The organism is Polaribacter sp. PL03, from assembly GCF_033875165.1.
Classification (GTDB): domain Bacteria; phylum Bacteroidota; class Bacteroidia; order Flavobacteriales; family Flavobacteriaceae; genus Polaribacter.
This window is the reverse complement of the sequence record NZ_JAWZSV010000005.1, coordinates 57672-115342: the sequence shown is the minus strand read 5'-3', so window position 1 is coordinate 115342 and position 57671 is coordinate 57672. Positions and strand designations below refer to the sequence as shown.

The 57671-nt window shown below is 29.6% G+C and carries 48 protein-coding genes and 1 pseudogene (1 of these 49 only partly in view); 17 read left to right on the top strand and 32 right to left on the bottom strand.

Annotation, left to right across the window (positions count from 1 at the left end; genetic code table 11):
- The 4 genes from SHK09_RS11750 to SHK09_RS11735 form a co-directional block, all read left to right on the top strand.
- Positions 1–2302, top strand: partial view of a PAS domain S-box protein gene (locus SHK09_RS11750; protein WP_319810978.1) — the 3' portion only. 2 nt of this gene lie to the left of the window's left edge; the window shows 2302 of its 2304 coding nt (coding positions 3–2304); its start codon straddles the left edge of the window (only 1 of its three bases is visible, at position 1); it ends in the stop codon at positions 2300–2302.
- 56 nt (positions 2303–2358) lie between these two features.
- Positions 2359–3336: a response regulator gene (locus SHK09_RS11745; RefSeq protein WP_319810977.1), complete on the top strand. Its 978-nt coding sequence runs from the start codon at positions 2359–2361 to the stop codon at positions 3334–3336.
- Positions 3337–3619: 283 nt separating this feature from the next.
- A complete protein-coding gene (locus SHK09_RS11740; protein ID WP_319810976.1) occupies positions 3620–4597 on the top strand; it encodes a response regulator in 978 nt (325 codons plus the stop codon).
- A 325-nt stretch (positions 4598–4922) separates the two neighbouring features.
- Positions 4923–10250: an ice-binding family protein gene (locus tag SHK09_RS11735; protein ID WP_319810975.1), complete on the top strand. Its 5328-nt coding sequence runs from the start codon at positions 4923–4925 to the stop codon at positions 10248–10250.
- 564 nt (positions 10251–10814) lie between these two features.
- Here SHK09_RS11735 and SHK09_RS11730 read toward each other — a convergent pair.
- The 9 genes from SHK09_RS11730 to SHK09_RS11690 form a co-directional block, all read right to left on the bottom strand.
- Complete coding sequence (locus SHK09_RS11730) at positions 10815–11267, bottom strand: GatB/YqeY domain-containing protein (RefSeq protein ID WP_319810974.1); 453 nt, start codon at positions 11265–11267, stop codon at positions 10815–10817.
- A 19-nt stretch (positions 11268–11286) separates the two neighbouring features.
- Positions 11287–11736, bottom strand: a complete 450-nt coding sequence (locus tag SHK09_RS11725) for a retropepsin-like aspartic protease (RefSeq protein WP_319810973.1) — start codon at positions 11734–11736, stop codon at positions 11287–11289.
- A 48-nt stretch (positions 11737–11784) separates the two neighbouring features.
- Positions 11785–12582: an alpha/beta hydrolase gene (locus tag SHK09_RS11720; RefSeq protein ID WP_319810972.1), complete on the bottom strand. Its 798-nt coding sequence runs from the start codon at positions 12580–12582 to the stop codon at positions 11785–11787.
- A gap of 94 nt (positions 12583–12676) precedes the next feature.
- The gene (gene nqrF, locus SHK09_RS11715; protein WP_319810971.1) at positions 12677–13987 is read right to left on the bottom strand and encodes an NADH:ubiquinone reductase (Na(+)-transporting) subunit F; all 1311 of its coding nucleotides are present in this window, start codon (positions 13985–13987) and stop codon (positions 12677–12679) included.
- Between the two features lie 4 nt (positions 13988–13991).
- Entirely contained in the window at positions 13992–14717 is a 726-nt protein-coding gene (nqrE, locus tag SHK09_RS11710) for an NADH:ubiquinone reductase (Na(+)-transporting) subunit E (RefSeq protein ID WP_319810970.1), read from the bottom strand.
- A 27-nt stretch (positions 14718–14744) separates the two neighbouring features.
- Positions 14745–15392 carry an NADH:ubiquinone reductase (Na(+)-transporting) subunit D gene (locus SHK09_RS11705; protein ID WP_319810969.1) on the bottom strand — a complete coding sequence of 216 codons (648 nt, stop codon included), beginning with the start codon at positions 15390–15392 and terminating at the stop codon, positions 14745–14747.
- Positions 15393–15395: 3 nt separating this feature from the next.
- The gene (locus tag SHK09_RS11700; protein WP_319810968.1) at positions 15396–16142 is read right to left on the bottom strand and encodes a Na(+)-translocating NADH-quinone reductase subunit C; all 747 of its coding nucleotides are present in this window, start codon (positions 16140–16142) and stop codon (positions 15396–15398) included.
- A gap of 2 nt (positions 16143–16144) precedes the next feature.
- On the bottom strand, positions 16145–17344 hold the full coding sequence (locus SHK09_RS11695; RefSeq protein WP_319810967.1) for an NADH:ubiquinone reductase (Na(+)-transporting) subunit B: 1200 nt from the start codon (positions 17342–17344) through the stop codon (positions 16145–16147).
- Between the two features lie 4 nt (positions 17345–17348).
- A complete protein-coding gene (locus tag SHK09_RS11690) occupies positions 17349–18698 on the bottom strand; it encodes a Na(+)-translocating NADH-quinone reductase subunit A (protein ID WP_319810966.1) in 1350 nt (449 codons plus the stop codon).
- 302 nt (positions 18699–19000) lie between these two features.
- Between SHK09_RS11690 and SHK09_RS11685 the strand changes: the two genes are divergently transcribed.
- Positions 19001–20215: a DUF5103 domain-containing protein gene (locus SHK09_RS11685; protein WP_319810965.1), complete on the top strand. Its 1215-nt coding sequence runs from the start codon at positions 19001–19003 to the stop codon at positions 20213–20215.
- Between the two features lie 15 nt (positions 20216–20230).
- Entirely contained in the window at positions 20231–22657 is a 2427-nt protein-coding gene (locus SHK09_RS11680; RefSeq protein WP_319810964.1) for an ATP-binding protein, read from the top strand.
- On the opposite strand, the gene SHK09_RS11675 is transcribed toward SHK09_RS11680, so the two are convergent.
- Together SHK09_RS11675 and SHK09_RS11670 are read right to left on the bottom strand one after the other, a co-directional pair.
- Positions 22650–23993 carry a sigma-54 dependent transcriptional regulator gene (locus SHK09_RS11675; protein WP_319810963.1) on the bottom strand — a complete coding sequence of 448 codons (1344 nt, stop codon included), beginning with the start codon at positions 23991–23993 and terminating at the stop codon, positions 22650–22652. The two genes, SHK09_RS11680 and SHK09_RS11675, sit on opposite strands and share 8 nt — an antisense overlap.
- A gap of 122 nt (positions 23994–24115) precedes the next feature.
- A complete protein-coding gene (locus SHK09_RS11670) occupies positions 24116–24445 on the bottom strand; it encodes a hypothetical protein (RefSeq protein ID WP_319810962.1) in 330 nt (109 codons plus the stop codon).
- Between the two features lie 335 nt (positions 24446–24780).
- Here SHK09_RS11670 and apaG point away from each other — a divergent pair, with 335 nt between their 5' ends.
- The 3 genes and pseudogenes from apaG (at position 24781) to SHK09_RS11660 (ending at position 26282) form a co-directional block, all read left to right on the top strand.
- Positions 24781–25167, top strand: coding sequence for a Co2+/Mg2+ efflux protein ApaG (gene apaG, locus SHK09_RS11665; protein ID WP_319810961.1), 387 nt, complete (start codon positions 24781–24783; stop codon positions 25165–25167).
- Positions 25122–25460, top strand: a pseudogene (locus SHK09_RS15435) (DUF3667 domain-containing protein); the annotation flags it as partial. The gene apaG and the pseudogene SHK09_RS15435, both read left to right, overlap by 46 nt.
- A 12-nt stretch (positions 25461–25472) precedes the next feature.
- Positions 25473–26282 (top strand): hypothetical protein, encoded by an 810-nt coding sequence (locus tag SHK09_RS11660; RefSeq protein WP_319810960.1) that lies wholly within the window; start codon positions 25473–25475, stop codon positions 26280–26282.
- On the opposite strand, the gene SHK09_RS11655 is transcribed toward SHK09_RS11660, so the two are convergent.
- Positions 26279–26959 (bottom strand): NRDE family protein, encoded by a 681-nt coding sequence (locus SHK09_RS11655; RefSeq protein ID WP_319810959.1) that lies wholly within the window; start codon positions 26957–26959, stop codon positions 26279–26281. The two genes, SHK09_RS11660 and SHK09_RS11655, sit on opposite strands and share 4 nt — an antisense overlap.
- 156 nt (positions 26960–27115) lie before the next feature.
- On the opposite strand from SHK09_RS11655, the gene pruA reads away from it, so the two are divergent.
- On the top strand, positions 27116–28741 hold the full coding sequence (gene pruA, locus SHK09_RS11650) for an L-glutamate gamma-semialdehyde dehydrogenase (RefSeq protein ID WP_319810958.1): 1626 nt from the start codon (positions 27116–27118) through the stop codon (positions 28739–28741).
- Between the two features lie 78 nt (positions 28742–28819).
- Positions 28820–29206 carry a DUF2306 domain-containing protein gene (locus SHK09_RS11645; RefSeq protein WP_319810957.1) on the top strand — a complete coding sequence of 129 codons (387 nt, stop codon included), beginning with the start codon at positions 28820–28822 and terminating at the stop codon, positions 29204–29206.
- Positions 29207–29269: 63 nt separating this feature from the next.
- Here the strand turns inward: SHK09_RS11645 and SHK09_RS11640 are convergent, their stop codons facing one another.
- On the bottom strand, positions 29270–29950 hold the full coding sequence (locus tag SHK09_RS11640) for a hypothetical protein (protein WP_319810956.1): 681 nt from the start codon (positions 29948–29950) through the stop codon (positions 29270–29272).
- On the bottom strand, positions 29947–33672 hold the full coding sequence (locus SHK09_RS11635; protein ID WP_319810955.1) for a reprolysin-like metallopeptidase: 3726 nt from the start codon (positions 33670–33672) through the stop codon (positions 29947–29949). The genes SHK09_RS11640 and SHK09_RS11635 overlap by 4 nt, the downstream gene beginning before the upstream one ends.
- Before the next feature lie 65 nt (positions 33673–33737).
- Here SHK09_RS11635 and lipB point away from each other — a divergent pair, with 65 nt between their 5' ends.
- Positions 33738–34442: a lipoyl(octanoyl) transferase LipB gene (lipB, locus tag SHK09_RS11630; RefSeq protein ID WP_319810954.1), complete on the top strand. Its 705-nt coding sequence runs from the start codon at positions 33738–33740 to the stop codon at positions 34440–34442.
- Between the two features lie 86 nt (positions 34443–34528).
- On the opposite strand, the gene SHK09_RS11625 is transcribed toward lipB, so the two are convergent.
- Positions 34529–35581, bottom strand: a complete 1053-nt coding sequence (locus tag SHK09_RS11625; protein ID WP_319810953.1) for a nucleoid-associated protein — start codon at positions 35579–35581, stop codon at positions 34529–34531.
- A gap of 197 nt (positions 35582–35778) precedes the next feature.
- Complete coding sequence (locus SHK09_RS11620) at positions 35779–36378, bottom strand: ribonuclease HII (protein ID WP_319810952.1); 600 nt, start codon at positions 36376–36378, stop codon at positions 35779–35781.
- A 144-nt stretch (positions 36379–36522) separates the two neighbouring features.
- Between SHK09_RS11620 and SHK09_RS11615 the strand changes: the two genes are divergently transcribed.
- Positions 36523–38481 (top strand): putative porin, encoded by a 1959-nt coding sequence (locus SHK09_RS11615; RefSeq protein ID WP_319810951.1) that lies wholly within the window; start codon positions 36523–36525, stop codon positions 38479–38481.
- 293 nt (positions 38482–38774) lie between these two features.
- Entirely contained in the window at positions 38775–39011 is a 237-nt protein-coding gene (locus SHK09_RS11610) for a hypothetical protein (RefSeq protein WP_319810950.1), read from the top strand.
- 22 nt (positions 39012–39033) lie between these two features.
- Here SHK09_RS11610 and SHK09_RS11605 read toward each other — a convergent pair whose 3' ends face one another.
- On the bottom strand, positions 39034–39426 hold the full coding sequence (locus tag SHK09_RS11605) for a GNAT family N-acetyltransferase (protein WP_319811141.1): 393 nt from the start codon (positions 39424–39426) through the stop codon (positions 39034–39036).
- Between the two features lie 46 nt (positions 39427–39472).
- On the bottom strand, positions 39473–40942 hold the full coding sequence (gene nhaC, locus SHK09_RS11600; RefSeq protein ID WP_319810949.1) for a Na+/H+ antiporter NhaC: 1470 nt from the start codon (positions 40940–40942) through the stop codon (positions 39473–39475).
- 82 nt (positions 40943–41024) lie between these two features.
- Between nhaC and SHK09_RS11595 the strand changes: the two genes are divergently transcribed.
- Positions 41025–42047: a metal-dependent hydrolase gene (locus SHK09_RS11595; RefSeq protein ID WP_319810948.1), complete on the top strand. Its 1023-nt coding sequence runs from the start codon at positions 41025–41027 to the stop codon at positions 42045–42047.
- 142 nt (positions 42048–42189) lie between these two features.
- Here the strand turns inward: SHK09_RS11595 and SHK09_RS11590 are convergent, their stop codons facing one another.
- Both SHK09_RS11590 and SHK09_RS11585 read right to left on the bottom strand, forming a co-directional pair.
- On the bottom strand, positions 42190–42822 hold the full coding sequence (locus SHK09_RS11590; RefSeq protein ID WP_319810947.1) for a MarC family protein: 633 nt from the start codon (positions 42820–42822) through the stop codon (positions 42190–42192).
- Between the two features lie 11 nt (positions 42823–42833).
- Positions 42834–44033: an aminotransferase class V-fold PLP-dependent enzyme gene (locus SHK09_RS11585; protein WP_319810946.1), complete on the bottom strand. Its 1200-nt coding sequence runs from the start codon at positions 44031–44033 to the stop codon at positions 42834–42836.
- A 153-nt stretch (positions 44034–44186) separates the two neighbouring features.
- Between SHK09_RS11585 and SHK09_RS11580 the strand changes: the two genes are divergently transcribed.
- Together SHK09_RS11580 and SHK09_RS11575 are read left to right on the top strand one after the other, a co-directional pair.
- Positions 44187–44642 carry an Lrp/AsnC family transcriptional regulator gene (locus tag SHK09_RS11580; protein ID WP_319810945.1) on the top strand — a complete coding sequence of 152 codons (456 nt, stop codon included), beginning with the start codon at positions 44187–44189 and terminating at the stop codon, positions 44640–44642.
- A 96-nt stretch (positions 44643–44738) separates the two neighbouring features.
- A complete protein-coding gene (locus SHK09_RS11575; RefSeq protein ID WP_319810944.1) occupies positions 44739–45272 on the top strand; it encodes a CPBP family intramembrane glutamic endopeptidase in 534 nt (177 codons plus the stop codon).
- 47 nt (positions 45273–45319) lie between these two features.
- Here the strand turns inward: SHK09_RS11575 and SHK09_RS11570 are convergent, their stop codons facing one another.
- The 12 genes from SHK09_RS11570 to SHK09_RS11515 form a co-directional block, all read right to left on the bottom strand.
- Entirely contained in the window at positions 45320–47284 is a 1965-nt protein-coding gene (locus SHK09_RS11570) for a transglutaminase domain-containing protein (protein ID WP_319810943.1), read from the bottom strand.
- The gene (locus SHK09_RS11565) at positions 47284–49206 is read right to left on the bottom strand and encodes a DUF3857 domain-containing protein (protein WP_319810942.1); all 1923 of its coding nucleotides are present in this window, start codon (positions 49204–49206) and stop codon (positions 47284–47286) included. The genes SHK09_RS11570 and SHK09_RS11565 overlap by 1 nt, the downstream gene beginning before the upstream one ends.
- A gap of 217 nt (positions 49207–49423) precedes the next feature.
- Entirely contained in the window at positions 49424–50056 is a 633-nt protein-coding gene (locus tag SHK09_RS11560; protein WP_319810941.1) for a YceI family protein, read from the bottom strand.
- A gap of 77 nt (positions 50057–50133) precedes the next feature.
- Positions 50134–50847 carry a tRNA threonylcarbamoyladenosine dehydratase gene (locus SHK09_RS11555; protein ID WP_319810940.1) on the bottom strand — a complete coding sequence of 238 codons (714 nt, stop codon included), beginning with the start codon at positions 50845–50847 and terminating at the stop codon, positions 50134–50136.
- Positions 50844–51488, bottom strand: a complete 645-nt coding sequence (locus SHK09_RS11550) for a TatD family hydrolase (protein WP_319810939.1) — start codon at positions 51486–51488, stop codon at positions 50844–50846. The genes SHK09_RS11555 and SHK09_RS11550 overlap by 4 nt, the downstream gene beginning before the upstream one ends.
- A 5-nt stretch (positions 51489–51493) precedes the next feature.
- Positions 51494–51946, bottom strand: a complete 453-nt coding sequence (gene dtd, locus SHK09_RS11545) for a D-aminoacyl-tRNA deacylase (RefSeq protein ID WP_319810938.1) — start codon at positions 51944–51946, stop codon at positions 51494–51496.
- A gap of 3 nt (positions 51947–51949) precedes the next feature.
- The gene (gene rsgA, locus SHK09_RS11540) at positions 51950–52915 is read right to left on the bottom strand and encodes a ribosome small subunit-dependent GTPase A (protein ID WP_319810937.1); all 966 of its coding nucleotides are present in this window, start codon (positions 52913–52915) and stop codon (positions 51950–51952) included.
- Positions 52916–53356: 441 nt separating this feature from the next.
- Positions 53357–54439 (bottom strand): bifunctional 3-deoxy-7-phosphoheptulonate synthase/chorismate mutase type II, encoded by a 1083-nt coding sequence (locus tag SHK09_RS11535; RefSeq protein ID WP_319810936.1) that lies wholly within the window; start codon positions 54437–54439, stop codon positions 53357–53359.
- Positions 54440–54459: 20 nt separating this feature from the next.
- On the bottom strand, positions 54460–55311 hold the full coding sequence (locus SHK09_RS11530) for a prephenate dehydrogenase (protein WP_319810935.1): 852 nt from the start codon (positions 55309–55311) through the stop codon (positions 54460–54462).
- A 36-nt stretch (positions 55312–55347) separates the two neighbouring features.
- Positions 55348–55509, bottom strand: coding sequence for a hypothetical protein (locus SHK09_RS11525; protein ID WP_319810934.1), 162 nt, complete (start codon positions 55507–55509; stop codon positions 55348–55350).
- A 24-nt stretch (positions 55510–55533) separates the two neighbouring features.
- Positions 55534–56676 (bottom strand): pyridoxal phosphate-dependent aminotransferase, encoded by a 1143-nt coding sequence (locus SHK09_RS11520; protein WP_319810933.1) that lies wholly within the window; start codon positions 56674–56676, stop codon positions 55534–55536.
- On the bottom strand, positions 56673–57500 hold the full coding sequence (locus SHK09_RS11515; RefSeq protein WP_319810932.1) for a prephenate dehydratase: 828 nt from the start codon (positions 57498–57500) through the stop codon (positions 56673–56675). Before SHK09_RS11515 ends, SHK09_RS11520 begins: the two co-directional genes overlap by 4 nt.
- Between the last annotated feature and the right edge of the window lie 171 nt (positions 57501–57671).

The following is a 57671-nucleotide window of genomic DNA, read 5'->3' as shown; positions in this document are numbered from 1 at the left end:
GATAGAATCTAAGAATTTAATTCAGGAACTAAAAGCTCAAAACACGAAGCTAAAAGCTCAAAACAAACAACTAAAAAAAACAAAAAGAAGCGCAGAAGTATTTGCTTATAAACTAGATTTATTTTCTAATTTTTCTCCAAATGGACTTTTTATTATCGATTGTGATAACAAAATAATAGATATTAATAAAAGTGGTCTAAGCCTTTTATCTAAGAAACGTAGTGAATTAAATAGTTTAACTTTTAATCAATTTATTACAGAGAAATATAATCTAGACTTCAAGATCTTTTTACTAAAAACAAAAGAAAAGAATAGTGTAAATTATTGTGAAATTGAACTAACTATAGATAAAGATAAACATGTATTTGTGCGCTTAACAGCTAAATTTATAGAAAAAGAGCAACAATATCTTATAATTACTATAGATGAAACAGAAAAAGAATTTTTTAAAAAGAAACTACAAGAAAACGAATCTGTTTTTAAAGAAATTCAAAGAATAGGACACGTAGGTTCTTATCAATTTAACATATCTACTAATTCATTAGAATTATCACAAGAACTAAGGTTTATTTTTGGTGTTCAGAATAATACTCCTTTAAACATCATGGAAACATGGTTAAATATAGTGCACCCATTAGACAGAGAAATAATGGAGCTTTGTTTAAGAAAATGTATTCTTAATAAAACTTCTTTTCGAAAAGAGTATAGAATAATTCGTTTAAATGATGGTGCAGTTAGGTGGTTAGATGGCTGGGGAGAGATTAGTTATGATAACGAATTGGATGAACTTTCTATGATTGGTGTAATTCAAGACATTACAGAAAGAAAGCTCGCTCTTGAAAAAATACAAAGTGCAGAAACACGTTCTCATCAAATTTTCGAAGCTTCTAAAGAAGGTATTTTAATTCTCGATGCAATCACAGGTCAAATTACAGATGCAAATCCTTTTCTTATAGAATTAATTGGTTTTAATTATGATGAATTAGTAGGAAAAGAACTTTGGGAAATTGGTGTTTTTAAAAACATAGCAACCTCTAAAGAGACCTTTATCGAGTTACAAAATAAAGAATATATTCGATTTGAAGACATGCCGTTAGAAACAAAAGCAGGTACATCAATAGATGTAGAGTTTGTAAGTAATGTTTATATGGTAGATACTCGCAAGGTGATTTTGTGTCATATTCGAGATATATCCGACAGAAAAAAAGCAGACAAGGCGCTACAAGAAAGTGCTCAGTTATATTATGCTATGTTCGAAAAAAATCAAACACCACAGCTTTTAATAGATCCTATAAATGGTAATATTATTGATGTAAATTCGGCTGCTGCAAGATTTTATGGTTATTCATTAAAAGATTTTAGATTAATGACTTTATCTGACATTAGTACATTTTCTTCTGAACACATACTAGAAGAGATGAAAAAATTTACACTTACAGGTCCATCATATTTCGAATTTATTCATAAACTAGCCTCAGGTGAAACTTGTGACATTGAGATTTATACAAGTCCTTTGTCTATTAATGGTCAAGCTTTACTTATTTCAACTATAAACGACATCTCTAAAAGAAAACTTGAAGAAGAAAGGTTGGTTCAATTAAACAATAAATTAGAAGAAGTTAATATTTTAAAATCACAATTTATATCTACAGTATCACATGAGTTTAGAACGCCATTAGCAGGAATTCTTTCTAGTGTACAACTTTTACAAATTTATAATGATACATGGGGTAAAGAAAAAAAAGAAAAACAGTTTAAACAAATATTCGACGCCGTCCAACATACTAAAGCACTCTTAGACGATGTATCTCTTATAGATGAAGAACAAACTAGTAAATCTTTTTTTAGACCTACAAACATTAAGTTATTACCACTTATAAATGAAATTATCGAGGAGAACTTAAGTGTCTCAGAAACCAACCAAAAAGTAATTATAAAATCTAAATTAGATATTGAAAGCTATTATATGGATTCGATTATGATTCGTCATATTCTAAATAATATTATTTCTAATGCTTTAAAATATAGTAGTAAAAACATTACAATTCATTTATCTAAAACTAAAAAAAAGGAAGTAAAATTTATAATTAAAGATCTAGGAATAGGAATACCTACAGACGAAATAAAATACTTATTAGAGCCTTATTATAGAGCTTCTAATAAAGGATCTGCTCAAGGAACAGGATTTGGATTATCTGTTGTAAAAAGATTTGTAGACCTTCACAAAGGTAAAATGCTAATAGAATCTGTTGTAAATGAAGGTACTGCTGTTATAATTATTTTACCCTACTTACAACAATAAAAAATAAAATAATTCTAATTAAGACTAAAAATACAGAACGTTCTAATTTTTTATAAATGAAAAAAATTCTTATCATAGAAGACGATATCGTCTTAAGGGAAAATACTGCTGAATTTATTAAGGGACAAAATTTTGAGGTTTTTGTAGCTGAAGATGGACTTGTGGGTGTTCAGCAAACGTTAAAACATTTGCCAGATTTAATTCTTTGTGACATATCTATGCCTAACATGAATGGTTACGATTTTTACAAAACTATTAAACAAATTAAAGCTACTTCTACAATACCGTTAGTATTTCTTTCTGCAAGAACAGAAACAGAAGACATTAGAACAGGTATGCAACTAGGCGCAGATGATTATATTACAAAGCCTTATAGCCTTTACGAGCTATTAAAGGTAATTAATACACGACTAATTAAATATGATAAACTTGAACAAATTAATAATGAAAAACTTCATGCACTAATAGAACACCCAACATTAGGCCTTTATATATACCAAGATGATAAGCTTGTGGTTTATAACAGACAATTAGCAGCTATTTTTGGTTATGATTATGACACTTTTTCTTCAATAAAATTCGAACAACTTCTTAATGAAAATTACTGTAATAAAACAAAAATATTAAATGACTTTAATCGTTGTTTAAAAGAATCTAAAGGTTCTATTTCTATAAAGTTTGAAGCATTTCATAAAACTTCAAATACAGTTTTTATAGAATTATTTGGTTCTGTAATTACCTATAAAGGCAAAACAAGTCTTGCTGGTAATGTAATTAAAATAGATCATAAAAAACCAAGTCCTTTTATATTTAAAGAAACTTCAAAAACATCAATAAAGCTTAGTAATAGAGAACTAGAGGTGTTAGAGTTAATTTGTAAAGGTAATTCTACCTTAGAAACCTCTAAAATTCTTTTTCTTGGACAAAGAACTATAGAAACATATAGAGCAAACTTGTTAGATAAAACAGAAAGTAAAAATATTGCAGAACTTATGATGTATGCTATTAGAAACAGACTAATTATAATAGAGTAATACTTTTTAAAAAAATAAATTTCAGAATATCTTATCTAACAACACCTTTCCGTATAAATACGGAAAGGTGTTTAAATTTTAATAAAAAAGAGTATTAGTACTGATATGTTTAGTTTTTTTTAGACAGTACTTTGCTAAATAACTAGTACAAATAGATTTTTATTAACTACAGATTATTAGTTATACCTATTTTTATTACAATGCTTGTTTCAATTAAAAAATAGCATAGAACAGTTTCTATATCTTCAATAAACCATAAAATACTTATTACGTTATTTTTTTTATGAAAAAAATTCTTATTGTAGAGGACGAAATCGTCTTAAGAGAAAATACAGCTGAATTTATTAGAGGACAAAACTTTAAGGTATTTGTAGCCAAAGACGGTTTTGAAGGTGTTAAACAAACATTAAAGCATTTACCAGACCTTATTATTTGTGACATATCTATGCCTAAAATGAACGGCTATGATTTTTATAGAACAATTAAACAGGTTAAATCAACTGCTGCAATTCCTTTAGTTTTTCTTTCGGCTAGAGCAAAAAATGAAGATATTAGAACAGGTGTGCAGTTAGGGGCAGATGATTATATTACAAAACCATTTAGTTTTTATGAATTGTTAAAAGTTATTAATACACGCCTCGCTAAATACGATAATATTAAACAAATTAATAACGAAAAACTTCATGCCTTAATAGACCATCCTACATTTGCTATTTACCTCTACAGAAATGGTGAATTTATCCTTTACAATACCCCTCTAGCAAATATTTTTGGTTATAGTTATGATGAATTTTCATTAATTAGTTTCGATCAATTGTTAGATAGTAAATACTGCAATAAACTAAAAATAATAAATGATTTTAATTCTTGTTTAAAAGAGGCAAAAGGTTCTATATCGTTAAGAATAGAAACAACTCATAAAACTTTAAATACTGTTTTTATTAAATTATTTGCTTCTGTAATAACCTATAAAGGTAGTACTTGTCTTGCAGGTAATATTATTAAAATAAGTACTAAAAACCTTACTCCTTATACATTTAAAGAGAATCTAAACACACATACTAAATTAAGCAACAGAGAATTAGAGGTACTAGAATTAATATGTAAAGGCAGCTCTACTTTAGAAACTTCTAAAATTCTTTTTTTAGGACAACGAACTATAGAAACATATAGAGCAAATCTTTTAGAAAAAACAGAAAGTAAAAACATTGCAGAACTTATAATGTATGCTATTCGTAATCGATTAATAGTTATAGACTAACTTTTAAACAATTTATATGTTAAATTATTCTACTAATTACTACTCTTAAAAATAACTAATACACGTTTTAAAACAATACAATAAGAATGTTAAAACTTAATTTCTAACATCTAGAAAATAGTTTAATAACAAGGTGTCTACGTATTTTTACGGATTTTATTTTACATAAAAAGAGTATTAGTACTGATTAATTTCAGTTTATTAAAACGGAAATTTGTACTACAATATACTACCTAATAATTCAGTAATTATAGTATAGTTTATCATCAGCAGCCACCTTTGCTATAGTTAATTATGATTATGAAATTTGTTTAATCTAAAAAATATGAAGAAAAAATTACTCATCAGAATAATAACTGCTATACTAATACTGCTCTCAAATATTAGCTTTAGCCAAACATTAGAATTAGGAATACTTTCCTCTTTTGAAGGTTTTAGTGGTGATGGGGGAATTACAAATGGGGCTAATGCAGTTTGGACAGGAGATGTAGGTTCTAACTTAGGTATAATAAGCGGAAATTATACTGGTAATACATACAATGCAAATGGAGTAACAGAACAGGCAAGGTTCGATTTAATGAGGACATACATTCACCTTAATGACCTATTTGTAGATTATCCTGGTACTCACGCTCCTGCTTTTGGAGGTGGTGAAACTATTACTCCCGGAGTGTATTATACAGGTGCAGCAGGTTCCGTAGGAGGAAACCTAATTCTTGATGGAGAGGGAAACTCAGATGCTTTCTTTGTAATTAAGTTTTTAGGTGCATTTACTGTAGGAGCTGCCGCAGAAATCACTTTAATTAATGGCACAAAATCTTGTAATGTTTTCTTTATTGCTGATGGTGCTATTTCTGTTGCCGCAAATGCAGATATAAAAGGAACATTATTCTCTAAAGTAGGCGCAGTTGGTCTAGGTGCAGGTGCTCTTCTTGAAGGAAGAATGCTAACAATGTCTGGGGCAATAACTACTGGTGTTGGTGCTATCGTTGCCCCACCTTCTTGTACAAGTACTATACCTGTGTTTTGCGAATCGAGTTGCACCCCTACTCCCACTTTAGATATTTTAGGTGTTTTATCAGATTTTGCTCTTTACAGTAGTTTAGGTGCTGTAGGAAATACTGGTATATCAGGAGTTAATGGAAAAATTGGTACAAACTCTGGTAGTATAAGTGGTTACACGAACGGAATTCATATAGGAAATGAACATATTGCAAATGCTCTAACGGCACAAGCAAAAACAGATTTAGATGATGCTTATATAGATCTTATGGCTTTAACTCCTACAGCAGTTCATGCTGCACCAGCTTTTGGAGCAGGAGAAACACTTAGTCCTGGTGTTTACCATATTTCTGGAGCAGGCTCTTTAGCCGGAACTATTACTCTTGATGCAGCTGGTGATGCAGATGCTATATTTGTTATGAGATTTGCTGGTGCATTAAATATCGCTGCACAATCAAAAATAATTTTAACTAATGGGGCAAAACGATGTAATGTTTTTTGGCTTGGAGGTGCAGGGGTTACCACAGGTGCAGTTAACATAGGAGCAGGCTCTATTTTAAAAGGAAATTTTATTTCTCATGGAGGTGCTTGTAACTCAGGAGCAGGTGTCTTTTTAGCAGGTAGACAGCTTTCAACAGGTGGTGCAGTTAATACCAATACAGGTATTCTTTATAATAACCCAGAATGTGTTACATCTACTTCTTTATCTCCTATAGATACTGATGGAGATGGTATAACAGATACTTTAGATATAGATGATGATAATGATGGTATTTTAGATATTGAAGAATTAAAATTATGTACAGAAACAATAATTGAATGGGAGCATAATGATCCTGAAACGGCAAATACAACTACTGTAGGAAATGATGAAGGAAACTCTGATTACGCAACATATGAAGACCGAACACAAATAAGTAGCCCTAATTTTATATCTGCAACAAATATTTCTTTTGGATCTTTAAATGAAACCGGCAGTCAATATACATATGTCTTTAATAATGCAAATCAAAATAGCTTTGCAATGGCTAAAGCTTCAAATCATTATGTAGAAGTTTCATATACTCCTAGTATAAACCTATTAACAAAAAACATAGCTCTTGGCTGGTATACTAGTAATAGTGGACCAGAAGGTGCTTATGGTAATTTTGATATGGCACTTGAAATAGATACAAATGCTAACTTTAACACCCCAACTATAAAGTTTCAAGATCTACATATAGCTAGCATGGAAAATGAAGGATATTTACCTTACAATATACCTTCTAATGATTTTTTAACCGCAGGAACTACTTATTATTTTAGATTTTATATCTACAACAATCAGAACGGAACTTCATTTACAAGGTTTGATGATCTTAACTTTGAACATGTATTAACATGTGATACAGATGGAGATAGTATTCCTAATCATTTAGATTTAGATTCAGATAACGATGGAATTCCTGATAGTATTGAAGCACAGTCTACAAGAAACTACATTTATCCCACAGGTACAGATTCTGATAATGACGGTTTAGATGATGCTTATGACACAAGTCTTAACGGTAATTCTAATGGAATAGGGTCTATTGGTATTACTCCAAAAAACACAGATGAAAACACAATAATTAATGCAGATATAATTCCAGATTATTTGGATTTAGATTCAGATGGAGATGATCTATTTGATGTAATAGAATCTGGAAGCAATTTACCAAACGATGGAAATGGATTGTCTACAGGTGTATTTGGTATTAATGGTTTTAACAATCTAGCAGAAATAGGTAATGTCGATTTAGGGTATATAGATGTTAATGGAAAATACGACAATACCCAAACAGACAATTTTATAGATGAAGATGATGATGTTTTAACAATTGGTGATGTTGATTACAGAGATACAACAGATGACGGTATACCTATGATTACCCAAGTATATCAATTTAATAATGAAAGATGGATAGAAATTACAAATATTCATGATACAAAGAGTATTGCGGATAATCTTATCAATATTCAATTATATAAAAATAAAACAGGCGATCAAATGGGTGTTATTCCAGACATTTCTTATTTAATAACATCTTCATTAGCACCAGGTAAATCTATATTAATTAAAAACTCTGCTAGTAGTATTTCTAATTTAGGAATTAATACAGCTGTTTTTACTAATGATTTTATAACAGACTTTATTAATGGAGATGATATAATAACAATGTCTTCATCAAACGATATAACTTCTTTTGCATATAGATATGATATTGTAACTTCTTTTGCAGACAAAACATCTTTGGTAAGAAAAGACGAAACATTAATTCCTAATAAAATTTATACCACAAGTGAATGGGTTGTTTTTATTGACCCTGCATTGGATGCTTATAGAGTTTTAAATTCTGGCGGACCAGAAAGACATCCACATGATCCATTAACCTCAGAAATTATAAATTCGAATGAAAATGCGAATACTTTATTAGGTTTACATAGAGTAAATACAACTACAAGAATTGGTAATGCTTGGTCAAATGGTTACCCAGATAGATCTAGAAATGTTACAATAAGTGAAAATTACAACCATATTAGTACTCCATTTAGTGCTAGAAAACTTGTAATAAATAACAATAGTAAATTAGCTATAACAGATAATTTATTAGTAGTTACTGATGAGGTTACATTAGTAAACTCAAATGATGAAATACGTTTAATAGGTACTTCTCAATTAATACAAACACACGAAGAAATTTCTAAAGTATTTGGTAATGGTAAACTTTTAGTAGATCAAAATTCTATGGTTCCTAGCTTGTATAGATTTAATTACATGAGCTCACCTGTAAGTACTCTAACAACCAATACTTATACAATAGAAAGTGTTCTAAAAGACGGTACAAATAGTCTCGATGCAACAAGTAATATTACTGATATTGCCAAAGACATAACATTTGTTGGTGGTTATGATGGTTCAACTTCAGATCCGATTTCTTTAGCAGATTATTGGTTATACACCTATGCTACTGGTAGTAATGGAAGATCTAATTGGGAACATAAATACAAAAACGGAACAATCAATAAAGGAGATGGTTACATCTTTAAAGGACCAGGAAGAACCCAAAATTATACATTCGTAGGAACTCCTAATGATGGCTCATTTAACTCTACAACTTCTGTAGGTGCTAATGAATCTTATTTAATAGGAAATCCTTTTCCTTCTGCCATGAGTGTTAAAAATTTTATAGAAGATAATATAAACTCAACTAGTGCTACTTTATACTTTTGGCAACATGTAGCAGAAAGTAATGCGGAAGGAAGTGCTGGTCATAATTTCACAGGCTATATTGGTGGTTATGCAACAAGAAACATAGCTATGGGAGTTGCTGCAAATGACCCTTCTCTTAATACTTCTATAGACTTTACTATTGAAGCCGAAGATGCAAACCAAAAAAATGGTACAATACTTCAAGACGGAAATAACACCGTGGTTTCAATGAATAATACGAATAACTTTATAAAATTTGCTAAAATTTCTAGAGGTGTAGATACAGTAAGAGTACGCTATAAATCTTCATCAGATAAAAACATAAACATAAAGATTAATAATACTAGTAGAGGTAACTTTGTTTTTCCTACTACAAGCGGAAATTATACAGAAGGTATTATAAAGTTATGTATTGAAACTGGTAGTGATATTACATTTACATCAAATGATATAACTGTAATTTATATAGATTATGTAAGGTTTAAAAATGTTGATGGCCAAATAGAATGTGCGCCAAGTATTGGTGGTAGTGAACATGCAGCAGCATATATAGCACCAGAGCCATATATTGCAATAGGTCAAGGTTTTTTTATTCAAGGAGATCAAACAAATGGCGGACCAATTGTTTTTAAGAATAGCCAAAGAGAATATAAGACAGAAATAACAGGTACATCGGTATTCTTTAAAAGTAAAAAAGAAAAAATAAATACACTTTCTCAATTTGAACTACCTATTTTAAAACTAGGAATGAATTTTACAAATGATATAGGAAGTTCTTTACACCGCCAAATTGGTATTTCTTTCCACCAATCTAATTCTTTTGTTTTTAATAAAGGTTATGATTCTGAAATGTATGATTTAGGCAATACAGATATCTATTGGAAATTTCCTAATAATGAAATTCCATATGTAATTGCTGGTGTTCAAGAAATAACAAATAACTTAGAAGTACCTCTAAATATTATAATGGCTTATGATGGTAGTGTATCTATAATGATAGATGAAAAAAGATACATCAATCAGAATATATTTATTAAAGATAAAATTACAGGAAAAATACAGAAAATAAATAATTCTTATGCAACATTTCAACTAGAAAAAGGTACGTATACAAATAGATTTGTTCTGTCTTTTACAGAAGATAAAACACTCTCAAATGAAGACTTATATACACCAAATACATCTCTTAAAGTTTTTTTAGACAACAACAAAAACATTGTTATTCATAAAAATGGAGAATTAAATATAAAAGGTGTTGAGTTGTTTAGTATTCTTGGTAAGAAAATTGAAATGTGGATCATTAAAGAACAAAAGAGTTCTTTTCAGTTAAAAATAAAACCTGAATTACTATCAGGAATTTATATTATAAGAGTTACTACAAATAATGGTAAAATAAATAAAAAAATAATTTTTGAATAATTAGAAAAAGCATACCCATTCATAGGAATTTGAAAAAAAATTCTAAAGAGCTTATAGAAATGATTTATTAAAGTTTTTTTAAACATTTTACTTTAATTGTAATTATTAGTGGCGTCCCCAACAAAACTAAACTCATTTATATAAGTTTTAAATTTATACATAACAGGTTATAATCAAGTGATAACGGTAATTAGGGGTAATTATACTCTATCATTTGTAGGACTCAATAAGAGGTTTGTATTTAACACATAAGTACAACCTCCTTGGGTCTTTTTTTAACATTAAAAAATATAATAAAACGCCTTTTATAAATTGTTCCATCAGCTACAAATATTACTCCACATCCTGAACTTTTTGTAAATAATAAAATCGTTATAGTAATTATTTATGCACTTTTATCTATGCGTTACAGTAGACTGAAAAAAGGAAAAACCTAGAGTTAATAAAAAAATTTAACTCTAGGTTTTTTTATTGTGATTTAAAAAAGATTCAAACTTGCAATACTAACTGTTTAAATCTAATGTTATACCTAAATTAGGTAAGGCACAATTTAAAACGAATAAATTATTTCATTAAATGTTTTCTAACTAATGTAGAAATAAGTTTACCATCTGCTTGTCCTGCTAATTCCTCTTGCATAACAGCCATTACTTTACCCATATCTTGCATTCCAGATGCATTTAAATCATCTATAGTAGCAATAACTACACCTTCTACTTCTTCTTCTGTTAAAGCTTCTGGTAAAAATTGTTCTAAAACTGCTAACTCAGCTAATTCTGGTGCAGCTAAATCTTCTCTATCTTGTTCTATAAAAATAGCGGCACTGTCTTTTCTTTGTTTAACTTGTTTCTGAATAATTTGAATTTCTCGTTCTTCTGTTAATTCTTCTTGAACACCTGTTTCTGTTTTTGCTAATAAAAAAGCAGATTTAACAGCTCTTAAAGCTTGTAAAGCAATTGTATCTTTCGCTTTCATTGCTTCTTTCATCTTGTCCATTACTTGTTTTTGCAAACTCATATCTTTTATTTTAAATTAATTATTTTTTCACCTTTCTTAAGTACAAAGCATTTTTACTATAATCTATAAATGCCTTTCCTTTCTGTAAAATATCTGCGCCTATAATACCATCTACTTCTTTTGCCTTATGCTGAGTTAAAGCTGTATTTACATGTGATAAATCGAAAAGAACTAAATGTAATTTATTAGTAACCCATTTTCCAATTACTAAATTATTGCTTTTAGAAAGTTGTGTTTCCATATCAGTAGCTCCTGCACCTGCTGCTTTAGTTTCACTTTCTGTTGCTATTAGGTTAAAGTGTTCAATCGAATTTAAACCAACACAAGAATTAGATGCTCCAGTATCTAGAATAAAACGTCCTTTCACTCCGTTAATTTTTGCTTTTAACTCTAGGTGATTTGTCGCTATTCTTTTTAAAGGAATTTTAATATACTTATGCTTCTTTAATATTTTTTCTAAACGTTTCATATAAATAGATAAGACATCAAAAATACAATTTATAAAATTTAGAAATTACTACCGGTCTAAAATTTCTTGTAACTTTAGTTTGTACAGTTTAGAATCTCTAATATTATGATGTGTTCCTCCTTCAATTTTAACAAAATAATTATCTCTACAACTATTTTGCTCTAAAAGAAGTTTTGCTTCTTTAAAAGAGGTTATTTGGTCTTTATTACCATGAAAAATAGTTATTGGTGCAGAAACATTTACTATATCTAAATCAGATCTAAATTTATACTTTAAAAGAAACGTTGGTGCAAGTTTAGAATAGAATTTAACTGCTTTATTAAAATTGAAAAAAGGTGCTTCTAAAATTAATTCTTTCGGTTTATTTATTGATGCAATTTTAGTTGCAAAAGTACTTCCTAAAGAAAAACCATAAACCACAATTTCTTCCTCTTTAAAACTTGCTTTAATGTGCTTATAAACCAACAATGCATCATTATACATTTTATCTTCTATAAACGCACCAGTACTTTTACCATAATTTCTATAATCAAAGACTAACACATCATAATTGTAGCTAAGAAAATAAGAAACTCTACTTCCCCACTTTTCTAAATTACCATTATTACCGTGGCAATATAAAATAATTCCTTTTGGCTTGTCTAATTTAAAATGAAGCGCATTAACTACATTATTTCCGTCTGTTTTAATAAATATTTCTTCAAATTTATTAGAAAATGTGAATTGATGTTCTCTGTCAATTTTTTCACCTTTCAAGAAAATAAACTTCTCTTGCAATAGGTATACAATCATTAAAACGATAGCAATAATAGCTATTAATGCAAGAAAGATAAGTAGCAAATTCATTAGCGTTTACTCGTTATATAAACTAGTGTTTTTTTATAATTAAAAAACCGACTCATTTCTGAATCGGTTTTCTTTATAGTTGTTTTTTTGAGGCTTAACCTCCAAAATCATCAAAACGTATATTATCATCTGAAAGACCAAAATCTTCTCCCATTTTCTGAACAGCATTGTTCATTAATGGTGGACCACAGAAATACAATTCTAAATCTTCTGGTGACTCGTGGTGATTTAAGTAGTTTTCTATAACACAATTGTGAATAAAACCTACAAAACCATCTCCAGCTTCATCATTAATATCTGTCTTTTTTGTCCAATTATCTGCCTCTGTAGGATCAGATAAAGCGATGTAAAATTTAAAGTTTGGAAAATCTTTTTCTAAAGCTCTAAAATGATCAATATAAAATAATTCTGCTTTAGAACGTCCTCCATACCAATAAGATACTTTTCTACCAGTTTTTAATGTTCTAAATAAGTGATATAAGTGAGAACGCATTGGTGCCATACCTGCTCCACCACCTACATATAACATTTCTGCTTCAGATTCATTTATAAAGAATTCTCCATAAGGTCCAGAAATAACACATTTATCTCCTTTCTTTAAGTTAAAAATATAAGAAGATGCTACTCCAGGATTTACATCCATCCATCCACCTTTCACTCTATCAAAAGGAGGTGTAGCAATACGTACATTTAACATAATTTCTCTTCCTTCCGCTGGATAAGAAGCCATTGAGTAAGCTCTTTCTACAGTTTCAGTATTTTTCATTACTAATGGTCTTAAGTTAAACTTGTCCCATTCTGCTTCAAACTTATCTGGTGTATCGTGTTCTTCTGGATGCGCTGTAATGTCCATATCAGAATAGTTAACTTCACAAGCTGGTATTTCAATTTGAATATATCCACCTGCTTTGTACCCCATATCTTCTGGAATTTCTACAACAAATTCTTTAATAAAAGTTGCAACGTTATAGTTTCTTACAACAACAGCATCCCATTTCTTAATTCCAAAAACTTCTTCTGGAATAGAAATATTCATGTCTTGTTTTACTTTAACCTGACAAGCTAAACGTGCGCCATCTTTTAATTCTTTTCTAGAAAAATGAGGAAGTTCTGTTGGTAAAGCTTCACCACCACCAGAATTTACATGACATTCACATTGAATACATGTACCACCTCCACCACAAGCGGATGGTAAGAATATCTTATTACTACCTAAAGTAGTTAACAAAGAAGACCCAGATGCTACTTCTATTTCTCTTTCACCATTAATCATAATCTTTACAGGACCAGATGGTGATAATTTTTGTTTTACAAATAATAATAATGCTACTAATACCAGCGTTAAGATTAAAAAAGCTGCTACTGTTGCAATAATGGTTCCTGTTGTACCTGCTGCTAATATCATGCTACTATTGGTTTATATTTGTGTTTTGAGCTACAATTTCTTTAGCCTCTTTCTTTAGTTCTACTTTTTCAATGGTAGCTTCTACTTTTGGTTTTTCTTCTTTCTTTTCATCTCCACCAGTTAACATACCACCAAAGCTCATAAAACCAATTGCCATTAATCCTGTAATAATAAACGTAATTCCTAAACCTCTTAATGCAGGTGGAACGCTTGAGTATCTAATTTTTTCACGAATTGCAGCAATTGCTAAAATTGCTAAAAACCAACCAATTCCAGAACCAACACCATAAGTAAGTGCCAATCCTAAAGAAGGAATTTCTCTAGATTGCATAAATAAACTACCTCCTAAAATGGCACAGTTTACTGCAATTAATGGTAAGAAAATACCTAATGAATTGTATAGTGAAGGTGAAAATTTTTCAACAATAATTTCTACCAATTGTACCATGGTTGCAATTGTTGCAATAAACATAATAAATGATAAGAAACTTAAATCGTACTCTGCATATTCTGGGCCTAACCAAACTAATGCTCCTTCTTGTAAGATATACTGATCTAACAACCAGTTTAATGGTACAGTTACTGCCAATACAAAGATTACTGCAGCTCCTAAACCAACAGCCGTAGCTACTTTTTTAGATACAGCTAGGTAAGAACACATTCCTAAGAACGTTGCAAATACCATGTTATCTATAAATATCGATTTGAAAAATAATTCTATATGTTCCATATTCTATATTATTTAAACGTTAAACGTTTAGTTTTCTTCTATTAATGATGTATTTCTACTACGTTGTATCCAGATAATAATACCTACAACAATTAATGCCATTGGAGATAATAACATAAAACCGTTATTTTCATATCCTATTGCATACAATCCTGTTTTTTCTATTGGATCTCCTAAAACTTTAAATCCTAATAATGTACCAGAACCTAACAACTCTCTAAAGAAACCAACAATTACTAAGATTACACCATAACCAACTGCATTTCCTATTCCGTCTAAGAAAGATCTCCATGGTTTGTTTGCTAAAGCAAAAGCTTCAAAACGTCCCATAATAATACAGTTTGTAATAATTAACCCTACAAAAACCGATAGTGTTTTACTTAGTTCATAAGCAAATGCTTTTAGTACTAAATCTACTATAATAACTAAAGTTGCAACTACAATTAGCTGTACAATAATTCTAATTTTAGATGGTATAATGTTTCTCATTAAAGAGATAACTACGTTTCCTAAACCTAATACAAACATTACAGAAACAGCCATTACAATAGAAGCTTTTAATTCTGCTGTAATTGCTAAAGCAGAACAAATACCTAATACTTGTATAGTAATTGGGTTATTATCTGCTAATGGGTCTGTAAGTAATACTGCGTCTTTTTTTGATAAAAGTCCCATAAATTATTTTTTTAAGTTTTTGAAGTAAGGCACGTAAAGTGCTAAATCTTTCTTTATCATGGCAGAAACACCATCACCAGTAATTGTTGCACCAGCAATTGCATCTACTTCATAATCTGTTTTCTCTTCGTTCTTAGGATCATTGTTTCCTTTAGCAACTGTAATTCCTTTAAATACTCCACCGTCTGTCATTAAATGCTCTCCGGTAAAATCGTCCATAAAGAAACGTTGTTTAATATTTGCTCCTAAACCTGGTGTTTCACCTTTATGATCAAAATATGCTCCTTGAACAATCATATTTTCATCCATAGCTACATAACCCCAAATAGCATCCCAAAGACCTTTTCCTCTAATTGGTGCTACGTAAAATGTTTTACCATCTTTCTCTCCAATAAATAAAGGTAATTTTCTTTCTTTACCATCTTTAGCTAAAGCTTGTTGTTTTTTTACATCAATTAAATACGCTTTGTCATCTTCGGTAATTTTATCTCCTTGAATAACTAATTGTTTTTTAATATATTTTGTAAATTCTGTACCTGCAACGTCTGTAGAAACAAAGTTTGCACTTGAATCATCATTCTCATTTATGCCCATAGCATAAAAGATATTTTGTTGCTTTTCTATTCTCTTGTTCTCATCGATATTTGGTTTTAAAGACGATGCAAAAAACGCCAATAACGAGCCAACAATTAACACCATAATTACGGCGAAAATCATTGTATATGAATTACTATCTGTTCTCTTACTCATAATTAGGCAGTTTTAACTTTAGTACGTTTTAATCTTCTTTTTACATTTCCTTGAACCACGTAATGATCTATTGTTGGTGCAAATACATTCATCAATAAAATTGCTAAAAATACTCCTTCTGGATATGCAGGGTTAAATACACGAATCATAATTGAAATAAAACCAATTAAGAAACCGTAAATCCATTTTCCTTTATTTGTTTGTGATGCTGTTACGGGATCTGTTGCCATAAAAACAGCCCCAAATGCTAAACCACCAATCATTAAGTGTTCCCACCAAACTGTGTTCATTAAACCATAAAACTTGCTAGATTCTGTAATAATATCTGCTGCAACTATTTGGTTAAAAATGAAACCCATTACTGCTGCTCCTAAGAAAGTAGAGACAATAACTCTCCAACTTCCAATTTTTGTAAAAATTAAAAAAGCGGCTCCTAAAAGAATTAATAATGTAGATGTTTCTCCAACAGAACCAGGTATAAAACCTGCAAACTTGTCCCAAGTAGAATATATTACTTCTTGGTTTTGTGCATAGCTTCCTAAAATAGTTTCACCAGAAATTGCATCTGCTGTTCCTACTCTATTTACTGCATCGTGTACCCAAACTTTATCTCCAGACATCCAAGTAGGATATGCAAAGAATAAGAATGCTCTAATTGTTAAAGCTGGGTTTAAGATGTTCATTCCTGTACCACCAAACACTTCTTTACCTATTACAACTCCAAATACAACTGCAACTGCTAACATCCATAAAGGTGTGTCAACTGGTACAATTAACGGCACTAACATACCTGTTACTAAATATCCTTCTTCTACTTCATGTCCTTTTATAACTGCGAAAATAAATTCAACTAAAAGACCTACTCCGTAAGAAACTATTACAAGTGGTAAAACTTTTATGATTCCAATCCAAAGATTGTCCATCGTAAAAAAGTTAGCTAAAACATCTGTTCTTAAAGAACTATCTATAGCTGCATAGTGTTGGTAACCTGCATTAAACATTCCGAAAAGCAAACAAGGTATTAAAGCCATAATTACAATATTCATTGTACGCTTTAAATCATCTGCTGCTTTTATATGAGTTCCTCCGTGAGTAACTTCATTTGGTAAATATAAAAAGGTATGGATTGCGTTAAACGCAGGTGCCATTTTGGTTCCTTTATATTTCTCTTTTAAATTATGTAAGTTTTGTTTTAAGCTCATAACCTTATCCTAATTCTTCTCTCATTAAATCTAAACCTTCACGAATTATCTTCTGGTGAGGTTGTTTAGATACACAAATAAATTCTGTTAGTGCAAAATCTTCTGGCGCTACTTCGTAACCACCTAAAGCTTCCATTTCATCTAAATCTTTATACATAAATGCTTTTAATAATTGCATCGGATAAATATCTAAAGGAAATACTTGTTCATAAGAACCTGTTACTACAAAAGCTCTATGTTCACCATTTGTATTGGTGTTTAGATCGTATTTTTTCTTTGGAGTTAACCAAGAGAAAGTAAATGCTCTAGAAGTAGAAATTTTATTAAAGATTGGCTTATTCCATCCAAAAAATTCATAATCATTTCCTTCTGGTATTGCAGTTATTTGATTGTCATAATATCCTAAGAACTCATCTTCTTTTACTTCCTTTCCAGAAAGTACGTTTCCGCTGATAATTCTTGTATTATCGTCATTCAAATTATTTGCAGTAATTGCTGAAATTGATGCTCCAGAAATTGCAGTTACATATTGTGGCTTATTAAACTGAGAACCTGTTAAAGCAACTGTTCTAGTTAAGTTTAGTTTACCTGTTAAGAATAACTCTCCAATAACTACTAAATCTTGAGGTGTAATTACCCAAACAACTTCACCTTTATTAATAGGATCTATTTTTGCTATTTGTGTACCTACATTTCCAGATGGATGTGGCCCTGAAACTTTATGTAATTCTATACCTGTTAACTTTGCCAATGGAGAATTAGAATTAGCACCAACTGAAACATGTACTTTGCCTTCAGTTAATTTAGAAACAGCTGTAATTGCTGCTTGTAATTCTGCTTCTTTACCCGCTAAAGTATAATCTAAGTCTGCTGCTAAAGGTGCACTTGCATATGCAGACACAAATATAGCTTTTGGTGCTTGGTTAGGATTTGCAACAACATCATAAGGACGTTGCTTTACAAATGGCCAACAACCTGCATCAAATAAATAATTCTTAACCTCTTCTGCAGACAATGTGCTTGCATCTTTGGTACCAAAATCTTTATATGTTTGTGTAGCATCTGCAGTTATTTTAACTGCTAAAACTTTTCTTCTTGCGCCACGTATTACCTCAACTACTTTACCAGAAACCGGACTAGGAAATAAAATACGAGCATCACTCTTCGAATGAAAAAGTGCTTCTCCTGCTTTTACCTCTGTACCTTCTTTGGCAATAAGTTTGGGTATTATTCCGTGAAAATCTTCTGGCTTTACTGCATAAACGCTACTTTGAGAACTCTTAGTAGTGCTTTTTTCGGCAACGCCAACAAGCTTAATATCTAAGCCTTTTTTAATACGAATGTCTTTTGACATAGTAAATTGGAATGTTTAGTTATCTAAAAAAATCATGCAAATTTAAAGATTTTGTGAATGAAGACTGATATAATTAAGGCTTAATCTTAGTAAAATATTCTTATTTATATTTATTCTAAATAAATTTATTTTAGAAAACGATATCGTAAATTCTATAAAATAGAAAGTAGGATGTTCTAAAAACGAATTTAAATAAATTTTAAAAAAGAGATTTTTTCTGTTACAGAGAAAAAGGAACAGTTTTTGTATACTATTTTATGAGTATAAATTTTAGTATTTTTGAATTATAATTACAGCAAAACATGCATCAAAAAATAACTTGGCTTTTATTCTTTTTTTTAACATCTGTAAATGCACAGAACATAGAAACCATACAGCTAAGACCGCTACAAGAAAATAGTTTTTCTTCGATTGTGCCTTTAGGAACTATTTTAGAATTGTCTTTTGATGATCTAGATGCAGATAGTAAAGATTACAAATACAAAATAGAACACAAAACCCACGATTGGAAACCGAGCAGATTGTTATCTAGCCAATTTATTAATGGTTTTAACCAAAATACAATTATAAACGTAACTAATTCTTTTAACACACTTCAAAACTACACCCACTATTCAGTTCAAATTCCGAATATAAATACCGTAATTACCAAAAGCGGAAACTATCTTTTATCAGTTTTAAATACTTATGATGACGTTGTTTTTACAAGAAGATTCGTCTTATATGAAAACGCAACAACAATACCTGTTTCTGTTGCTAGAAGCAGAAATACAAAAACATTAAATACACAACAAACAGTTCAGTTTTATATAAATCATAAAGGAATTCGCATTAATAACCCAAGTCAAGAAATTAATGTTGCTATTATTAAAAACAATAATTGGAATGAAATGATTACCAATTTACAACCTACTTTTTTTAAACCAAATCAGCTTTTGTATACTTACAGCAACAAGACAAATTTTTGGGGCGGAAACGAGTATTTAAATTTTGATAGTAAAATCATCAGAAATACAAGTTTAAACATTGTAAAAATTACAAAAGGAGATGTTTATAATCATTATTTATACCCTTTTACTTATAATAAATACAGACAATACAGTTATAACCCAGATATTAATGGCCAATTTGCGGTTAGATCTTTAGAAGGAAATGACAATAATACAGAAGCCGATTATGCATTAATGCATTTCTCTATGGAAGTAGAGGAAATGTTTAAAGAGAAAGAAATTTATGTTTTTGGGGCTTTTAATGATTTTTCTATTTCTGATAAAAACAGAATGTACTTCAACCCAAAAAACAAAACTTACAGCGCAAATATCTTATTAAAACAAGGTTTTTACAATTACACTTTTGCTACAATTGGTAAAGATAATTTTGTAAATACAAATGAAGTTAATGGTACTTTTTTTGAAACTGAAAACGAATACACGGTTATAGTTTATTACAAACCAGCTGGTAGCTTGTATGACAGAGTAGTTGGTATTGGTAAAGGTTATTTTAGCCAAAATAGATAAATCTGTACGTATTCTATGAAGTCATTAAAAAAAAGGATTACTTATAAAGTTATAATAGGTTATATTATTCTTGGTCTTTTAGCTACAATTTCTGGCTACTTGGTACTTTCTGAAGTTAAAACATTTACGAAACTACAAAAACAAGATGTTTCAGATAGAAACATAATAGTTAAAACAGGTACTTTAATTGCCAATATCTATAAAAACGAAAGTTTGGCTAGAGCTGCACTTCAGTTTAATTCTAAAACAAAATTTACCGAGTATTTAAGTGAAAATAAAAAATTAGTATCTAAAATTGACTCGTTAAGTCTTATTGTGACGAATGATTCGCAGGAGTTTATCTTAGACAGCATTAAACTAATTATCGATAAAAAACTTAAAAACATTATTGGTTTAAAGAATTTAAATGAAAATTATAATTCAGATCAATCTATAAATAAAGCTATTAATAAATTAAGCGCTATAGATTCTCTCTTAGGCAAAGAGACCTTTAATAATTTAGTTGAAAATTCCTTTTTTTTATATAATGAATCGCGTTCTAAATTCGAAAACTTTACAAGTGCACTTCGTAAATACATACCAAACGATTCTACCAACAATATAGAGCAAAAAAAAATAGATTCTCTAGTTTCTATTTCTAGTAGAATGTTAAAAGAAGCTCAGAAAAAAACAAACAACCATCGCATATACCTTAAAAGAAAACAAAATGAACTTATAAAAAATGATTTAACCATCTCTAGAAAATTACAAGAACTTTTAGAAAATCTGGAAAAAGACATTACTCTTTATACCAGTAATATGAACAAAAAGCGAGAAGAAACACTTAATCATAGTAGAAATATTATCTTATTTGCTGCAGGAATAAGTTTTATTATAATTATAATTTTTTCAATTATTATTTTAGGCGATTTTTGGAAAACCCAGCGTTATCGTATTCAATTAGAGAAAGCAAATACTACAACAAAATCACTTTTAGAAAGTAGAGAACAATTAATCTCTATGGTTAGTCACGATTTAAGAACTCCTTTAAGTACAATTTCTGGTTTTAGCGAACTACTTCAAAATTCTACACAAAACACAAAAGATAAAAATTACATAGATCATATTCGAAGCGCATCTGGTTATATGGGGCAATTAGTAGATGATCTTTTAGAATTCTCTAAACTAGAAAACGGACATATAAATATTGAATCTATACCTTTTAATTTAGAAAATTACATTAATGAAATTGTTCTAAATGCAAAAAACACCATTCCAAACAAGCCAATTAATTTTGTAATAACAGAAGAAAATACTATTAACAACCTTGTTATTAGCGACCCATTTAGAATAAAACAAATTTTATCTAATTTAATTGTAAACGCGTGTAAATTTACAAATAAAGGAACCATAACTATTAAAAGTTCGATCAAAGAAAATGGAGATAGATGTACCTTAGAAATTTCTGTAAATGATACAGGAATTGGAATTAGTAAAGATCAAAAAGCAAATATTTTTAAAGCTTTTAACCAAGCAGACAATGCAAACGACAACAATGTAAAAGGATTTGGTTTAGGATTAACCATTTCTAAAAGATTAGCAGAATTATTAGGCGGCACATTAACTTTAGAAAGTAAATTAAACACAGGTAGCACCTTTAGCTTAAAAATACCTGTAAAATTATCTACTAAACGATCTACAAAAATTAATGTAGATAAAAAGACAGCTGCTTCTTATAACTTAACAGCTATTGTTGTTGAAGATGATGCTTCTATGCGACAACTTTTAAACGATTTTTTAAAACAATTTGATATTAAAGTACACACGTTTGATAATGCACAAAGTGCTATTGAACAAGTTGACAACATAGATTATGACTTTGTTTTAACGGATATTCAGCTTCCAAAGATGAATGGCATCCATTTTATGGAAATTCTTAAAAATAGTAAGTATTACAAGAAGCAACCAATAATTGCAATGACTGGTCGTGCAAATATTTCTAAACAAGAATATATTAAGAGTGGTTTTTCTGAAGTACTTATAAAACCATTTGATTCGAAGAAGCTACAAAACATTTTAAATCTGTTTTTTAAAACAACTATTTTAGAATTAAAAAGACAACCTATTTCTAATAATAAAACAGCAATTGGTTTTAATATTGAATCTTTAAATTCTTTTTTAGATAATGATACCGCTGCAATAACAAATACTCTAAACCTGTTTTTAGAAGACACTAAAAAGAATTCTGAACTACTAAAAAAAGCAAAACAAAACAACGATATTAATTTACTAAACGAGGTAAGTCATAAAATGCTTAGTATGTTTAAGCAGTTAGAAGTTATCGCCATAATTCCTTTTCTAGAAACCTTTGAAACCGCTAAATCTATAGATAATGTTGTTTTTATTAATTTTGAAGAACACTTAAATATTTTTATAAAGTCGTTAAAAAAACACCTTAACTAAGCTCGTATTCTTTCATTTTATTATAAAGTGTTTTTCTTGTAATATTTAGCAATTTAGCCGCTTGGGTTTTATTATTACCAGCCTCTTCTAATGCACTAATAATAAGTGTTTTTTCATTTTCTTTTTTAGAAAACTTATTAGATGAAATTGTATTCTCTTTCATTTTTGTTAATTCAGAAGGCAAAACATCAACATCAATAATTTCTAATTTAGTTAATAAAGTAGCTCTTTTTATAACATTAGAAAGTTCACGTAAATTACCTGGCCATTTATAATTCTGAAAAATAGTTAATACGTTTTTAGAAAAACCTATTACAGATTTATTTAACTGCTTATTTGCCTTATTTAAAAAGAAGTCTGCATATAAAATTAAATCATCTTTTCTATCTTTTAAATTGGGTACTTTAATAGAAAACTCATTTAAACGATGATACAAATCTTCTCTAAAGTCTCCCTTTTCTACTGCGGCAAGTAAATCTTCATTTGTTGCTGTAATTAAACGAATATCAACATTTATCTCTTTGCTGCTACCAACTGGTTTAATTTTTCTTTCTTGTAAAGCACGTAATAATTGTACTTGGTTTTCATAGGTTAAGTTACCAACTTCATCTAAAAAAAGTGTGCCTCCATTTGCCGATTCGAAATGCCCAATTTTATCATCATTTGCACCTGTAAAAGAACCTTTTTTATGACCAAAAAATTCGCTAGAAGCTATTTCTCTAGGTATTGCACCACAATCTACAGCTATAAAAGGTTTATTGTGTCTTGGGCTTTTTAAGTGAATCGTTTTTGCAACCACCTCTTTTCCTGTACCACTCTCTCCTGTTATTAAAACAGACATATTAATTGGTGCTACTAAACAAATATATTCATCTAGTACTTTAGACGAACTACTAATTCCTTTTACAAAATCTGTTGTAGCTGTTTCTTTTTCTTCTTGTATTTCTTTTTTCGGATAAACTTCAAGGTCATTGGTCTTCTCCTCTAAAGCATTACTAATAACCTCTAAGACTTCTGTAGGGTTAAAGGGCTTCGAAATATAATCGAAAGCACCTTGTTTCATTGCTTGTACTGCAGTAGAAACCTCTGCATAACTAGTCATTAAAACTACAGGAGTGTTATGTTTACTAAGCTTTATTTGTTTTAACAAGGCAATCCCATCTCCATCTGGTAGACGTAAATCTGTAAAAACTAAATCGTAATTTTTCTTTTCTAATTGTTGCGAAGCATTTTTTATATTATAGCTTACATCTACAACGTACTTGTGTCGCTTAAGAAATTGCTTCAACATTTCTGAAAATGCTACATCATCTTCAACTAATAAAATCTCTTTCATAAAGCTTATACATTTACTACAAAAATATTAAGATAAATCCATAGAAATAAAAAAAAAGACATTTTAATTAAAAAATGTCTTTCATTTAGAAAAATCGAGTTTAAAGGTTCTTAATCAAATAATTACTCTACTTTCCCGGTATTAACTTCCCCTTCTTTTAACCATTTACCTTCTTTATCTGCATACACAACACTTTCTGTCTCGTCTACTGTTAGTGTAATTTTATATTGCTTACTTTCATTTACGTAAGCTTTAGCAATAGTAGCAGTTGCGTAATCTTTTAGAATTGCTTTAGTAACTGCTTCTGGTAATTCTTTTAATGTAATTTCTTTAAAATCGTCTTTTACTACTACAGTAATAATTTCTTCTGAATTATTATTGATGTTTGCTGCAGAAATTGATACTCCGCTTGATAAGATTGCTACTGTTAATGTTAAAATTAATTTTCTCATAATTTGTTTTTTTATATTAAGTTATTATTTACGATTAGATATATAGAAATAAATATGCCATTTAAAACTACCTCATCTACAAATAGCATAAAACCCCATAAAACTTAAGAATTTAATAAATATGACTTACTTTTTGCTACAAACAATATGTATAAAACATGTGTAATTAAAAGTAAAACCGAGTAAATTTTACTCAACCTAAAATAACATCATACAATCTGTTATAATTTTAATACTTAACAAAACTTCATTTTCTACTATTGTTAACTTTGATAATAAAATGAGATTCGAAATCATTTGTAATTAATAATCAAAAAAGCTACATTTACCTAAGTATGATTGAACAAATTACAAAAGGGATAAAAATTACCGTAGAAACAAACTTTAACGGAACAAGCTTAAGAAGCGATAGCTTGTACTATGTTTTCTCGTACACAATATCTATTGAAAACAAAAGCTTAGAAACGGTAAAGCTAACAGATAGATTCTGGACTATTTTTGATTCTTTAAACGGAACAGAAATAGTAAGCGGAGAAGGCGTTGTAGGACAAACACCAACGTTAGAACCAAATGATAATTACACCTACAAATCTGGTTGTTTTTTAGAATCTAATTTAGGTGCAATGAAAGGTTTTTACACAATGATAAATTTAGAAACTTACGAACAATTTAAAGTATACATACCAACTTTTCAACTAACAACACCTGCCTTATTAAACTAATTAAGACCAAAAAAAAAGTCGCTAAAATTAAAGATCCAGCATGTTTAAATTGCGGGCATCCGTTTAGTGGTCAGGAAAAATTTTGTCCTGGTTGCGGACAAGAAAATAAAGGAGACCAAGTAACATTTGGTAATTTTGTTCATGAAATCTTTAATGGTCTTTTTTCTTTTGATGCTAAATTTTGGCGTACATTAATTCCGCTTTTAATAAAACCTGGTAAAGTAACCAAAGACTATAAAGAAGGAAAAAGAAGCAGATACTCTAATCCTTTTCGTTTTTATATAACTGCGTCTATACTCTTTTTCTTGGTCTTAGGGTTCTCTAAAAATTATGACAAATATCAAAATCTTACAAAAGAGGAAATAACAAAAGAAATTAACCTAGAAGATGCTCTTAGTAACAATGAGATTAAAGCAGATTCTATAAAAAAGATAGTTCAAAAAGAATTAAACAAATCTTATTATTTTGGTTTATCAGAAAAAAAGAAAAAAGAAATTCTAGATGAAATTGAAGAAAAAACCAACGATTCTACAAAAAGAAAAAGTATTAAAAAAAACAATATCTCTTTTGAAGGCACAAGGTTAGGAACTTTTTTAAAGCACCAAAAAGAATACCCAAAACAAGCTACAAATGAAGCTTTAGATTTATTAAAATACCCAAAAAACTTTAAAAATAGATTTTTATACGAAAGATCTAAGACTATGAGTCAGGTTTTTGTTGATGAGGACAGTGCAGATAAGTTTCTAAGCGAAGCATTATCATATGGTTCTGTATCGTTGTTTATATTTTTACCATTATTTACACTGTTTCTTAAATTCTTTTACATTAGAAGAAAATACACATATGTAGACCATTTAATATTTGTTTTTCACACTCAAACGGTCTTCTTTATATTGTTAACTATCTTTACAATAGTCTATCTTTTTGTTAAAACAGAAGATTTATGGATATTTCTAATCGTATTCTTAGTTTATCTCTTTTTAGCAATGAAAAAATTCTACCAACAAGGTATTATTAAAACATTTATAAAGTTTCTAATGCTAAACCTAGTTTACTTAACTATGGGCTTTATTGGAACTCTTTTTGTAGCAATTATTTCATTTGCACTTTACTAATTTAAAAGATCTTTGTACAACATTATAATGTTTTTACTTTCTTTTTTAACAGAAGTAACACTTACTGTTTCTACAAACTCTCTTTTCATTTTTGGTGAAGTACCTAGTTCGCCTAAGTTTTCATTTTGATGAAATTCTAATATTTCTTCTTGAGAGAATTCTTTATTATCTGCAAGCCAATTAGCAAACCAGCCTTTTCTTAACGCCTTCATTTCTTCTGTATATAAAGTTGAAGAAGACCATATTACAGGCTCTTGAGAAAGCTCTTTAAAATACTTAGTTTCTCCGTCCCAAACCAACTCATATGTTTTTAAGCTTGTAAACCAATCTACCAAGATTAATGTAAAAGGCTCAATACCATCAAAATTAAAAGTATTAATAAAAGAAACTACCTGCTCTTCAGAAAGTATTTTCTTTACAATAATACCTCTACTCATTTTATATGGTGCTTTTCTTTTGTGAATTACAAAACCACCATTTAATAAACAAACTAAACGTTTTTTCTCACTTAAACCAACCCAAGTTCCTCCAGCCAATTCATCTTTTGGATACGTTAAGGTTACACCATTTTCTAAATAATCTTTTGGTGGAATCGTTTTTCTTAATGGAGATTCGTCTCTATTAGAGGTTAAAATAAAATTATTATCTCCTAAAGGAAGATACGTTACTGTACACATATATAATTTTTAATTAATTACGATAACTTTTGCTTTTATTAAGAAAAATTAAGATTTCCTTAATAAAAGACATCAAAAATCAACTAAATTTATTGAAACAAAAACCGTAACTTTGGTGCTCAAAATTAGTCGATTAAAACTTAAAAACATAACAAAATGGCAAGAGGATTTTTTAATGTTCCAAAAGCAGTTAACGAACCTGTAAAAGGGTATGCTCCAGGATCTCCAGAAAGAGAAGAATTATTAGCTACGTATAAAACAATGTTTAACAGCAATATTGATGTGCCAATGCACATTAATGGTGAAGAGGTTAGAACAGGAAACACTAAAAACATTACACCTCCTCATGATCATAAACATGTTGTTGGGCAATATCATACTGCAGATAAAACGCATGTAGATACTGCAATTTCTACAGCTTTGGCTGCAAGAGAAGCTTGGTCTAGCGTAAGTTGGATGGAAAGAGCTGCAATTTTCTTAAAGGCTGCTGAATTATTAGCAGGACCTTATAGAGCAAGAATGAATGCTGCAACAATGATTGCACAATCTAAAAACGTATATCAAGCAGAAATTGATGCTGCTTGTGAAATGATAGATTTCTTCCGTTTTAACGTAGAATACATGACGGATATCTTTAAAGATCAGCCAACATCTTCTCCAGGAGTTTGGAACAGAGTTGAGTATAGACCTTTAGAAGGATTTGTATATGCAATTTCTCCTTTTAACTTTACATCTATTGCAGCAAACTTACCTGCATCTGCTGCTTTAATGGGTAATGTTGTTGTTTGGAAACCTTCTGATCATCAAGCATATTCTGCACAAGTAATTGTAGATTTATTTAAAGAAGCTGGTTTGCCAGATGGTGTGATAAACGTAGTTTACGGAGATCCAGTTATGATTTCTGATACTGTTTTAGCATCTCCAGATTTCTCTGGATTACACTTTACAGGTTCTACACACGTTTTTAAAGAATTATGGAAACAAATAGGTAACAACATTCATACCTATAAAACATACCCAAGAATTGTTGGAGAAACTGGTGGAAAAGATTTTATCTGGGTACACAATTCATCTAATCCTTTACAAGTTGCAACAGCAATGACAAGAGGTGCTTTTGAATACCAAGGTCAAAAATGTTCTGCTGCTTCACGTTCTTACATTCCTGCGTCACTTTGGCCAGAAGTTAAGAAACATTTAATTGCACAAGCAAGCGAGTTAAAAATGGGTTCTCCAGAGGACACTAATAACTTTATAAACGCGGTTATTCATGAAGGTTCTTTTGATAAAATTGCAAGCTATATTGATGCTGCAAAAACAGATAAAGATGCAGAAATAATTATTGGTGGAAACCACGATAAATCTGTTGGTTACTTTATAGAGCCTACTGTAATTGTTAGTCAATCGCCAAAATATGCAACCATGACAACTGAGTTATTTGGCCCAGTGATGACTGTTTATGTATATGAAGATGCAGAATGGGAAGCAACATTAAAATTAGTTGATGAATCTACAGAATATGCATTAACAGGAGCTATCTTTTCTACAGATAGATATATTGTAGAAAAAGCTTCTAAAGCATTAGAAAATGCTGCAGGAAACTTCTACATTAACGACAAGCCATCTGGTGCAGTTGTTGGTCAGCAACCCTTTGGAGGAGCAAGAGCTTCTGGAACAAATGATAAAGCGGGTTCTGCACAAAACTTATTACGTTGGACATCTGTTAGATTGATAAAAGAAACTTTTATTTCTCCAGTAGATTATAAATATCCTTTTTTAGGATAAACAAAAAATAATATTTAATAAAAAAACCGTATCAAATTTGATACGGTTTTTTTTATTTCCTATTTTAGTAAAAAAACTATGGAATATAAATATTTAATGTACGCTCATTTAATAACTGTTGTTCCATGTGTTTTTATTGGCGCTTATCTTTTATCCGTAAAAAAAGGAACTCCTTTTCATAGAAGTTTAGGTAAAATTTATATGCTGTTAATGATGATTACAGCAATTATTACATTATTTATGCCTGCTTATGTTGGACCACAATTTTTAAACCATTTCGGATGTATTCATTTGTTTAGTTTTTTAACACTTTACAGTATTCCTACAGCTATTATCGCTATAAGAAAGAAGCAAATTAAAAAACATAAACTAAAAATGATTTTTCTCTATGTTGGTGCTATTGTAATTGCTGGAGGATTTACGTTTACTCCTGGTAGATATTTACACACACTATTTTTTAGTTAGTAAACATAAAAAAAAGCCATATCAAGATTGATTTGGCTTTCTTATTTTTTTAAAAATATTTTACTAGTCTACAGTAAATGTAAAAACTTGTCCTATAGATTTTGCACCTACATTATCCGTTACATTTATCTTCCAAAAATATGTTTTTCCTGACACTACAGAAACTGAAAATGTTTTTGCAGTAAGTGTGTTATCAATAGAAGTTAGCGTAGAATCCTCCCCAAAAAATAATTCATACGTTAAAGTGTCTGTTGTATTAATATCTGATGCTTCCCAAACTAAATCTACAGTTCCTGCAGCTACACTTCCATTATTTTCAGGTGTTTGCAAATCAGCCATAAAAGGAGCATAATTTGTAACTCCATTTCCTTTGGTATAAAATGCAAATACAGAAGAATTACTTCTTTGATTGTTATTTACATCTATAGCACTTACTTGCCAATAATATGCCGTAGCTTTTTCTAAAGCAACCGTAAACTGACTTGCACTAAGAGTTCTATTCTCTACAACATCTGTTAATTGCCTGTCTTTAGCAACAATAACATTATACTCAAGAACATCATTCTCTGGGTCTGTTGCATCGCTCCAATTAAAAGGTATTGTATTATCTATACACAAAAGGTCTTGTGTTGGAAACTCTAATTGAACAATGCTTGGAATTTGATTTGCTGCTTCTTTTTTAGAACAACTTACAGCTAAAAAGCAAATACTAAATAAGTTAAAAATAATTATCGCTTTTCTCATTTCTTTAATATTTTAATTGGTTTAACAGCTATTGGTAGTTTTAAAATATAAATACCTTTTGCAAAATTCTGAAATGGTATAGACATTGAATTACCTTGAACACTTACCATTTCTTTAAAAACTAATTTTCCATTAATATCAAAAATTATCGTTTCCATTATCGTTTTTTCTGTTCCTAAAGGAAGCAATAATTCAATAGAATTTACAACAGGGTTTTGTAATAATAAAACGGTATCTATTGTTGTTTTAAATACCCCTTCGCAATCTTTAGCTGTTTTAACTTCTAACTTTCCTCCTTCTTTCAACTCAATTTCGAAACTTTTTTCGTTTGAAACCCTTAACAATTTATTGTTTAAGAAAACACTAAAAGGAGCTGTACCTTCATCAATATTAAAAGAATATTTTTTTGAAGTTTTACTTGCACTTGCTTTTAAAGATATTGGCTGAGATTCTATAATTTCAACTTCGAAACATTGGGTATAACTTAATTGAACCGTTTCTACACAAACTTCATAAATACCAGGACTTAAACCTGAAAAAGCTTTACTTGCCCCAATTACTTGAGAAGTATCTGTTCCTGTAGAACTAGTTAAGGTTACATTATAATCGAAAGCAGTTTGTGCTACATTTACACTAATAACACCGTCGTTTTCATCTACACAGGTTTCTGATATTGTTTGCACAGAAACATTATTTGTATCTAAAACAGGTTCTGAAACAGTTATAGAATAATCTTCTGTTTCTCCCCATTCTGTTTTATGATCAGAATCACAAGGTCCATCTCCAAAACCTTCTGTAGGATCATCATAGGCTATGATAACTCTCATTCTAGTTTTTCCTGATTTTGAATCTGCAGGTACTTTTATACTAAAGGTTGCTGTAGAAATATCGTCTAACTTGGTTCCTAAATCATAGACTTCTGTGCTCTTATCAAATATAAAATCCTGATTCCAATCTATAAAAACATAACAATGGTCTTGAAAACCACCAGTATCGAACGTTACAGTTATCGTATAACTAAGATCTCTAATAACAGCAGTATTAATAGATGTAAAATCTTCATAACCATCAATTAAATCATTCCCAGAAGCATTATTTATAGAGTTAAAAGTAACATTTGTAATGTGTTCCGAACCTCCTGCTTCATCGGTAAAAGTAGAAGTACAATATTTTGGTATTTCTGTTGTAAAACTAAATACACTAGAAAATGAGCCTTCATTACAATTATTCTTTGCCTTTACCCTCCAATAATACAGAGTATTTGGATCTAAGTTAGATACTTCGAATGCATTTGTTATGGGTGTACCACTAGACACAATAGCTGTAAAAGCAGTATCACTTGCAACTTCTACAATATAAGAACTTGCATTTGTATCTTCTTGCCAAGTTAAGGTTTCTATAATTGAAACCTCTGTAGCTGTATCTGTTGGTGACATTAATGTTACAGTTTCTAAATTTGAATCTGTTATACTTAATACTACGTCTATATTCTGATTTACACTGTTACTATTTCCTTGAATATTTATAGTATAATCTTGCGCTACTATTCCGTTTAAACTAGAAACTGTCATAACAACATCTCCATCATTATTAATAGTTGCAGGACTAAAATTTACTAAAGAACCAGATGGTTGACCGGTTGAAACAAAAGAAACTTCCTCTGTAAAACTATTTATAAAGTCTAAGTTTAGAGTATAACTTACCGTTTGGCTACCAGAATTACAAGCAGATAATTCTCCGCTTGTATTTTTTAATATAAACGAAGGTGTTATAGATTTAATTTCAAAATCTATACTATTTACATTATAGAAAATATTATCCACAGCCTCTATCATTATTCTAGCTTGCGTAGTAACATTATTTGGTACAATTATATTTTCTGTACCATCATTTGCTGTATTTGATATTAATATTATAGGAAACGTTAATCCTCCATCTTCAGATAGTTTAATTGTTACATTTTGGCAATTTATAGGAGCTACATCTGTCGTTCCTTTTGTCCAAGTAATCGTCTGTGTACTTCCTGCATCCCAAACTGTAGTTGTGCTTTGAGAACTCACAGTAAATGCCTCGGCATCTTCTACAGTAACCACCATATTATCTCTAGATGTTGCTCCACCAGTTGTATTATTGTCTCTTACTAATAAAGAAAAATCCATATCTCTTGCAACACTTGGCACTACTTCCCAAGTAGAAGAAGTATTCCCAGAAATTACTGTTGTAAGCGCTGGCATATATCTATTTGGCGAAATTTTAGAAGGTAAAGATCTAAACATTGGCCCTACAGCATTTGTTTGTAACGGCGGCATTGTTGCTACTTCATTATCTGTTTGTTCCCAGTTGTATGTTAAAGTTGAAATACCATCTGCATCTGTAGCAGCTCCTTTTAAAATAAAAGGTGTAGATTTTGGAATGCTATAATTTAGACCAGCATCTGCAACAGGGGCACTATTTCCATTACTTGTTAAAGTAGCACAACTTGCTGAAGAAGCTATAACTGCTGACATTTGCGCAATGCTTACCGCATGAAAATAATCATCACTAATACCTTGTACATTAGGCGAACATATACCTGCATATCCCATAATTGTAGAAGCACTTCCAGGTTCTACAGAAGTAGCAGATGTTCTTTCGCAGTTATTATTTTGAGTGTGAGTTGCACCAAATTGATGTCCCATTTCATGTGCAACAAAATCAATATCATAAGGATCTCCAATAGGAGAACTTCTTCCTGTAACTCCTCTTGCCTTTTGGCCAGAAATACAAACAACACCTAAACCCGCTAAACCATCTCCACCAATACTAAAAATATGACCAATATCATAATTTGCTGTACCTATCTGAGAATCTACAATAGTTTGCACTTCGTCTATCATCTTATTAGGGTCACCATCTGTAATATTATCTGTATTTGCATCTAAAAAAATCAACTGATCATTATCTTCTACAATTACCATTTTAACGGCTAAATCTTTTTCAAAAAGTCCGTTTACTCTTGTCATAGAAGTATTCATAGCAGATAATACTGCTGTTTTTTTATCAACTTCAGATGCAGTGCTTGCAACTCCTTGATTTGTTAAGTGAAATTGAGCATATTCTCCACTACAAACCAATGCTAACCTATATGTTCTAAGATTTCCATCATTTGTAATTTTTGCAGATGTTCTTGTAAAATCTTGTTTTCTTGCTGTTTCTTCAACCTCACATTTAAAAATAGTATCTTCTTCTTTTAAATCGGATGTTTTATAAACGATATACTCTTGGTTGTCTTTCGAATAAGGATCTATATAAACAGTTTTTCCTTTTGGCGAAAAAATTACCGCATGAAAACCATCTGATCCCATACTAATTTTAGCAACAGAACTAGGGTCATCTATACTAACAGCTGTATACGATTTTATCGTTGGAAACTTATCTGATAATGCTTTTTCGAAGTTTGAAGATTCTTTCATCTCGAAAGTTTCTAAAACACCTTCTGAATTAGGTAACATTATAGTCTTACTAAAAGATCTTGCTCTTGTATTTAAAGTGTTTTTTACACCATTAACATCTAATTTAAATAACAAATGCTTTGTAGGAAAGTTTTTAAAAGTTCTTACTTCTTTCTTCTGCTGAGAATAATTATCTTTATTAAGTACTTTCCATAATTCTTGACTATTGCTCTTAAAAGAAAAAAGAAATAGTACAGCGAATAGAGAAAGTTGAATTTGTTTTATTTTCATAATAACATTTTAATAGATATAAGGATACCAAATATAACGAAATAATTACCTTTGTAGTCGATAATATGAACAGAAACATACTACTTAAAGACTTAAAGTCTAAAGATTACAAGGAAACTTGGGATTATCAAACTGAATTACTACAAGAAATTGTTGATGTAAAAATTGATAACAGAAGAAATAATCTTAAACAAGAAACAGAAAATCATTTTTTATTTGTTGAACATCCACATGTTTACACATTAGGTAAAAGTGGCGATTTAAGTAATTTATTACTAAACGAAAAACAACTTGAAGAAAAAGGAGCTACCTTTTATAAGATAAACCGTGGTGGAGATATTACTTATCATGGTCCTGGGCAAATTGTTGGCTATCCTATTTTAGACCTAGAAAATTTCTTTACAGACATACATAAATACCTTCGTTTATTAGAAGAATCTATTATTTTAACCATTGCAGAATATGGCTTAAAAGGAGAAAGAAGTGCTGGCGAAACAGGTGTTTGGCTAGATGTTGGTACACCTTTTGCTCGTAAAATTTGTGCGCTAGGAATCCGTTCTTCTCGTTGGGTTACTATGCATGGTTTTGCATTAAACGTAAATACTAATTTAGGGTATTTCGATAATATTATTCCTTGCGGAATTCGTGGAAAAGCAGTTGCTTCTATGGAAGCAGAATTGGGTAAAAAACTAGATTTAGAAGAAGTAAAATCTAAAATTTTAACTCATTTTAAAGTGTTGTTCGAGGTAGAAGAGTTTATTACAAAGTAATTATTTAACAACCATTTATAAAGTAAAACCCACCAATATTTTAAAAATACTGGTGGGTTTTACTTTTTAAATATCTTACTTAAAAACTATTTTTCTTCGTTAAAATAGACTTTATAATATTTCATTTTCTTTTCTTCATCATATCCTCTTTCTAAATATTCTGAAGCTGCTTCTGGTGCATCTACATCTAATTTAATGTTGATGTTTGTATCTAATTTAATTTCTGTTTTTAGCTTGTTTTTTTCTTTCTTTAAAACAACGCCAGAAACATCAAAATTATTTCTAATTAACACATCATTTAATTCTTCGAAATGTTTTTTATAATCGTCGAACTTTTCTTTGTGCTTTTCGTCTTCGAAAACCTCGTCTTTAAAAGTAGCGTAATCTACAGATTCATTTTCTTTAAAATAATCTACTGTATTTGCAAGAAAGTTACCTTGTTCTTGCATTCCTAACTCTGGTTTAATAACTTCTTCTGAAAACTCTTTACACATTTCTAAATAACTCTGTGTATGAGAATTATAATCGTCTGCAAGTTTTACATCTAAGAAATTCTTAACCCAATATTGTGCATCGTAATTATTATTATCTACAGATAATACAACAGTACCTTCTTCATCTGTTGTGTTTAAGATTAAACAACCTTTGTCTATTCTCTTTGTAGAAATTCCTTTTTGAACAACAACATCGAAACTTTCATTATCGTCTAAATATGTTTGAAAGAAATCTGTCTTATTTTCTATTTTAAAAATACCAATTGCTTCTGTTAAAACATCTTTGTGTTCTATACCTTCTATAAAAACAACTATTACATCTCCTGTTTTTATCTGAGCAGAATTAGATTGTTCGAACAAATGGTTTACAATACTTTTAGAGTATTCTACAAATGAACCTTCTTCTTTAAAAACTTCTGAAGCAAAATTATTTAGTTGATTTAAACGTACATCTTCATGTTTTGTAAAACGATAACTTTGCGTTAAACTGCCAAATGGTTTTAGTAAAAAGTTTTTCATTAAATCGTAACTCTCTTGATCGAAACGAATTAAGTCATCTGAAAAAACATTCTGACCACTATTAAATTTATTTGCTACTTTATGAAGGATACATTTGGTAATTTCTGCACGTGTTTTCTTAATCATCTTATAGAATTAGAGCGTAAAAATAGTTGAAGTTTTTTAATAATTAAGAAATAAATTAATGAGTTTCTAAAATTATTTTTCTGAAAGCAGGCAAATTAGTCTAGCCCTGATTGAGCGGTTTGTTTGAGCTCTTTTTTATTCTTTTTTAAGAATAAAAAAAGCGAGTAGCGAAAGCAGGAAATAGCTTCTAAAAAAAATTAGACCTTCAATTTAATATGTTCTGGTAATAGTCTAAATGTTTTTCTGTGATAATCTGTTGCACCAAACTCTCTTATTGCATTTCTGTGTTCTTTGGTTGGGTAGCCTTTGTTCTTTGCCCAATTATACATAGGAAATTCTTTATGAATCTTCTTCATATAATCGTCTCTGTATGTTTTTGCTAAGACAGATGCTGCTGCAATACTTAAATATTTAGCATCTCCTTTTACAATAGTTTCGTGCGGAATTTCTTTATAATTCTTAAACTTATTACCATCTACAATAATAAATTCTGGTATAATTTTTAAAGCATCTATAGCACGATGCATTCCTGTAATTGATGCTTGTAAAACATTAATTTGGTCTACTTCTTCTTGCCAAACAAAAGAAACACCAAAAGCCAAAGCATTTTCTTCTATAAAAGGTCTTACTTCTTCTCTCTTTTTTTCTGAAAGTTGTTTAGAATCTGTTAAAAAAGGATGTGAAAAACCTTCTGGTAAAATAACTGCTGCTGCTACAACTGGCCCAGATAAACAACCTCTACCTGCTTCATCTGTACCTACTTCTAAAGGGAAACCACTATAATTAAGTTTTAACATGCTGCAAAGAAAAGAAATTTTCTGCTAGATTTCTATTCTTAAATTAAGTTCGAAAAACTAAATTTATAATTAACAATTTTCGAGATAATTATTAACTATTACTTTCGTTTTATTATTTTACATTTGTTCACGAAGAAATTCTATATGAAAAGTAACATAATACTCACTTTATTAATTAGCCTTTTTATTTGTACTAGCTTGTTTTCTCAAGGTGGGCTTGGTCAAGGTAGTTTTGGTAATGGCGCTAATATCTTAAGAGATTCTACCGATACTTCTGGCGAAATTAACGTAACATTATCTGGTAAAACTAAATATACAGATTATAAGGTTTTTTCTCATAAAGGAGACATTACCTATATAGATACTACGCTTACTCTGCAAAAAGAATACAAGTTTAATTACTTAAGAAAAGATTTGTTTGAATTCTTAGAGTTTCATAATCAAGGCCAAACTCTAAATAACTTAGGCTATAGTTTTAATAGTATTAACAGATTACCTGGTTTTGGTTTTTCTGCTAAACAAGCAAGTTACTTAGATATTGAAGATATAAAATATTACGAAGTGCCTACACCAACTACAGAGATTCTTTACAGAACTGGTTTGCAACAAGGGCAAGTTTTAGATGCTTTGTTTTCCTTAAACTTCTCTAAAAGATTAAACGTATCTCTTTCTTACAAAGGTATTCGTTCTTTAGGTGCTTACAGACAATCTTTAGTTAGTAATGGTAATTTTAGAGGTTCCTTTCATTATAGAACCAAAGAAGACCAATATCAAATTAGAGGTCATTTAACAGCACAAGATTTCTTTAATGAAGAAAGTGGTGGTTTAACTGCAGAGTCTTTGGTTAATTTTACAGAAAACGACCCAGATTTTACTACAAGAGCGCGTTTAGATGTTAATTTAGATAATACAGAAAGTCAGTTTGATGGTACAAGAGTCTATTTAGAACAGAGCTACAAATTAGTTTCTAGTAAAGATTCTATAAATAATAAAGATTTTAGCAACCTAAAAATTGGTCATATTTTTATGACTGAAAATAAAACGTACGAATTTATTCAAACAAGTTTAACAACTGGTTTTTTTGGTGATGCAAATTCGTCTAACCCAGATGATAAAGAGGCAACAAGTAAGATTACAAATAATGAATTGAACATAGAATTTAATTCTAAATATGTTTTAGGTAAGTTTAAAGCGAAAACAAATCTAACAAGTTATTCTTATGGTTATGATACTATTTTGAATAGTAACAGCGCTATTAATAAATTAAAAATTGAAGGAAATGCAATTTCTTTTGGTGCAGATTGGAATGCTAAAATTAAAAACTTTCAATTAAATGCAGATGCTAGCGTAACTCCTGGTAACGGAAGACTTTCTGGTAACTATTTAAAAGGTGAGGCGCTATTTAAAAAAGATAGTATTTTTAGTGTAAGAGGTACTTTATTAATTAGTTCTAAATCGCCAAACTTTAATACCTTATTGCACCAAAGTGAATATGACGCTTACAACTGGCAGAAAGATTTTAGCAACGTAAACACAAAAGATTTAGGTTTCGACTTTGCTTCTAAATGGATAAATGCTTCTTTAAACTTTACCAATTTAGACAACTACACTTACTTTGATGAAAATAGCAGGCCACAGCAATTTACAGATCAAATAACATATTTAAAAGTAAAAGCTAACAGAGAGTTTAGACTTGGCAAATTTGCTTTAGACAATACCTTAATGTATCAAAACGTAAGTAGTGGAAGTTCTGTTTTTAGGGTTCCAGAATTTGTAACAAGAAATACTCTTTATTACACAGATTATTGGTTTAAAGGGAAACCAATGCTGGTAAATATTGGTGTTACTTTTAAGTATTTTACAAAATATAATGCAAATGCTTATAACCCACTTTTAGCTGAGTTTAGGATTCAAAATGATGAGCAGATAGGTTTTCCTACTTTTGATGTTTTCTTTAACGCACAAGTACGAAGAACACGTTTATATCTTAAAGTAGATAATGCAACCTCTAGTTTTTCTGATAAAAATTATTTTTCTGCACCTAATTACCCTTACAGAGATTTAACAATCCGTTTTGGATTGGTTTGGAACTGGTTTATATAAATTATTCATAAAATAAAGGTCTTGAGCTTATTACGTTATGACTTTAATCTTTTCATTTATATTAATTTTACTAATAACAAGTATTCTTAGTCTAGTACTACTGTTTAAATGGAATCATTTAGCAACTTTTATTTTACTAAATTTATCAATAATTATTATTTACGTTACTTTGATGTATTTTATAAATGACAAATATAGTTTTGGCTTCTTCTTTAGAATTTTAACTTACATTACTTTTCAATCATCTATAATTTTTATCTTTTCGATTTACAAAAATTTTAATTTAAGAAAAAATGAAAAACAAACTTAAAAACAATTGGAAACTCTTTCTATTGGCTAGTTTAACTTTAGGTTTAGCTCCTTTTAATCCGCCACATATTTTAGGTAAAATGGAATGGATTATGGGTGGAAATGCTTTTTCTGGCGAACACGTAATGCAAACTAAAGATTGGTTTGATGTTTTACTTCACGGAACTCCGTGGATTCTTTTGTTAATTTCTGCAATTTTAAATCTCCCTAAAAAGAAATAATTTTAGATATTCTTTAGAAACTTTAATTCCAATTCTGGTAAAAACCTTCTAGGGTATTACTTTCTATTTCTGCAATTAAATTAAAACCATATTTTAAATAAAAAGCCTTTGCATTTGGGTCTAAGAATACTTTTAAAGCAGCAGCAGAATTACCAATACATTTTAATATTGCATGTGTTAAGAACTGCTTACTAATATTTTGTTTTATGTATTTAGAAGAAACAAATAAAAATTCGAGAATAGGAATTCTAATATTTTTGCTATTCAAAATATAGAATCCTACAATATCTAAATCTATACAGTATTTATATGCCGTACAATCCTTTAACATTTGCGAAGCAACGGTTAAATCTTCTCGCCAACTATCTAATTGCTCACGAGAATAACCCCAAAACGCTTTCGATTCTAATGCTATTTCTGTGAGTCTAGTTGCAACAGAAACTAAAGCATTAACAATTATACTATTTTTTAATTAATTGCTTTATTTTAATATTTAAAGCCGCAAATAATAAGGTAGTAAACGGACTTAAATAATTAAAAACTGCATAAATAGCATAATCTGCAACAGAAACTCCTAAAACAGTAGATTGGTATGCTCCACAAGTATTCCAAGGAATTAAAACAGATGTTACAGTACCAGAATCTTCTAAAGTTCTACTTAAATTTTCTGGTGCTAAACCTTTATCTTCATATGCTTTTTTAAACATTTTACCAGGTATTACAATTGCTAAATACTGGTCTGATGCAATTGCATTTAAACCTAAACAACTAATAACTGTGCTTGCAAACAAACCAAAAACAGAACTAGCAACAGAAAGCAAACTCTTTGTAATTTTTGCTAACGCACCAATTGCATCCATAATTCCACCAAAAACCATGGCGCAGATTATTAATAAAATCGTCCAAATCATTCCGTTCATTCCTCCAGAAGAAAATAATTCTGATAATTTATCATTATCTGTTTCTATATTTACATCTGTTAAAATAGCATTTACAATTGCTTGAAAATTAGAGTCTGATAAAGTTCCCAAAACATCACTTTGAAAAATAAATGCAAAAATAGCTGCTAAGACAACACCTGTTCCTAAAGCAACTAATGGTTTTGTTTTCATTAAAATCATAGCAATTACAATTCCTGGTACTAAAAATAACCAAGGTGTTATATGAAATGTATTATCTATTGTAGCTAGTAAATTGCTAATATCTGCACTTCCTGTTGTATCTATTGTTCCGCTTAAAACAGCAAATACAATTAGAGTTACTATAATTGTTGGTACTGTTGTTATTGCCATATATTTTATATGAGTAAACAAATCTGTACCTGCCATTGCTGGTGCTAAGTTTGTTGTATCTGAAAGAGGCGACATTTTATCTCCAAAATAAGCTCCAGAAATAACAGCTCCCGCAATCATACCAGAAGGAATACCTAAGGCACTACCAATACCAACTAGGGCAATACCAACGGTTGCTGAAGTTGTCCAAGAACTTCCTGTTGCAATAGAAATTATTGCAGCAATAATTACAGATGCTGGTAAAAATATTTCTGGACTTAAAACCTGCAAGCCGTAATAAACCATTGCAGGAATAATACCACTAACCAACCAAGTTCCTGCCAAAGCACCAACTAAAAATAAAATCATTATTGGTACAAAAACACTCTTCCAATTTTCCCAAATTTCTGCAAGCATGTTGCTTAAAGGTACTTTATTTAAAAAACCAACTGCTGCCGCTGCCAAACCTCCCATTATTAAAATGTATTGATTTGTGTACGCACCAAACCATTCTTGTCCTTCAACAAAAAAGATATTATAAGCTAATAAACACATTAGAATTACTACCGGAACTAAAGATTCTAAAAGGTTTAATTCTTTGTTGTCTATAATTTTTTGATCCTCAATTTTTATTTCTGAAAGATTTTTTTCGTCTTGCATTCTATACATTAATTTTGGTGTTGTAATGTTACGATTTTAGAAGAAGCTATGCAAATTGATTTGGTTGACTTACTTTTGCTTGATGGACTCCTTAACTCAAATTATTTTAGGCGCTGCTTGTGGCGAAATTGTACTTGGTAAAAAGATTGGAAACAAAGCTTTATTATTTGGTGCAATTGGCGGTACAATACCAGATTTAGATGTTTTTATTGGTAAATTATTATATAACAACGAAATTCAAGCGATGGCTTTTCATCGTGGTTTTATGCACTCTATTTTGTTTGCAATACTTGGTTCTTTTTTCTTCGGATGGATTACTTACCGTTTATATAACACAGGTAAAAGAACTAACTCTACAAATCTAAAAGGTTGGATTACTCTTTTTTTCTGGGCTATTTTTACACATCCGCTTTTAGATTGCTTTACGCCTTATGGTACACAATTATTTGCGCCATTTTCTAATTACAGAGTTGCTTTTAATAATATTTCTGTTGTAGACCCTCTATATACATTACCTTTTTTAATTTGTATGATTGTTGTTTTATTCTTTAAAAGAACAGATTCTAAAAGATTAAAATGGACTAAAGCAGGAATCTATATTAGTTCTTTTTACATGCTTTTTACGCTTGGAAATAAAATTTATATAGATTCCGTTTTTAAAAAATCTTTTAATAAAGCAGGTATTGCTTTCGATCGATTTTCTGCTCAACCAAGTATTCTAAATACTATTTTATGGTATGCCGTTGCAGAAACTAAAGATAAATATTATCTTACTTTTTATTCTTTATTAGATAAAAGTGCTACTGCGAATAAAATTATTACCATTGATAAAGACCATAATTTGGTTAATATGAATGATGAAAATCTAAAAACACTCGCTTGGTTTAGTAATAATTATTATAAAATTTCTAAAAAGGATAAAATTGGTACTTACAAGTACACAGATTTACGTTACCCAATGTTAGATCCTGATAATTTAGATACTTCTGTTTTTAATTTTACAATATATTTTAAAAATAAAGAATGGGATATTTTACCTTTTAATGGAAACCCACCAAACTCTAAAGATTTTGCTAAGTTTATAGAACGTTTAAAAGGTATTTAAATAACTGCCTTTTTTAGAGTAGCAATATGCGTTAAGGATTGAGTGGTTTGTTTGAGCTCTTTTTATTTTTGTTTAAAAATAAAAAAGCGAGTAACGAAAGCCTGACCCTTGTGGTAACGCCAAAACTATGAAACTTTATAAATTATTTAAAAATATCTAAAAGTATTGGTTTTAACCCGCTAAAGAAAAACTCTACAGCAATTACCATTACAATTAAACCCATTAAACGCATCATTACATTTATGCCGGTTTGCCCTAAAATTTTTATAATTTTGGTTGAACTATAAAGTATTAAATAAGTACAAAGAATAACTGCAAAAGCGGCAAAAATTAAGATTCCTTTTTTCTCTATAGAATCTGCATCTTCCATCATAACAATTGCATTTGTTAATGCTCCAGGACCACAAATCATAGGAATTGCTAAAGGTGTTACAGATATATCGTCTACATAGGTTTTAATTTCAGACTCTTTTACTTTTACTTTTCCTAGTCTTGCTTGTAGCATATCCATTCCCATTAAAAAGAAAATTACACCACCAACAACTCTAAAACTATTTACAGAAATACCAAAGAAATTAAATAAAACCTGACCAGAAAACGCAAAAATTATAATGGTTATAAAACTTACTATAGATGCTTTTTGAGCCGTTTTTGTTCTATGACTTTTATCTAAATCTGCCGTCATTGTCATAAAAATGGGCATGGTACCAAATGGATTTATCAATGTAAAAAAAGACGTAAATGATAAAATTCCGAATGCGATTACTTCGTTCATTGTTACTATTATTATAAAACTCCTATTTCTTTCATACACATTTTCATTATCTGGTAGGTTCTTGCAATATCATTATCTAAACCAATAGAAAAACGGATTAATCCGTCTGAAAGTCCCATTTCTTTTTGCTCTTCTACAGGTATTTCTGATGATGTTGAGCTTCCTGGTGCTGAGAATAACGTTTTATAAAAGCCTAAACTTACTGCTAAATATCCTACGTTTTTATATTGCATTAACTCCATTAGCTCGTTTGCTTTTTCAATAGAACCAACATCTAGCGTTAACATTCCGCCAAAACCATATTCTGTATTCATCATACTTTTAAATAGTTTGTGAGAAGGATGAGATGTTAAACCTGGATATACTGTTTTTAAGCCATCAGACTCAAATTTTTCTGCTAAAAAAGCTGCATTTAAACTGTGTTGTTTCATTCTAATATGCAATGTTCTCATATTTTTTAAGACAGAAGAAGCTCTTAAAGAATCCATTGTAGCGCCTAATAACATACTTGCGCCACTGTTTACATTTCTTAAATCGTTTATAAATTCTTGTGTTCCACAAACAACACCTCCAACAGTATCTGAAGATCCGTTTATAAATTTTGTTAAACTATGAATTACTACATCTGCACCTAGTTTTGCTGGTGAAATAGACAATGGAGAAAATGTATTATCTACAACTAATTTTAAGTTATATTTTTTCGCTAAAGCGGATAAACCGACAATATCTGCCACTTCTAATAGCGGATTACTAACAGATTCGCAATACAAAACTTTTGTCTTTTCTGTTATTGAAGCTTCTACAACATCTAATTTTGTAATATCTACAAATGTAGTTGCTATGCCTAATCTTGGTGTAAAGTTTTTTAAGAATGCATACGTACCACCATAAATAGTTCTACTAGAAACAATATGTTCTCCTGCGCCAACTAACTGCAATAAAACAGGTGTAATTGCTCCCATGCCAGATGCTGAAACATTTGCTGTTTCTGTACCTTCCATTGCTGCTAAGGCTTCGCCTAAATATAAATTTGAAGGTGTAGAATGGCGTGAATACAAATAGCAACCATCTGCATTTCCCTCAAAAGTATCGAACATGGTTTTTGCCGAAATAAATGTATACGTAGATGAATCTGAAATTGACGGATTTACTCCTCCGAATTCACCAAAATATTGTAAATCTTGAATTTTATCTGCTGGGTTAAATTTCATAATTGTAGTTTTTAATACAATACAAAAGGACAATTAATTAGAAATTAAAACAACATAAAGTATTAAATATAGATTATTTTTCTAAATTTGATTCAATATTTAATTTTAAAAACTATAAAACACAATTTAAGTCTCCTTTTTTAGAAAATTCATATGCTAGATACTACAGATAAGAAACTAATTAATTTATTACAACTAGACAGTAAGCAAACTACAAAACAATTGTCTCTTCAATTAAATTTGTCTGTAACTGCAGTTTATGAAAGAATTAAAAAATTAGAAAACCAAAAGGTAATTGAAAAGTATGTAGCCATTATAAACAAAAATAAAATTGAAAAGTCGTTTTTGGTTTTTTGCCATATAAAACTAATTCAGCATTCTAAAGAATATGTAACTACATTTGAACGTGAGGTTTTAGAATTGGAAGAAGTTTCTGAGTGTTTTCATGTAAGTGGAGATTACGATTATATCTTAAAAATTTACGTAAAAGATATGGAAACTTACCGAAATTTTATGGTTACAAAATTAACTGCCATAAAATATATTGGTAGTACACATAGTACCTTTGCTATTAAACAAGTAAAAAACACAACCGCTATAAATTTATAAATTATGCAAGCTACTCGTTATAAATTTCTCGAACTTTTTATCATTTTTGTCTTAATACCAATAAGCTTTGCTTTTGACTATGCTCCGCTTTTAAAAATGATAATTGGCGTTTCTGGTTTTATTTACATTACTTATATTCTTTTTAAGGTTGAAAAGATTAAAGTTAGAATTGAGAAGAATATTAATTGGCCTGCATTTTGGATTTCGACACTTATAAAACTACTAATTATAGCTACCATAACAACCTTTTTTGTTTGGTATACAGACAATGAAAATTTATTTTCTGTAATGCTAAACAAGCCAAAATTATGGGTTATTATCTTACTTTTTTATTCGTTATTTTCTGTATATCCGCAAGAACTATTATACAGAACTTTCTTTTTTAAACGTTATAAAGAGTTGTTTAAAAATGAGCGCTTATTTATATTTATAAACGCCCTATTATTTTCTTTAGCACATTTATTCTTTAAAAATACATTGGTTATATTATTTACTTTTATTGGCGGAGTTTTATTTGCAATTACATTTAAAAAAACAAAATCTACATTTCTAGTTTCTATAGAACATAGTATTTATGGTTGCTGGTTATTTACTGTTGGTATGGGAAACATGCTTGGTTTTCCTTCTTAAAAAAAATAAAACCCAAAACTTTCGTTTTGGGTTTTATTTCTTAGAAATTATTGTTTTACTAACACTATTTTTTCAGATTGCTTTTTCACAATCTGACCATAAAAGTCTTTTAATGCATTGTAATATTGTGGAGCAATAATTGCGTTATTAAATTGTAAAACACATATTGTATTTATTTTTCCGCCACTTTCTTTAACTTTAAACTTAAAAACACCTAGGTTTTCTGGTAAACCAACAGCTATACTTTCTGGCAATTTTTCAACTTTATAACCTTTAGGAATTTTAATAGAAACCATATTTTTCACTTTCCAAGGAGTTGTAAAATCTACAGGAAACTTTCTTCCCGCTAATTTAAAAGGATTTGTATGTTGAGTTAAAAACAACATTGGTTCTAAGTATATTTTACCATTAATACTTTCAACTAAATTGTCACTAGAAAATTTTACATTTCTTATTACTGGTTTACCTATTAGGTTCTCATTTATTAATTTAAATTCTTCTATTTCTAAATTATTTTTTTCTTCTAAACTATTAATAACAGACTCTTCTGTTAAATGATTATGATTTTTTCTATAGGTTAAACCACTTAAATTAAAATACTTAGTTCTAAAAAGACCAGTTACTAATAAGTCTTTTGAAATGGTTACCATTAAATTATTATCTTCTGCAGCTGGCTTAGATGAAGTTAATTTAACCCAAGATGAATTTCCTTCTTTTGTTATTTTTCTACCATTCCAATTTAATGTTCTTTTTGGTAAAATATTTGGAGTACTGTAAGGCTCTGTAGCATCTAAAAGCACATAACCTCTATTAGTTAATTCTACCATAGAAATTACATAGTTAAAACCATCTATTGTTGGAAAAACAGGAACTCCGTTATTTCTGGTACTTACTAAAACTGGGTTTGCATTTAAACCCGCAGAACGCAACATAGATGTAAGCATTAAATTAATATCTGCAACATTACCAACCCTGTCTTTATAAGCTTTTCTAACACCTTTATCTGAATAAATTCCATAATATTCATTCCATTTTACTTTTCCTTTTATAAATTGGAAGACAGCTAAAAGCTTGTCTGTTTCTGTTGTATTTTCTGTCAGAATTTTTTCTAAATCGTCTTTATAATAACCAGATTTACTTAACTCGCCACCAAAACTAGATGATTTGTAAATTTGCTTACTAACGTTAGACCAAGAACTAGAGAATGTCTTAAAATCTCCTCCAATACTAATAAAATTCATTTGAGTCAACTCAAACTTCATACCTGCTCTATAGTTACTAATATTACTTACAAATGGCTCGTCATTTTTTAAAGCTGGTATATTATCTTCATCAAACTTAAAAACATTTACTCCATATTGAGTATCTCCTATTCTACCTCCTTTAGATTCTTTAATTAATTTTACATTGTAATAACCAATGGTTTTCTTGTTAAAAACAAAATATTCTGGTATTTCTACTTGAGCTTCTAGTTTTTTAACAGGAATATGATGTTGAAAATGAAAATCATTAATAGATTGAATGTACGGTGAAATTAATTTATATTTAATTTCTATTACACTACCTTCTTTAATTTTAGGCATTGTAATTTTTTTAGAAGTTCTAAATCTGTTTAGTTGTTCTCTAAAAACACTCTTTTGAGAAAGTTTTTCTTTTTGTATTTTATTTCCTACCAGATTAAAAGTGTAGCCTTTAATAGAATTAACTCTTTCATCTTCTCCTGATTCTGGTGTATAATAAACTATGGCTTTTGTAGCCATATCAAAACCTTCTTTTGTATAGATTTTAACTCTTTCATGAATTTCTGTTACCAGCTGAAAACCCATATTTTGAACATAGTCATAATAAGTTCTTCTACTCTTATACAAATATGCTGCATCTGCTGTAGAATCTAATGGATAAAATTTTTCTTTTAATTCTTCCTTACTTACTTTTCCGAATTTATAATCTTGTGCCAATACTATAAATTGGCTAATTAGTAATAATACTAGTAGTACTTTTTTCTTTCTCATTATTTTTTAATAATTGCAATTCTTAAATTTTCATATTTAGCAATACTTTTTCTAAAACTTCTGTAGACTTTATAATCTTCCTTAGAATAGACTCCTTCTTTTATTATTATAGTTTTTTGATATTTAAAAGAAGTTTCATCTATTTTTTTAAGACTAACCTTATAACTTCCAAACTTAGTAGATATTTCTTTTTCTAACGGAATAGCACCCAAAACGTAACCTTCTGGTAAAACAATAGTATAAAAATCTTCATCTTTATAACCTCTGCTAATTTTTAGAGGTAATTTTCTTTTTCTGTATCTTTTTGGCACATAACTGTTTTTATTAAAAACATTTACTCTAAAAAGATATTCTGTGTCATTTACAGTTGCATAATTTTTTATAGTTGCTTTTATATCTTCCGTAAAAACAATATTATTTTTATCGTTTTCTAAAGTTGCAGTTTCAATTTCTAAGTTATTATTGTAGCTCCAAATATTAGATTTATATCTCTTAAATAATTCATCTTCACTTAAAGTAACTAAACCCTGTTTATCATCATATTGCAAACCTTTAGAAACAATCTTTAAATTAGCTGCTAAAGAACCATCTTTGTTTAATTGAATTTCTGTAATTGTTTTTTGTGAATTTTCTTCGTCTTTATAAGAAGTTGTTCTTTTTATAATTCCTCCTTTTGGTGTTACTACTAGCACATTTCTATCGTCTGTAAAATCACCTAAAAAACCAAAAGGCATTGTTTGACTTGTACATTCTAACCAAATATCTTTCCCACCAGAAACTTCGGAATTAGGTATATTTAAAATCGCATGATTTCCTTGCATTGACGTAAAATCTTTATCGATATCTCTTTTTTCATCTGCATATACAATTGTATAATAAGAAGTAACCCCAGCAATATCTAATAAAGCTTTTGTGTAATTTGCTAAACCTTTGCAGTCTCCGTAACCAACTTTATCAACTTGGTTTGCAGCAATTGGTTCCCAACCACCAATACCAACTTGTACACTTATATAGCGCGTTTTATTTTGCATAAACTCGTATACAAGTTTTGCTTTTTCTAAAGGATCTTTAATACCTTCTACTAAATTTTTAATTTTTGTAACTGTTCCTGATTCTAGAACATCTCTTCCTTTTAAGAGTTTAGAGTTCATCCATAAACCAAATTCGTTCCAATTTTTATATTGACCTGGCACACCTTTTAAAGAAAAATTATTTAAAGTTACAATTGCTTTTGGTAGAATTTCTCTGAAATGAACAGCTGAGTTTTCATATTTAAAACCTGGTTGATTTTCTATAGAAAAGGTAATTTCTGTATCTAACTCATTTTCCTTTACGTCAAAATCGTTAAAGTTTGTTTTTTTTGTTCTCCAAGGAATTTTATTAGGATTATTTATCTTGTAAGTACTCTTTTCTACAGAAACATAATAACCGTTTATGGGTTGCCACCAAGGTATAAAACCTGTTGTAGATGTTTTGTATTCAGATTCGAAAACAACAGTATAAGGGTAAGAAGCCGGCGTATAATCTATATATTTAACTCTAGAATCTGAATATAAAGTTCCGCCTGAGACTGCACTAACATCAAGAAAATCTCGTTTTTTGTATTTTTTAATCTCTTTACCAAAAGCATTATAAATTTTAACAGACAAATCTGTTATTTTAGTGTCTAGATCATAACCTTCAGAAATTCTTGCATCTACGTTTCCTAGTTTATTAAGAACAGTAACTACTTCTCTTTTCTTAACAAGCATCTTGTCAAAATTTTCTATTGTAATTTCAATAGAACTATTTCTAACAACTGCATTTGCATCTTCTTTTAAATTAGCAGGAATTGTTAATGCACTGTAATTATCTTCTTGACTTAAAGTTATACTAATAGTAAATAATACAGTTATAAATGCGAGGTAAAATTTTTTATTCATTATGTTCTTTTTATATAGCGCTGCTAATATAAAAAGAAAACCCAAAACTTTCGTTTTGGGTTTTAATTATAATTTTAAAATAAATAGTTTCTTATACTATTTATTTGCGTGTGATCCGTCGCAATTTCCATTTGCATCAGATGTAAGTCCACATCCACAAGGTCTATCTGCTTTCATAAATTTAAGTTTTTATTAAATTAATAATTTTTAGTATTAGTTAAGCTTTTGTTTTTACTTCAAAAGATAATTCGATCATATCATCAATAAACTTATCTTTTAAGTTATCGAAGAATTTTTTAGAAGCATATTTTACGTTAAAATCTGCTCTATCTACATTAAATTTCTCACTTTTAAAAGTAGTAATATTTCCTTCTGTCATTAACATTGCAGGAATAGTAATACTTTTTGTAACGTCTTTTATAGTTAAGTTTCCTGTAACAGCTAATTTAGCTTCTACTTCTTCTACATTAGTAATTACAAATTTAGAATTTGAATAAGTTGCAACATCAAAAAAGTCTGGTGCAGATAAATGACCAACTAATTTTGCGCCACCTTCAGCATCTAAATCTTCATTTTTCATAGAAGACATATCAATTGTAAAAGAACCACCAACTAATTTTCCTGCTTCTAAATTTAAAGAACCATCTTTTAACATAATCGTTCCATTGTGCGCTCCTCCAGGTTTTGTTCCTTTCCAAGTAATTACAGAACTAGCAACATCTACATTATTTAAATCTGCAACTACCTCAACTTTTACAGCTTCTTTAGCTTCAACTTTTTCTTTCTTTTCGCTTTTACATGCAGTTAAAACTGATGCTACTAATGCTAATGATAAAAATACTTTTTTCATATTATTTTAATTTAATTAATTCAGAATTATTTTCCATGGCAAATATACAATGTTTTATTTCCCTTGGAAAGTATTTTTTACTTTTTTATAAGGAAGTTTATAACATGTGCCGCTGCTTGCAAGCCAAACGCAGCTGGCATATAGCTTATTGTACCGTAATAAGATTTCTTAAAGTTTGTACCATCTGTTTTTTTTAGACTTGTTGCAATCTGTATTTCTTCAGAATACACAGCTCTTACACCTTTGTCTACTTTGCGTTCTTTTAAACGCTTGCGTAAAACTCTTGCCATAGTACAGTTCTTCGTTTTAGAAATGTCTTTTACTTTAATTTTAGTTGCATCTAACTTTCCTCCTGCTCCCATAGAAGAAATAATTTTAACTTTCTTTCTTCGAGCAGCAACTATTAAATTAACTTTTGGTGTAATTGTATCTATACAATCTAAAACATAATCAAACTCTTTAGAAACAATTTCATATGCTCTTTCTGGCGATAAAAACTCTTCTAAAACAGTTAACTCTAAATCTTTATTAATATCTTTTAAACGTGCTGCTAAAACCTTTGCTTTAGATAACCCAATAGTAGAATCTAAAGCTGGCAGTTGTCTATTTTTATTTGTAATATCAAAAACGTCACCATCTACAATTGTTATTTTATTAACACCAGCTCTTGCAATAAATTCTGCTGCATAAGAACCAACACCACCTAAACCAACTATTAAAATATTGGCTTTTTGTAATTTCTCTAAACCTTCTTTTTGTACTAATAATTCTGTACGTTCTAACCAACTCATTTCTTAAAAATAATTTTAAAATTTTGTGCTATTTTTTGCTGAAGTTCTTCAACTGTAATGTCTTTTAATATTGCTGTTTGTTGATATACTTGTTTAATATGAATATCCGTATCGTCTGTTTCTAACAATAGAGATGAAATAGCAACTTTAGAAACAACTTCTTGTAATTTTTTATTATTAATAATTGCAGATCCAAAAGACAAAATAATTCCGTTTTTTAGTAAACCTTCTGCAACCTGTATATTTTTATTAAAACCATGTAAAACCCAAATCTGTAGTGGTTTAAACTCTTTTTTAAATGCAATAATTTCTTGAAATGCTTTTACACAATGAATAATTAAGGGTTTTTTATATTTTTCTGAAAGTTGAATCTGTTTTCTAAAAACTATTTTTTGAAGTTCGAAATCTACTTCGTTAACTTTATCTAAACCACATTCTCCAATTGCAAAACAATTTTCACTGTGTAGTTTTTCTTCAATAATTAAAAGTTCTTTTGCTACATTTTCTTGCTTAATAAACCATGGATGAATGCCTATTGAAAAAGGTCTTGTAAAGTTTATAGAAGTTGGATATTTATTTTCAATCGAAAATACAATTTCCGATGAAGATGTTTTATGCGTATGAACATCAAAAAAAAACATAAAAGCTATTCTTTATTCTTAGAATCTATAATAATAGTAACAGGTCCGTCATTTATAAGTGCAACTTTCATATCTGCACCAAATTCACCTGTTTGCACTTTTTTATCAATTTCTTTCTCTAAAGTTTGTACAAATTTCTCATACAAAGGAATAGAAATAATTGGTTTTGCTGCTTTTATATAACTTGGCCTGTTTCCTTTTTTTGTTGATGCTTGCAACGTAAACTGACTTACAACAATAACATCTCCATTATTGTCTATAAGTGAATTATTCATAACGCCGTTTTCATCATTAAAAACACGAAGGTTTGCTATTTTTCTTACCAAGAAATTAATATCTTCTAACGTATCATCATCTACAATACCTAATAAAACTAACAGCCCGTTATTTATTGCTGCAACTTTAACTTTATTAATAGTTACACTTGCTTCAGAAACTCTTTGAATAACAATTTTCATGGTTTACTCATTGTCTTCTTCGTTCCAAATATCTGTTCTAAAATGCTCTTTTTCTTCATCTCCACTTAAAATCTGAAGGTAACTTTTATAACGAGACCAAGAAACTCTTTCTTCTTCTAAAGCTTCTTTAACTGCACATTGTGGTTCTTTTGTGTGAATACAATTATTAAATTTACAGTCTTGTTTTAATGCGAAAAATTCTGGGAAATAATCTCCTAATTCATATTTATCGATATCTACAACACCAAAACCTTTTATACCTGGTGTGTCTATAATTCTTGCATCGAAACCTAAATCGAACATTTCTGCAAATGTAGTTGTGTGTTTCCCTTGATTGTGTTGGTCTGAGATTTCTTTTGTTTTTAAGTCTAAAGTTGGCTCTATTGCGTTTACTAAAGTAGATTTACCAACACCAGAATGACCAACAAACATAGATGTTTTACCAGTCATTATTTTTTTAACCTCGTCTATATTTATATTTTCTGTAGCAGAAACCTCTACACATCTATAACCAATTGCTTCGTAAATATCTTTTAAGTATAGTATTTCTGCACGTTCTTCTAATTGATAAGAATCTATTTTATTAAACACTAAAATAGTGTCTATTCTATAGGCTCTTGCAGAAACTAAAAAACGATCTATAAATGTGGTAAACGTTGGTGGATTATTAATAGTTATTAATAAAAATACCTGATCTATGTTTGAAGCAATAATATGTGTTTGCTTAGAAAGGTTTACAGATTTTCTAACAATAAAATTGTCTCTATCTAATATCTTTTTAATAACACCTGTTTCTTCATCGTTTTTATTCTCTAAATCGAAGACCACTTTATCTCCAACCGCAATTGGGTTGGTGCTTTTAATGTCTTTTAATCTAAATTTTCCTTTGATTCTACATTTGTAAAATTCTCCGTTATCAGATTTTACATGATACCAACTTCCTGTAGATTTATATACGATTCCTTTCATTGCTACAAAGATGCTGAATTAAAATTGAATTAGGAATTAATTTTTACCACATAGAAACATAAAATAAATAGTTTTTAATAAAAGTATTGCTACAAATTCACTTTTATGCAGTTTTGTCTTTTCGACAATAGTAGAAATATTATAAAGGTTAATTTCTATATTGTTATCTCTGTTATGTAACTTCTAAATACTTAGAAGTTACAATTATTGTGTTTTTTTAATGAAACTCACCTTAAAATTTAAGTGATATTCTTAAAAACAAAAAGACCTCACAGGTTTTAAAAACTTGTGAGGTCTAAATATTTAATACTAATTTTAAAAAACTGCCTTATTAGGGTTGCTCTTGCGTTAAGGATTGAATGGCTTGTTTGAACTCTTTTTTGTTATTTCTACAAAAAAAGTGAGTAATGAAAGCCTGACCCTTGGGGGAACGCACAAAAATTATGCATTAATTACTTTTTCTTGATGATTGATAGATTCTTGGTGAATTGCTTTAAACATTTTTAAAACAAATTCTTCACTTAAACCTTTACTTTCACCTTCTAAGATCATGTTTCCTAAGATTTCGTTCCAACGTTTCGATTGTAAAACCGCAACGTTTTTCTCTTTCTTTAAAGCTCCTATTTGATCTGAAACTTTCATTCTTTTACCTAACAACTCTATTAGTTGATCATCTGCTACATTAATCTGAGCACGTAAATTATCTAAAGAACTTTGGTATTCTGCTTCTGTATTTGTCTCTTTTCTAATTTTTAAATCCTCCATTATTTGCTTCAACTTTGTTGGTGTAACTTGTTGTGCAGCATCAGACCATGCATTTGCTGGGTCGAAATGAGTTTCGATCATTAAACCATCGAAATTTAAATCTAAAGCTGTTTGAGAAACATCAAAAATCATTTCTCTGTTACCTGTAATATGCGATGGATCACAGATTAATGGTAAATCTGGAAATTTATTTTGAAACTCGATAGCTAATTGCCATTCTGGAATGTTTCTATATTTTGTTTTTTCATATGTAGAAAAACCTCTATGAATTGCTCCAAGATTTTTAATTCCTGCAGTATATAATCTTTCGATACCACCTAACCATAAAGCTAAATCTGGATTTACTGGATTTTTAACTAATACAATTTTATCTGTTCCTGCTAAAGCGTCTGCAATTTCTTGCATAATAAAAGGAGAAACTGTAGAGCGTGCACCGATCCACAATAAATCTACATCATTTTCGATTGCTAATTTAACATGTGCTGCATTGGCAACTTCTGTACAGGTTTTCATACCTGTTTCTTCTTTTACTTTCTTTAACCATCTTAAACCTATCTCACCAACACCTTCAAACATTCCTGGTCTTGTTCTTGGCTTCCAAATTCCTGCTCTAAAATAGTTTACATCAGAATCTTTTAGTTCGTGTGCAATTTTTAAAACCTGTTCTTCGGTTTCTGCACTACAAGGCCCTGCTATTACTAGTGGATGATCTAAATTCATATCGTCCAACCATGTTCTTAATTCTTTTGTATTCTTCATTTTTCTACTTGTTTTGGCTTTTAATTTATGCCGTTTAAAATTTGCTTTATGTGATTTGTATTCTCCATTTCATTATAAATTTCGGAGAAGTTATCATCTTGCATTAACTCTTTAAATCGCTGTAAATTGTTAATGTATTCTTCTAACGTTTCTATTACGTTTTCTTTATTTTGTTTAAAAATTGGTGTCCACATTGCTGGCGAACTTTTTGCCAAACGAACTGTTGATGTAAAACCAGAACCTGCCATATCGAAAATATCGCGTTCATTCTTTGCTTTATTAATTACTGTTTTACCTAACATAAATGAACTTATGTGAGACAAGTGCGAAACATACGCAATATGTTTATCATGCGATACAGGATCCATGTAACGAATACGCATCCCAATGTCTGCAAATAACTTTAATGCTTTTTCTTGAAGCTTAAAAGTTGTCTTTTCCACTTCGCAAATAATATTTGTTTTTCCTTTATATAAGCCAGAAATTGCTGCTGTTGGTCCAGAATTTTCTGTTCCGGCAATTGGGTGGCATGCTAAATAATTTCTTCTTTTAGAATGATGTTCAACCACTTTACAAATTGCTTCTTTTGTAGAACCTGCATCTACAACTAAACCATTATCGGAAATTTTATCTAAAATAATTGGTAATAATTTTACAGTTGCATCTACCGGAATAGATACAATTACTAAATCTGCATTTTCTATATCATCTAAAGTTGCTTTTTTCTCAATAACACCTAAAGACAAAGCTTCTTCTAAATGCTTTTCACTTGCATCTATTCCGTGAATTACAACATCTGGATTGTTTTTTTTAATATCGATAGCAAAACTACCACCAATTAACCCAATACCAATCATGTATATATTCTTCATTTCTTTTTTACTTTTCTACAAGGTCTAAAATTAATTTTAGTCTTCTTTTTTATCTCTTTTATTTAAAATATTTCCAACTGCTATACCAACAGGAAGACCAACTCCAATTCCTAAACCTACATTGCCAAAAACACTTCCAAATACAACTCCAAAAATTAATCCTAAAGAGATTCCTTGTGCTAATCTATTTTTATTCATTTTGTTATTGTTTAAGTAAGATTACTAAAGTCTACTAATTGCTTCTTTAATTACATCTGTTGTTACACATAATGAAAAACGAATATAACCTTCTCCCTGAGAACCAAAAATAGTTCCTGGAGTTATAAAAATATCATTATCGTATAATACGGCATCTGTAACTTCTTCAGATTTTTTTCCTTCTGGTATTTTTGCCCAAACAAATAAACCTGTTGAATTTTTACTATAAACTGCGTCTAATTTATCTGCCAATTGCCAAATTAAATTTCTACGTTCTTCATATATTTTATTCTGTGCTAAAAACCAATCATCAGATAATTGCAATGCTTCTATGGCTCCTTTCTGTATTCCGTAAAACATACCAGAATCCATATTAGATTTTACTTTTAAGATTTCATTAATATAAGTTGCATTTCCTAAAACCATACCAACTCGCCAACCAGCCATATTAAAAGTTTTGCTTAAAGAATTTAATTCTAAAGCAATGTCTTTTGCGCCTTCTACTTGTAAAATACTTATAGGATTATCATTTAAAATAAAACTATACGGATTGTCATTTATAATTAGAATATGGTGCTTTTTACCAAAAGCTACTAACTTTTCAAAAGTTTCTAAAGTTGCATTTGTTCCTGTTGGCATATGCGGATAGTTTACCCACATAATTTTAACTTCACTTAAATCTTGTGCCTCTAATTCATCAAAATTTGGTTGCCAATTATTCTCATCACTTAAATTGTAAAAAAGTGGTTCTGCTCCAACTAATTTTGTAACCGAAGTGTATGTAGGATACCCAGGATTAGGAATTAATACTTTATCGCCTTCATTTAAAAAAGCCATAGAAATATGCATAATTCCTTCTTTACTTCCCATTAACGGCAGCACTTCGTTTTCTGGATTTGTAACTACAGAAAACTTGTTTTTATAAAAAGTAGCAATAGCATTTCTTAATTCTGGTAAGCCTTGGTAAGATTGGTATTTATGTGCACTTGCATCATTTAAACTACCTTGTATTGCTTCTATAACTTTTGCTGGTGGTTGCAAATCTGGAGACCCAATTCCCATATTAATAATTGGTTTACCCGCAGCTGCTAAACCTCTAACTTCTCTTAATTTCTTAGAGAAATAGTATTCTTGCACTGTATCTAATCTTTTGGCAGCTTTAATCATTTTCTCCCGTTTTTATAAGTTCCTAAAATTTTGAATTCTTCTGCCATAATTTCTAAAATTGCTTCCGCTTTTTTATAATCTTCATATACATCGAAAGTTACATCGACAAAAAATGAATATTTCCAAGGAGTTTCTATTACTGGTAAAGACTGAATTTTGGTTAAACTCATCTTACAATCACTCAACACATTTAAAATAGCGGCTAAACTTCCTCTTTTATGATTTAATTGAAATTTTAAAGATGCTTTATTAATTTCATCAATGCCATTATTTGGCACTTCGGTTTGCACTATTACAAAACGAGTAGCATTGTCTTTAATGGTTTGAATCTCATCTTCAATTACCTCTAAACCAAATATTTCTGCTGCAATTTTTGGTGCAATAGCTGCAATACCTACTAAGTTTTTTTTCGCTATTCTTTTAGCTACTTCTGCTGTATCTACGTCTTCTACTAATTTTATCTTCGGATATTTTTTAAAGAATTCTTTACATTGTAACAATGCCATTGGATGTGACCAAACTTCTTTAATATCTTCAATATTTTGTCCTTTTAAACACATTAAATGATGATGAATATTTAAGTACTCTTCTCCTATAATATGAAGGTTATTACTATCTATTAATGCATAATTAGGAATAATAGAACCAGCAATTGTATTCTCTATTGCCATAACACCAAGGTCTGCAGAATGATCTAACAAACTATCTACCAAGACATCAAAAGACATACATTCTTTTAGATGTATTTTTGTACCATAAAAATCGCGTGCAACTTTATGGTGGTTTGAACCTTCGGCTCCTTGTATGGCTATAACTTTTTTCATTAATAAAATAAAATCAAAAAAAAAGTCTCGAATTAAATTCGAGACTTTATATATTTTAAATGTTTTTTAACAACATGATACAAAGTCTCTCCTCTTATTGTAAAAATAAAAGTAAAAGTAGAAACGTGTCCAAGTATTATTTAACATCTTAATTCTCTTTGTTTGAATGAC

Coding starts and splice junctions, on each gene's coding strand:
- SHK09_RS11565 (WP_319810942.1), bottom strand. CDS start 49,206: ATGAATAAAAAATTTTACCTCGCATTTATAACTGTATTATTTACTATT.
- SHK09_RS11645 (WP_319810957.1), top strand. CDS start 28,820: ATGGAATATAAATATTTAATGTACGCTCATTTAATAACTGTTGTTCCA.
- SHK09_RS11675 (WP_319810963.1), bottom strand. CDS start 23,993: ATGAAAGAGATTTTATTAGTTGAAGATGATGTAGCATTTTCAGAAATG.
- SHK09_RS11695 (WP_319810967.1), bottom strand. CDS start 17,344: ATGAGCTTAAAACAAAACTTACATAATTTAAAAGAGAAATATAAAGGA.
- SHK09_RS11685 (WP_319810965.1), top strand. CDS start 19,001: ATGCATCAAAAAATAACTTGGCTTTTATTCTTTTTTTTAACATCTGTA.
- SHK09_RS11580 (WP_319810945.1), top strand. CDS start 44,187: ATGCTAGATACTACAGATAAGAAACTAATTAATTTATTACAACTAGAC.
- SHK09_RS11635 (WP_319810955.1), bottom strand. CDS start 33,672: ATGAAAATAAAACAAATTCAACTTTCTCTATTCGCTGTACTATTTCTT.
- SHK09_RS11525 (WP_319810934.1), bottom strand. CDS start 55,509: ATGAATAAAAATAGATTAGCACAAGGAATCTCTTTAGGATTAATTTTT.
- SHK09_RS11530 (WP_319810935.1), bottom strand. CDS start 55,311: ATGAAGAATATATACATGATTGGTATTGGGTTAATTGGTGGTAGTTTT.
- SHK09_RS11690 (WP_319810966.1), bottom strand. CDS start 18,698: ATGTCAAAAGACATTCGTATTAAAAAAGGCTTAGATATTAAGCTTGTT.
- nqrF (WP_319810971.1), bottom strand. CDS start 13,987: ATGATATTAGCAGCAGGTACAACAGGAACCATTATTGCAACAGTAGCA.
- SHK09_RS11585 (WP_319810946.1), bottom strand. CDS start 44,033: ATGAAATTTAACCCAGCAGATAAAATTCAAGATTTACAATATTTTGGT.
- rsgA (WP_319810937.1), bottom strand. CDS start 52,915: ATGAAAGGAATCGTATATAAATCTACAGGAAGTTGGTATCATGTAAAA.
- SHK09_RS11515 (WP_319810932.1), bottom strand. CDS start 57,500: ATGAAAAAAGTTATAGCCATACAAGGAGCCGAAGGTTCAAACCACCAT.
- SHK09_RS11520 (WP_319810933.1), bottom strand. CDS start 56,676: ATGATTAAAGCTGCCAAAAGATTAGATACAGTGCAAGAATACTATTTC.
- nqrE (WP_319810970.1), bottom strand. CDS start 14,717: ATGGAACATATAGAATTATTTTTCAAATCGATATTTATAGATAACATG.
- SHK09_RS11615 (WP_319810951.1), top strand. CDS start 36,523: ATGAAAAGTAACATAATACTCACTTTATTAATTAGCCTTTTTATTTGT.
- SHK09_RS11625 (WP_319810953.1), bottom strand. CDS start 35,581: ATGATTAAGAAAACACGTGCAGAAATTACCAAATGTATCCTTCATAAA.
- SHK09_RS11670 (WP_319810962.1), bottom strand. CDS start 24,445: ATGAGAAAATTAATTTTAACATTAACAGTAGCAATCTTATCAAGCGGA.
- SHK09_RS11725 (WP_319810973.1), bottom strand. CDS start 11,736: ATGAAACGTTTAGAAAAAATATTAAAGAAGCATAAGTATATTAAAATT.
- SHK09_RS11560 (WP_319810941.1), bottom strand. CDS start 50,056: ATGAAAAAAGTATTTTTATCATTAGCATTAGTAGCATCAGTTTTAACT.
- lipB (WP_319810954.1), top strand. CDS start 33,738: ATGAACAGAAACATACTACTTAAAGACTTAAAGTCTAAAGATTACAAG.
- SHK09_RS11705 (WP_319810969.1), bottom strand. CDS start 15,392: ATGGGACTTTTATCAAAAAAAGACGCAGTATTACTTACAGACCCATTA.
- SHK09_RS11595 (WP_319810948.1), top strand. CDS start 41,025: ATGGACTCCTTAACTCAAATTATTTTAGGCGCTGCTTGTGGCGAAATT.
- SHK09_RS11730 (WP_319810974.1), bottom strand. CDS start 11,267: ATGAGTTTGCAAAAACAAGTAATGGACAAGATGAAAGAAGCAATGAAA.
- SHK09_RS11570 (WP_319810943.1), bottom strand. CDS start 47,284: ATGAGAAAGAAAAAAGTACTACTAGTATTATTACTAATTAGCCAATTT.
- SHK09_RS11610 (WP_319810950.1), top strand. CDS start 38,775: ATGAAAAACAAACTTAAAAACAATTGGAAACTCTTTCTATTGGCTAGT.
- apaG (WP_319810961.1), top strand. CDS start 24,781: ATGATTGAACAAATTACAAAAGGGATAAAAATTACCGTAGAAACAAAC.
- SHK09_RS11655 (WP_319810959.1), bottom strand. CDS start 26,959: ATGTGTACAGTAACGTATCTTCCTTTAGGAGATAATAATTTTATTTTA.
- dtd (WP_319810938.1), bottom strand. CDS start 51,946: ATGAAAATTGTTATTCAAAGAGTTTCTGAAGCAAGTGTAACTATTAAT.
- SHK09_RS11680 (WP_319810964.1), top strand. CDS start 20,231: ATGAAGTCATTAAAAAAAAGGATTACTTATAAAGTTATAATAGGTTAT.
- nhaC (WP_319810949.1), bottom strand. CDS start 40,942: ATGCAAGACGAAAAAAATCTTTCAGAAATAAAAATTGAGGATCAAAAA.
- SHK09_RS11640 (WP_319810956.1), bottom strand. CDS start 29,950: ATGAGAAAAGCGATAATTATTTTTAACTTATTTAGTATTTGCTTTTTA.
- SHK09_RS11575 (WP_319810944.1), top strand. CDS start 44,739: ATGATAATTGGCGTTTCTGGTTTTATTTACATTACTTATATTCTTTTT.
- SHK09_RS11700 (WP_319810968.1), bottom strand. CDS start 16,142: ATGAGTAAGAGAACAGATAGTAATTCATATACAATGATTTTCGCCGTA.
- SHK09_RS11620 (WP_319810952.1), bottom strand. CDS start 36,378: ATGTTAAAACTTAATTATAGTGGTTTCCCTTTAGAAGTAGGTACAGAT.
- SHK09_RS11720 (WP_319810972.1), bottom strand. CDS start 12,582: ATGAATTTGCTACTTATCTTTCTTGCATTAATAGCTATTATTGCTATC.
- SHK09_RS11590 (WP_319810947.1), bottom strand. CDS start 42,822: ATGAACGAAGTAATCGCATTCGGAATTTTATCATTTACGTCTTTTTTT.
- SHK09_RS11555 (WP_319810940.1), bottom strand. CDS start 50,847: ATGAGTTGGTTAGAACGTACAGAATTATTAGTACAAAAAGAAGGTTTA.
- SHK09_RS11745 (WP_319810977.1), top strand. CDS start 2,359: ATGAAAAAAATTCTTATCATAGAAGACGATATCGTCTTAAGGGAAAAT.
- pruA (WP_319810958.1), top strand. CDS start 27,116: ATGGCAAGAGGATTTTTTAATGTTCCAAAAGCAGTTAACGAACCTGTA.
- SHK09_RS11735 (WP_319810975.1), top strand. CDS start 4,923: ATGAAGAAAAAATTACTCATCAGAATAATAACTGCTATACTAATACTG.
- SHK09_RS11535 (WP_319810936.1), bottom strand. CDS start 54,439: ATGAAGAATACAAAAGAATTAAGAACATGGTTGGACGATATGAATTTA.
- SHK09_RS11550 (WP_319810939.1), bottom strand. CDS start 51,488: ATGTTTTTTTTTGATGTTCATACGCATAAAACATCTTCATCGGAAATT.
- SHK09_RS11740 (WP_319810976.1), top strand. CDS start 3,620: ATGAAAAAAATTCTTATTGTAGAGGACGAAATCGTCTTAAGAGAAAAT.